At 47.7% G+C, this 57,671-nt stretch carries 52 protein-coding genes and 1 tRNA gene (1 of these 53 running past the window's edge); 46 read left to right on the forward strand and 7 right to left on the reverse strand.

Annotation, left to right across the window (positions count from 1 at the left end; genetic code table 11):
* The first annotated feature begins 20 nt into the window (after nt 1-20).
* The 9 genes from HNR77_RS14835 (at nt 21) to yajC (ending at nt 8,242) form a co-directional block, all read left to right on the forward strand.
* Nucleotides 21-94: transfer RNA gene (locus HNR77_RS14835), tRNA-Pro, on the forward strand.
* Between the two features lie 156 nt (nt 95-250).
* Entirely contained in the window at nt 251-943 is a 693-nt protein-coding gene (locus HNR77_RS30645; RefSeq protein ID WP_184185663.1) for a BofC C-terminal domain-containing protein, read from the forward strand.
* Between the two features lie 248 nt (nt 944-1,191).
* Nucleotides 1,192-1,695 carry a crossover junction endodeoxyribonuclease RuvC gene (ruvC, locus tag HNR77_RS14845; RefSeq protein WP_184185666.1) on the forward strand — a complete coding sequence of 168 codons (504 nt, stop codon included), beginning with the start codon at nt 1,192-1,194 and terminating at the stop codon, nt 1,693-1,695.
* The gene (ruvA, locus tag HNR77_RS14850; RefSeq protein ID WP_184185670.1) at nt 1,692-2,306 is read left to right on the forward strand and encodes a Holliday junction branch migration protein RuvA; all 615 of its coding nucleotides are present in this window, start codon (nt 1,692-1,694) and stop codon (nt 2,304-2,306) included. Before ruvC ends, ruvA begins: the two co-directional genes overlap by 4 nt.
* 55 nt (nt 2,307-2,361) lie before the next feature.
* Nucleotides 2,362-3,372, forward strand: a complete 1,011-nt coding sequence (ruvB, locus tag HNR77_RS14855) for a Holliday junction branch migration DNA helicase RuvB (protein ID WP_184185673.1) — start codon at nt 2,362-2,364, stop codon at nt 3,370-3,372.
* 116 nt (nt 3,373-3,488) lie between these two features.
* Entirely contained in the window at nt 3,489-5,570 is a 2,082-nt protein-coding gene (locus HNR77_RS14860) for a SpoIID/LytB domain-containing protein (protein WP_184185676.1), read from the forward strand.
* Nucleotides 5,571-5,663: 93 nt separating this feature from the next.
* Nucleotides 5,664-6,692, forward strand: a complete 1,029-nt coding sequence (gene queA / locus HNR77_RS14865; protein WP_184185679.1) for a tRNA preQ1(34) S-adenosylmethionine ribosyltransferase-isomerase QueA — start codon at nt 5,664-5,666, stop codon at nt 6,690-6,692.
* 34 nt (nt 6,693-6,726) lie between these two features.
* On the forward strand, nt 6,727-7,863 hold the full coding sequence (gene tgt, locus HNR77_RS14870; protein WP_111268450.1) for a tRNA guanosine(34) transglycosylase Tgt: 1,137 nt from the start codon (nt 6,727-6,729) through the stop codon (nt 7,861-7,863).
* A gap of 67 nt (nt 7,864-7,930) precedes the next feature.
* A complete protein-coding gene (yajC, locus tag HNR77_RS14875; protein ID WP_184185682.1) occupies nt 7,931-8,242 on the forward strand; it encodes a preprotein translocase subunit YajC in 312 nt (103 codons plus the stop codon).
* A gap of 82 nt (nt 8,243-8,324) precedes the next feature.
* Here the strand turns inward: yajC and HNR77_RS14880 are convergent, their stop codons facing one another.
* A complete protein-coding gene (locus HNR77_RS14880) occupies nt 8,325-8,720 on the reverse strand; it encodes a TIGR04086 family membrane protein (RefSeq protein ID WP_145406682.1) in 396 nt (131 codons plus the stop codon).
* A gap of 181 nt (nt 8,721-8,901) precedes the next feature.
* On the opposite strand from HNR77_RS14880, the gene HNR77_RS14885 reads away from it, so the two are divergent.
* Nucleotides 8,902-9,654: a YetF domain-containing protein gene (locus HNR77_RS14885; protein WP_184185685.1), complete on the forward strand. Its 753-nt coding sequence runs from the start codon at nt 8,902-8,904 to the stop codon at nt 9,652-9,654.
* 2 nt (nt 9,655-9,656) lie between these two features.
* Here HNR77_RS14885 and spoVB read toward each other — a convergent pair whose 3' ends face one another.
* The gene (gene spoVB, locus HNR77_RS14890) at nt 9,657-11,240 is read right to left on the reverse strand and encodes a stage V sporulation protein B (protein ID WP_184185688.1); all 1,584 of its coding nucleotides are present in this window, start codon (nt 11,238-11,240) and stop codon (nt 9,657-9,659) included.
* Nucleotides 11,241-11,512: 272 nt separating this feature from the next.
* On the opposite strand from spoVB, the gene HNR77_RS14895 reads away from it, so the two are divergent.
* The 6 genes from HNR77_RS14895 (at nt 11,513) to HNR77_RS14920 (ending at nt 18,026) form a co-directional block, all read left to right on the forward strand.
* Nucleotides 11,513-11,752: a post-transcriptional regulator gene (locus tag HNR77_RS14895; protein WP_253299432.1), complete on the forward strand. Its 240-nt coding sequence runs from the start codon at nt 11,513-11,515 to the stop codon at nt 11,750-11,752.
* Between the two features lie 91 nt (nt 11,753-11,843).
* On the forward strand, nt 11,844-13,094 hold the full coding sequence (gene secD, locus HNR77_RS14900; protein ID WP_184185691.1) for a protein translocase subunit SecD: 1,251 nt from the start codon (nt 11,844-11,846) through the stop codon (nt 13,092-13,094).
* On the forward strand, nt 13,084-13,992 hold the full coding sequence (gene secF / locus HNR77_RS14905; RefSeq protein ID WP_184185695.1) for a protein translocase subunit SecF: 909 nt from the start codon (nt 13,084-13,086) through the stop codon (nt 13,990-13,992). Before secD ends, secF begins: the two co-directional genes overlap by 11 nt.
* Before the next feature lie 74 nt (nt 13,993-14,066).
* Nucleotides 14,067-15,026 carry a cation diffusion facilitator family transporter gene (locus tag HNR77_RS14910; protein WP_184185697.1) on the forward strand — a complete coding sequence of 320 codons (960 nt, stop codon included), beginning with the start codon at nt 14,067-14,069 and terminating at the stop codon, nt 15,024-15,026.
* Nucleotides 15,027-15,064: 38 nt separating this feature from the next.
* On the forward strand, nt 15,065-17,473 hold the full coding sequence (recJ, locus tag HNR77_RS14915; RefSeq protein WP_184185700.1) for a single-stranded-DNA-specific exonuclease RecJ: 2,409 nt from the start codon (nt 15,065-15,067) through the stop codon (nt 17,471-17,473).
* Between the two features lie 37 nt (nt 17,474-17,510).
* Nucleotides 17,511-18,026, forward strand: a complete 516-nt coding sequence (locus tag HNR77_RS14920; protein WP_111270161.1) for an adenine phosphoribosyltransferase — start codon at nt 17,511-17,513, stop codon at nt 18,024-18,026.
* A gap of 230 nt (nt 18,027-18,256) precedes the next feature.
* Here the strand turns inward: HNR77_RS14920 and uraA are convergent, their stop codons facing one another.
* A complete protein-coding gene (uraA, locus tag HNR77_RS14925) occupies nt 18,257-19,573 on the reverse strand; it encodes a uracil permease (RefSeq protein WP_184185703.1) in 1,317 nt (438 codons plus the stop codon).
* Nucleotides 19,574-19,887: 314 nt separating this feature from the next.
* Between uraA and HNR77_RS14930 the strand changes: the two genes are divergently transcribed.
* The 11 genes from HNR77_RS14930 to HNR77_RS14980 all read left to right on the forward strand — a co-directional run bounded on the left by HNR77_RS14930 (nt 19,888) and on the right by HNR77_RS14980 (nt 34,796).
* Entirely contained in the window at nt 19,888-22,065 is a 2,178-nt protein-coding gene (locus HNR77_RS14930) for a RelA/SpoT family protein (RefSeq protein WP_184186042.1), read from the forward strand.
* 12 nt (nt 22,066-22,077) lie between these two features.
* A complete protein-coding gene (gene dtd / locus HNR77_RS14935; RefSeq protein ID WP_184185707.1) occupies nt 22,078-22,527 on the forward strand; it encodes a D-aminoacyl-tRNA deacylase in 450 nt (149 codons plus the stop codon).
* Between the two features lie 101 nt (nt 22,528-22,628).
* A complete protein-coding gene (locus HNR77_RS14940; RefSeq protein ID WP_184185710.1) occupies nt 22,629-22,796 on the forward strand; it encodes a hypothetical protein in 168 nt (55 codons plus the stop codon).
* A 253-nt stretch (nt 22,797-23,049) separates the two neighbouring features.
* Nucleotides 23,050-23,556, forward strand: a complete 507-nt coding sequence (locus HNR77_RS14945; RefSeq protein WP_145406691.1) for a type 1 glutamine amidotransferase domain-containing protein — start codon at nt 23,050-23,052, stop codon at nt 23,554-23,556.
* Between the two features lie 101 nt (nt 23,557-23,657).
* Nucleotides 23,658-24,104, forward strand: a complete 447-nt coding sequence (locus HNR77_RS14950) for a hypothetical protein (RefSeq protein ID WP_184185713.1) — start codon at nt 23,658-23,660, stop codon at nt 24,102-24,104.
* 958 nt (nt 24,105-25,062) lie between these two features.
* Complete coding sequence (gene hisS / locus HNR77_RS14955) at nt 25,063-26,316, forward strand: histidine--tRNA ligase (RefSeq protein WP_145406692.1); 1,254 nt, start codon at nt 25,063-25,065, stop codon at nt 26,314-26,316.
* Between the two features lie 81 nt (nt 26,317-26,397).
* On the forward strand, nt 26,398-28,176 hold the full coding sequence (gene aspS, locus HNR77_RS14960; protein ID WP_184185716.1) for an aspartate--tRNA ligase: 1,779 nt from the start codon (nt 26,398-26,400) through the stop codon (nt 28,174-28,176).
* 18 nt (nt 28,177-28,194) lie between these two features.
* On the forward strand, nt 28,195-28,953 hold the full coding sequence (locus HNR77_RS14965; protein ID WP_184185718.1) for a tRNA threonylcarbamoyladenosine dehydratase: 759 nt from the start codon (nt 28,195-28,197) through the stop codon (nt 28,951-28,953).
* Nucleotides 28,954-29,220: 267 nt separating this feature from the next.
* The gene (locus tag HNR77_RS14970; protein WP_184185721.1) at nt 29,221-30,519 is read left to right on the forward strand and encodes an NCS2 family permease; all 1,299 of its coding nucleotides are present in this window, start codon (nt 29,221-29,223) and stop codon (nt 30,517-30,519) included.
* Between the two features lie 62 nt (nt 30,520-30,581).
* A complete protein-coding gene (locus HNR77_RS14975) occupies nt 30,582-32,366 on the forward strand; it encodes an ABC transporter ATP-binding protein (RefSeq protein WP_397366904.1) in 1,785 nt (594 codons plus the stop codon).
* 243 nt (nt 32,367-32,609) lie between these two features.
* Nucleotides 32,610-34,796 carry a HelD family protein gene (locus HNR77_RS14980; RefSeq protein ID WP_184185727.1) on the forward strand — a complete coding sequence of 729 codons (2,187 nt, stop codon included), beginning with the start codon at nt 32,610-32,612 and terminating at the stop codon, nt 34,794-34,796.
* A 105-nt stretch (nt 34,797-34,901) separates the two neighbouring features.
* On the opposite strand, the gene HNR77_RS14985 is transcribed toward HNR77_RS14980, so the two are convergent.
* Together HNR77_RS14985 and HNR77_RS14990 are read right to left on the reverse strand one after the other, a co-directional pair.
* Nucleotides 34,902-35,810, reverse strand: coding sequence for a DMT family transporter (locus HNR77_RS14985; protein ID WP_184185730.1), 909 nt, complete (start codon nt 35,808-35,810; stop codon nt 34,902-34,904).
* Nucleotides 35,807-36,550, reverse strand: a complete 744-nt coding sequence (locus tag HNR77_RS14990) for an SDR family NAD(P)-dependent oxidoreductase (RefSeq protein WP_184185732.1) — start codon at nt 36,548-36,550, stop codon at nt 35,807-35,809. Before HNR77_RS14990 ends, HNR77_RS14985 begins: the two co-directional genes overlap by 4 nt.
* Nucleotides 36,551-36,659: 109 nt before the next feature.
* Here HNR77_RS14990 and HNR77_RS14995 point away from each other — a divergent pair, with 109 nt between their 5' ends.
* The 4 genes from HNR77_RS14995 (at nt 36,660) to crcB (HNR77_RS15010) (ending at nt 39,888) form a co-directional block, all read left to right on the forward strand.
* Nucleotides 36,660-37,589 (forward strand): LysR family transcriptional regulator, encoded by a 930-nt coding sequence (locus HNR77_RS14995; RefSeq protein ID WP_184185734.1) that lies wholly within the window; start codon nt 36,660-36,662, stop codon nt 37,587-37,589.
* Between the two features lie 44 nt (nt 37,590-37,633).
* The gene (locus HNR77_RS15000) at nt 37,634-38,941 is read left to right on the forward strand and encodes a replication-associated recombination protein A (protein WP_184185736.1); all 1,308 of its coding nucleotides are present in this window, start codon (nt 37,634-37,636) and stop codon (nt 38,939-38,941) included.
* Nucleotides 38,942-39,130: 189 nt separating this feature from the next.
* On the forward strand, nt 39,131-39,532 hold the full coding sequence (gene crcB / locus HNR77_RS15005) for a fluoride efflux transporter CrcB (RefSeq protein WP_184185738.1): 402 nt from the start codon (nt 39,131-39,133) through the stop codon (nt 39,530-39,532).
* On the forward strand, nt 39,529-39,888 hold the full coding sequence (gene crcB / locus HNR77_RS15010) for a fluoride efflux transporter CrcB (RefSeq protein WP_184185740.1): 360 nt from the start codon (nt 39,529-39,531) through the stop codon (nt 39,886-39,888). The genes crcB (HNR77_RS15005) and crcB (HNR77_RS15010) overlap by 4 nt, the downstream gene beginning before the upstream one ends.
* A gap of 156 nt (nt 39,889-40,044) precedes the next feature.
* On the opposite strand, the gene mnmA is transcribed toward crcB (HNR77_RS15010), so the two are convergent.
* Nucleotides 40,045-41,169, reverse strand: coding sequence for a tRNA 2-thiouridine(34) synthase MnmA (mnmA, locus tag HNR77_RS15015; protein ID WP_184185742.1), 1,125 nt, complete (start codon nt 41,167-41,169; stop codon nt 40,045-40,047).
* A 340-nt stretch (nt 41,170-41,509) separates the two neighbouring features.
* Here mnmA and cymR point away from each other — a divergent pair, with 340 nt between their 5' ends.
* Nucleotides 41,510-41,929 carry a cysteine metabolism transcriptional regulator CymR gene (gene cymR / locus HNR77_RS15020; RefSeq protein WP_111270142.1) on the forward strand — a complete coding sequence of 140 codons (420 nt, stop codon included), beginning with the start codon at nt 41,510-41,512 and terminating at the stop codon, nt 41,927-41,929.
* 241 nt (nt 41,930-42,170) lie between these two features.
* Here the strand turns inward: cymR and HNR77_RS15025 are convergent, their stop codons facing one another.
* Nucleotides 42,171-42,587 (reverse strand): hypothetical protein, encoded by a 417-nt coding sequence (locus HNR77_RS15025; RefSeq protein WP_184185745.1) that lies wholly within the window; start codon nt 42,585-42,587, stop codon nt 42,171-42,173.
* A 147-nt stretch (nt 42,588-42,734) separates the two neighbouring features.
* Between HNR77_RS15025 and HNR77_RS15030 the strand changes: the two genes are divergently transcribed.
* The 14 genes from HNR77_RS15030 to HNR77_RS15095 all read left to right on the forward strand — a co-directional run.
* On the forward strand, nt 42,735-43,886 hold the full coding sequence (locus tag HNR77_RS15030; RefSeq protein WP_184185748.1) for a cysteine desulfurase family protein: 1,152 nt from the start codon (nt 42,735-42,737) through the stop codon (nt 43,884-43,886).
* Between the two features lie 164 nt (nt 43,887-44,050).
* Nucleotides 44,051-44,572, forward strand: coding sequence for a PRC-barrel domain-containing protein (locus tag HNR77_RS15035; RefSeq protein ID WP_184185751.1), 522 nt, complete (start codon nt 44,051-44,053; stop codon nt 44,570-44,572).
* 10 nt (nt 44,573-44,582) lie between these two features.
* Nucleotides 44,583-44,792 carry a hypothetical protein gene (locus tag HNR77_RS15040; RefSeq protein WP_090915543.1) on the forward strand — a complete coding sequence of 70 codons (210 nt, stop codon included), beginning with the start codon at nt 44,583-44,585 and terminating at the stop codon, nt 44,790-44,792.
* A gap of 320 nt (nt 44,793-45,112) precedes the next feature.
* Complete coding sequence (locus tag HNR77_RS15045; RefSeq protein WP_184185754.1) at nt 45,113-46,180, forward strand: AI-2E family transporter; 1,068 nt, start codon at nt 45,113-45,115, stop codon at nt 46,178-46,180.
* A 472-nt stretch (nt 46,181-46,652) separates the two neighbouring features.
* Nucleotides 46,653-49,274: an alanine--tRNA ligase gene (alaS, locus tag HNR77_RS15050; protein WP_184185757.1), complete on the forward strand. Its 2,622-nt coding sequence runs from the start codon at nt 46,653-46,655 to the stop codon at nt 49,272-49,274.
* 129 nt (nt 49,275-49,403) lie between these two features.
* Nucleotides 49,404-49,664: an IreB family regulatory phosphoprotein gene (locus tag HNR77_RS15055; RefSeq protein WP_090915537.1), complete on the forward strand. Its 261-nt coding sequence runs from the start codon at nt 49,404-49,406 to the stop codon at nt 49,662-49,664.
* Between the two features lie 125 nt (nt 49,665-49,789).
* Nucleotides 49,790-50,206 (forward strand): Holliday junction resolvase RuvX, encoded by a 417-nt coding sequence (gene ruvX / locus HNR77_RS15060; RefSeq protein ID WP_184186045.1) that lies wholly within the window; start codon nt 49,790-49,792, stop codon nt 50,204-50,206.
* 12 nt (nt 50,207-50,218) lie between these two features.
* Nucleotides 50,219-50,518: a DUF1292 domain-containing protein gene (locus HNR77_RS15065; RefSeq protein WP_017686820.1), complete on the forward strand. Its 300-nt coding sequence runs from the start codon at nt 50,219-50,221 to the stop codon at nt 50,516-50,518.
* Nucleotides 50,519-50,833, forward strand: a complete 315-nt coding sequence (locus HNR77_RS15070; RefSeq protein ID WP_090915530.1) for a DUF1292 domain-containing protein — start codon at nt 50,519-50,521, stop codon at nt 50,831-50,833.
* Between the two features lie 75 nt (nt 50,834-50,908).
* On the forward strand, nt 50,909-51,949 hold the full coding sequence (gene mltG, locus HNR77_RS15075; RefSeq protein ID WP_221443859.1) for an endolytic transglycosylase MltG: 1,041 nt from the start codon (nt 50,909-50,911) through the stop codon (nt 51,947-51,949).
* 14 nt (nt 51,950-51,963) lie between these two features.
* A complete protein-coding gene (locus HNR77_RS15080; protein ID WP_184185761.1) occupies nt 51,964-52,893 on the forward strand; it encodes a peptidase U32 family protein in 930 nt (309 codons plus the stop codon).
* 17 nt (nt 52,894-52,910) lie between these two features.
* Complete coding sequence (locus HNR77_RS15085) at nt 52,911-54,239, forward strand: peptidase U32 family protein (protein WP_111270135.1); 1,329 nt, start codon at nt 52,911-52,913, stop codon at nt 54,237-54,239.
* A 231-nt stretch (nt 54,240-54,470) separates the two neighbouring features.
* Nucleotides 54,471-55,238, forward strand: a complete 768-nt coding sequence (locus HNR77_RS15090) for a pentapeptide repeat-containing protein (protein ID WP_184186051.1) — start codon at nt 54,471-54,473, stop codon at nt 55,236-55,238.
* A gap of 320 nt (nt 55,239-55,558) precedes the next feature.
* Nucleotides 55,559-57,671, forward strand: partial view of a methyl-accepting chemotaxis protein gene (locus HNR77_RS15095; RefSeq protein WP_260410582.1) — the 5' portion only. The gene runs 176 nt beyond the window's last position; the window shows 2,113 of its 2,289 coding nt (coding positions 1-2,113); it begins with the start codon at nt 55,559-55,561; its stop codon lies off the right edge, out of view.

Genomic DNA, 57,671 nt, shown 5'->3' on the forward strand with positions numbered 1-57,671 from the left:
CCTCTCGCCGGTATATATAACGGGATGTAGCTCAGCTTGGTAGAGCACCTGGTTTGGGACCAGGGGGTCGCATGTTCAAATCGTGTCATCCCGATCTTTGGAAAGCACTATCTTAACGGATAGTGCTTTTTGCTGTTCTATAATACATTTTATACTGAAAGAAACCATTGTCGAATCCCAGCTAACTGTTTTGCATAAAGCTTGATACATTAGGTCACAATAGGTTTAAAAAGGGATTGAAGGGGTTTATGTGAGCAGGCTCAACTTCAGAAAACAGTTCAAGAAGCGCTGGCGGCGATGGAGAAGAACGTTGTGGATGGCCGGTGCGATCATAGCGATTACGATATTAGCATACCGTGGTTTAACTATATCTGCTGCGGTAGAGCGCCTATTAACAACGAATTTCGGGGAAGCTGTGAGTGTTATGGGCCCAGTCCAGCAGGGCACCCGAACCGAGCAGGAGATTGAGACGCTTGTAAACCAGCTCAAGACGGAGAGAACAAAGTTAATCCGTGTTGTTTTGCAAACTGAATATATCTGCGGTGTGGAGACAGAACAATTAGGGAGAATGGATATACCTCAGTTAAAAGTATTACTTGTTCAACATCCAGAGTGGGAGGCTGAAGTCACCTCAACGGATATGCTGCAGCTGAAGCAGCGTGTAGATGACCTCTCACCGATTTGCAAACAGCAGGCATACATCAGCATTGATGCTGCCGGAAATCTTAATTTGTACGAGGGGAAGCCAGCGGAAGAGAACGTTATTCGTACGTTTTTTCAGCTGGATGTAGGTACGCTGGAGAGTTCACTGCCTGATGGCGTTTTAGAGCAATTGCAAGAAGGGATTCGTGTTCAGGATAAGGATGAGTATGACAGTGTTATTTCTACATTCAGTGATTTTGCTGTGGATGAAAAGCATCGACTGCTGCGAAATGGCGGTTAACGTTGAGTTGATAAGTCAAGCGCGGAAGCTGAATATGTGATAACTCAAATAACTTTGACGAAAGGACATCATCAGATGTCCTTTTTGTCGTGCTCTAGGCAGACCTGCAAAATGTAAAACATTTTGCAGAATACAAACGAAAAACAGCAAGTATTAGCATAGTTAAAGTTTTTCCTGCCGTGTGGCTTATCTTTTGTTATAATGAAATGAACGATACATATGTTCGCTTTTGTAAGGGAGAGATGGTTTTGCGTTTTTTGGGGATTGACCCGGGGATTGCGATTGTGGGTTTCGGGTTTGTGGATAAAATCGGGAACAAGGTTGTGCCCGTGCAATATGGATGTATCCAGACAGAGGCTCATACTCCTGATGAGGAGCGGCTTCTCCACGTATATGAGGGCATGGTGCAGCTGATCGATAAATATAAACCGGACGCGGTAGCACTGGAGAAGCTTTTTTTTAACCGGAACGTCACTACAGCAATGTCTGTCAGCCAGGCCAGAGGGGTCATGGTGCTTGCTGCTGCCCAGAAGGGGCTGCCGATTGCAGAATATACTCCGATGCAGATCAAACAGGCCATTGTGGGTTATGGCAAGGCGGAGAAGAAACAGGTGCAGGAGATGGTGAAAATGTTCCTTCGCCTTCAGGTTGTGCCCAAACCGGATGACGTGGCAGATGCGCTGGCTGTTGCCGTGTGTCATGCACATTCTTATACATTAAATTCCAAGTTGAATGAGGTATTGCGAAAATGATTGATTTTCTAAGAGGACAGTTCATACATGTTGAGAGTGATTATATTGTTCTGGATGTTCATGGCGTAGGTTATCGTGTATTCTGTCCAAATCCCTATGCGTTTGCGAAACAAGAAGGCGAAATAACGGTCTATACCCATCATCATGTTCGTGAGGACGCAATGCTGCTATTTGGTTTCGTAACGCGAGAGGAGCAGCGCTTGTTTCGCAAGCTGATTGAAGTATCAGGCATTGGACCGAAAGTGGCCTTGGGCATTCTTGCGGGGGGCACGCCAGATCATGTAGTCACCGCGATCTATCAGGAGAACTTGACGTTCTTGACAAAGCTGCCAGGCATCGGCAAGAAAACAGCGCAGCGCATGATTCTGGATCTGAAAGACAAGCTGGATGATTTCGGTACGGCAGCGTACGAGACAGGATTGTTCGCACCGCCATCTGAAGAGGTTGGAAGCGAATCTGCATGGGATGAGGCTCGCGAAGGCCTGAAGGCACTTGGATACACGGATAGTGAATTGGATAAGGTATGGCTGAAACTGAAAAAAGATGTGACTACGGCGGATTCTGTGGATGTGCTGATGAAGCGTGCGCTGCAGATGTTATTTACCGGATAAAATATTTTTCGTAGTATAATAGAGTTGCAGCCTGCAAGAAAAGGGTGAGAAACGTATGGATGAACGGATTATATCCGCGAACCTGATGATGGAGGACCAGAACGTTGAATTAAGTCTTCGTCCCCGTTATTTGAATGAATACATCGGGCAGAACCAGGTGAAGGAAAATCTTAAAATATATATTGAAGCGGCTAAATTACGAAATGAAGCATTGGATCATGTGCTGTTATACGGTCCTCCGGGACTTGGTAAAACAACACTTGCTAATATCATTGCCAACGAACTTGGCGTAAACCTCAGAACAACTTCAGGTCCGGCGATCGAACGTCCAGGTGATCTGGCTGCGCTGCTGACTAATCTGCAAGAGGGAGATGTCTTGTTTATTGACGAGATTCATCGCCTGCATCGTACGGTTGAAGAGGTTATGTATCCCGCGATGGAGGATTCGGCGTTAGATATTATGATTGGCAAGGGTCCTAGTGCACGTTCTGTTCGTCTGGATTTGCCGCCATTTACGTTGATTGGTGCGACTACGCGCGCGGGGTTATTATCTGCTCCTCTTCGTGATCGGTTTGGCGTTATTAGCCGTCTGGAATTCTATACAGTTGATGAGCTGGCATACATCGTATCACGCTCTACTGAAATTTTAGGTGTAGAGATTGTCGGCGATGCCGCAGAAGAGATCGCTCTGCGGTCACGCGGGACACCACGTATTGCTAACCGTTTATTGAAACGTGTACGTGATTTTGCACAGGTGCGTGGTGACGGTATTATTACACAGTCACTGGCAGAAGAGGCATTGCAGCGTTTACAGATTGATCCACGTGGTCTGGATGAAATTGATCATAAGATGCTTAAATCAATGATCCACAGTTTTCGCGGAGGGCCAGTCGGGCTGGACACCATTGCGGCTACGATTGGGGAGGAGTCTCAGACCATTGAGGATGTATACGAACCTTATCTGCTGCAGATCGGTATGATTCAAAGGACACCGAGAGGCAGAGTTGTAACGGACCTTGCCTATCATCATCTGGGCTTGCCTGTTCCTCCTAGAGATGGCAAGTAAGGATAAGCATTATCTGTGGGGAGATGTGGATCAGAGGATAGCGCCAATTCCTAGTTACACAATGGGATGAGACGAACCGATATAAACGAAAGACATGTATAGAGAGGAGCCTGAAGGTGGGAAAAGCAATACGTACGAGAAAGTGGAGTCGTCGATTGAAAGTACTGGCGGCTGCTCTAATGACAGCAGGATTTTTGCAACTGCCTGCATATGCTGATGGCAATGATGTGCAGTTGATCAGGGTAGCTCTGTTTGCCAATTTAGGGAGCACATATAAATCAACAACCCCACTTATCACGCTTGAAGCGAGCGGACAGTGGGGCCTTCAGTCGGAAAGAGGCACCAACATGACGATCCCATCCGGGCAAGCACGATTCAGTGCAGATGGATTTCGCGTAAAAGTGCTGGAAACGACTGATTTCAAAACAGCCGCTACGGCTGCAAAGCTGCTTCAGGCGACCGCAGATAAACCGTTATTATTCACGGCATCCTTCAATGGCAAAACACTTTATCAGCTGTATACGGGAAATTATGGAACGGCAGCACTGGCAGGACAAGCCGTTGCAAGAGTACAAAAAACAGCTGCAGCTCAATTGGCAGGCCAGAAACCTGTTGTAACAGGCAGCGAACGTTTGCAAGCAGGCAGCTACAACTCTCTTCAGGAAGCTGAGGCGGCGCAGGCGAGTTTGATGTCAGCAGGTTTTACAGCTTACCCTGTGCTTCAACTGGACGGAAGCCAGGCATATACAGTTTGGGTTGGCGAAGCTGCATCTGCAGCAGAGTTATCCTCATTAAAGCAGCGTATCGAAACGAGTACAGCCGGTGTTAACCTTTCCCCTGCAGGTGACAGTGGCGGGCTCATTATTCGTCAGGATGCGGGATTGAGTACAGACAAGCTGATAACTGCTCCGCATTATACGATCGCAGGCAAAGACGCTAAAGTGCTTGTGCAAGGAACAGGCAACGGCATAAAAGTTGTGGAGCGCTCACAACGAACCTATCGCGGGGATATGGAGATCAGCATCGTTAACGGAGATTTGGCTTTGGTTAACGTTGTAGCACTAGAGCAGTACTTGTATTCGGTTGTGGGTGCCGAGGTCTACTCTTCCTGGCCAGCCGAAGCACTGAAAGTGCAAGCGGTCGCTGCTCGTTCCTATGCGCTGCAGCAAGGGGAGCGTTTCAAAATTGCCAATGTTGTGGATACCACACTGAGTCAGGCATATAACGGAATGACTTCAGAGAACGATAAAGTAACGAGCGCTGTAGATGCCACTGCCGGAGAAGTTGTTAAAAGCGGAGGCAAAATTGTAGAAGCCGTATTTTCCTCCAATGCGGGTGGTCAAACGGCCCATCCTTCCGAGGTATGGAATGGTGGCGCAGGGGTCTTCACTAATGTGGAGAGTCGAGGTGATCAATCTGCCCAAGCTGGACTTCAATCCTGGTATCATGTTCTTTTGAGTTCAGGCGTGAGCGGATATATTCGTGAGGACAACGTAAAACAACTAACAACAAAGACAGAAGCGGGTCTTTCCAAAGTAACCGTAACGGCTCAAAATACGAATGTAAGACCTATCCCACTGATCCAATCCAATGTTGAACCAGTAGCCAAAATTAATCCTGGAACAGAGGTCGTTGTATTGGCTAAAGTGGCTCAATCCAATGATTATGCATGGGTAAGGGGACCATTTACCTCGGCACAGCTGCTCAAGACACTGCAAGGTAAAACGACAACGGCCCTGCCTTCCTCCATCTCAACACTGGAAGTAAGCAAGCGTGGTCCATCCGGGCGAGCCCTTGAAGTTACAGCCAACGGGCAACCGTTGACGGTCAAATATGCGGATACATATCGCTCTGCATTAGGTGGATTACCGAGCACTTTATTTGATATTGCTGGAACCGGAAGTTATACTGTACTAGGCGCTGACGGTAATAAAGTTAGCAAAACGGGATCACAGGGGGCTGCTGTGTTATCTGCCTCAGGCACTGGAACCTCTTCGAGCAATGCCTTGGTTGTGATGAGTGCAGATGGTCAAGCGAGAGCTGTAACACAGGGGCAGACTTTTATGTTTATCGGTCAAGGTAACGGCCATGGGCTCGGATTATCCCAATGGGGAGCCAAGGGGATGGCTGATGAAGGGTATGATTACCAGACAATATTGAAACACTATTATCAAAATGCGACGATTGTCAAAGAATGAAACTATATGATGTTAGCGAAATGAAATAAACAATAGGGTCTTAGGTCAATAATGAATTGAAAGAATATGAATGTGTTAAGGAATGAGTAGAACATGAATGTGGACTTATATGATTTTGAATTACCAGAGGAACTAATTGCACAGACACCATTGCTGGATCGCACCGCTTCTCGTTTGCTTACTTTGAACAAAGAGACGGGTGAAGTTGCACACCACCATTTTCCTCACATTCTCAACGTGCTGGAGCCGGGAGATACACTGATTCTGAATGATACCCGTGTATTGCCTGCCCGCCTGTTTGGTACCAAAGAAGATACAGGTGCCAAAGCCGAGGTGCTGCTCCTCAAAAATGTGGAAGGTGACAAGTGGGAGGCACTGGTCAAGCCAGGTAAAAAGCTGAGAGATGGCGCGGTCATCGTGTTTAGTGATGAGCTCAAGGCCGTGATTAATGAAGTCGGTGAAATGGGGGCGCGTACGCTAACATTTGAGTATAACGGCATCTTCCAGGAGATTTTGGATCGTCTGGGCGAAATGCCGCTGCCGCCATATATCAAAGAAACGCTTGATGATCGTGAGCGTTATCAAACGGTATACGCGAAACACGAAGGTTCCGCTGCTGCACCGACTGCAGGGCTTCATTTTACCGATGAGCTGCTCGATCAGATTCGCGCCAAAGGTGTGAATATCGGCTTTATAACGCTGCATGTCGGGTTAGGTACCTTCAGACCGATGTCTGTTGATGTGGTTGAGGATCATGTGATGCATGAGGAGTATTACTCTTTATCTCAGGAGACGGCGGATCTGATTAACCAAACCAAAGAACGTGGTAATAAAGTATTTGCAGTGGGTACAACCAGTTGCAGAACATTGGAGACCGTGGGAAGTAAATTTGAAGATGGTGTGCTGCAGGAGAGCAGCGGCTGGACGAGCATCTTTATCTATCCAGGGTATTCCTTCAAGGTTATTGACGGGATGCTTACTAACTTCCATCTGCCAAAGTCAACACTGGTCATGCTTGTTAGTGCGCTGGCGGGTCGTGAAAACATAATGCATGCTTATGCTGAAGCGATCAAGGAGCGATACCGTTTCTTCAGCTTTGGCGATGCAATGCTGATTTATTAATAAACGATTAACTTTTAGAGGATGATTATAACCAATGGCAGCAATTACGTACGAACATATCAAAACGTGTAAACAATCCGGTGCACGTCTGGGGCGTGTGCATACCCCTCATGGCGTTATTGAGACACCAACCTTCATGCCGGTAGGCACGCAGGCAACGGTAAAAACGATGAGCCCTGAAGAGCTGAAAGAGATGGATGCTCAGATTATATTGAGTAATACGTATCACTTGTTCCTCAGACCAGGGCATGAAATTATCCGTCAGGCTGGCGGTTTGCATAAGTTTATGAACTGGGACCGTCCTATTTTGACGGACAGCGGCGGGTTCCAAGTTTTTTCTCTTAGTGAAATGCGTAAAATTACGGAAGAAGGCGTACACTTCCGCTCCCATCTGAACGGAGACAAAAAGTTCCTTTCCCCGGAAGTCGCTATGGAAATTCAAAATGCACTGGGATCGGATATTATGATGGCGTTTGATGAATGCCCTCCATATCCGGCTGAGTATGAATACGTGAAAAAGTCACTTGAAAGAACAAGCCGCTGGGCAGAGCGTTGTCTTGAAAGTCATGCTCGTCCGCACGATCAAGGCCTGTTTGCAATCGTACAGGGAGGCATGCATGAAGATCTGCGCCGTCAAAGCGCGGCTGATTTGACTTCCATGGATTTCCCGGGGTATGCTATTGGTGGACTGAGTGTTGGAGAACCGAAACATTTGATGTATGGTGTATTGGATTATACAGTGCCTTTGCTGCCTGCCAATAAACCACGTTATTTGATGGGGGTAGGTTCACCCGATGCATTGATTGAGGGATCAATTCGTGGAGTGGACATGTTTGACTGCGTGCTGCCAACCCGAATTGCCCGTAACGGAACAACGATGACAAGTCAGGGACGTCTGGTCGTGCGCAATGCCAAGTTTGCAACGGATTTCGGGCCGCTTGATCCGGAATGTGATTGCTACACTTGTCGCAACTATTCCAGAGCTTACTTGCGTCATCTGATTAAAGCAGATGAAACATTTGGTTTGCGTCTTACAACGATTCATAATCTTCATTTCCTACAGAATTTGATGCGGAATGTGCGCAAAGCCATAATGGAAGATCGTTTGCTTGATTTCCGGGATGAATTTTTCGATCAATATGGTCTGCATGACAATGACAAAGGTTTCTGATTGAGGTTTTTGCGGAGCCGATGCAACAAGCAATATCTGTACGTATAGTTGATAAGGGGGAGTTTGCATGTTTCAGACAATGACTGCTCAAGCTACAAATGCAGGTGGTGGAATTTTTTCGTTGATCGTACCTTTGGTGCTGATGGTCGCGATTTTCTACTTCCTGATGATCCGTCCACAGAACAAAAAGCAAAAACAACGTAATGCAATGTTGAGCCAGTTGAAAAAGGGCGACAAAATCGTAACGATTGGCGGCCTTCATGGTACAATTGCGGAAATTACAGACGATGTGGTTGTATTGCGTGTTAACGATGTAACCAAGCTTACATTTGACCGCAACGCTATCAGCAGTGCTGTAAGCCGTGAAACGGCTCAATAATTTTATACATGATGAGAATATGCCTGGCATATTCCCGAACAGAGAATCGGATCTGAGCAGATCCGGTTCTCTTTTTGTATTCTCAGGAAGAACGATGAGTGTTTACACCGAAAATACCTCCGAACGCGGCGAGCACAAAAGCGCTGAGCAGCTGCAGGCTGTCCTTCCAGTTGAAGGAAGCATCAAGTGCAAGGAAGCCGATGAGCAGCACGAGAAGTCCGTATACGATGCCTGTAAGCCCCCCGTAGTACCATCCTTTCTCGCCCGACCGTTTGCCCGCAATGAAACCGCCAATGATCAGAGACAAGCCATGAACAACGTAGGTATAAGTAGAGAGGTCCTGTTCTCGCATGCCGCTCATCCACAGGAAGAAGGAAAGAATTAAAGCACCGATAAACATCCAGACAAAAGCATGACAGAGGCCAGACAGAATTGGATTGGACATCCGAAATGAGAACAAGCGGCGAATCAATTGCATGAAGCAACCCCCTTGTACAAGTTTGAAATTAATACAGTGTATGGTCAAGCCTACGTACTTATGAGCCGATTTCCATTAAATAAACGGATTATTTCTGCATGAGCCTGTCAGGTTCAGGTCAAAATAGGGATTGCACTTCCGCTGTCTGTCCAAATGCTGAGATTCGAAGGAGGTTCCTGTTATGAATTTCACTGAAGTTGGCCCGCATATCTTCCGAACGATCCTCATGTATTTTCTGGTTTATTGCGCGATTCGTATTATGGGTAAACGGGAGATCGGCAAGCTGTCGATGTTTGATCTGGTTGTATCGATCATGCTCGCGGAGATGGCTGCTTTTGTCATAGAAGATATCAAAAAACCGCTCTCCCATGGCATAGCTCCGATGCTGACTGTTATTGTTATGCAGGTTGGCATGGCTTACCTTGGATTGAAGAGCCGCAGGCTGCGTCTGATGATTGATGGAAAACCTACCGTTATTATCTCCAAAGGCAAGCTTCATCGGGATGAAATGAAAAAGCAGCGTTACAATCTGGATGACCTGCTGCAGCAGCTACGGGAACAAAACATAGACAGCATAGAAGATGTGGATTTTGCTTTGCTGGAGACAACGGGCAAGCTGACGGTATTTCCTAAGGATCATAGTGCAGGTAATAGGAGTGCTTCCTCCGGTTCCGGTTCAGGTAATTCATCTATCGACAAAAAAGGCAGCGTCAAATTAAAAGGTTTCCCCAACATCAAATATGAAGGGCTGCCGGTTCCACTCATTATGGATGGCAAGGTTCAGGATGACAATCTGGAGATGATCGAGAAAACACGCTTCTGGTTGAAAAATCAAATCCAACAAAAGGGCATTATGGATTTCAAGGATGTATTTATATGCTCCATCGACCATAACGGTAAAATATATATCAGCCCTCGTGAAGATAAGAAGTGAATCTATTTTCCAGAGCGGCGTTTGAACCATGAACCAATGAGCGGGGTACGTGATAAATCATGGAAATCAATCATTTTGGTCATACCCATGATGAGTAAATACACAATTAAACCCGCAGCCGGGGCTAGAATCATGCGTAACCAAAAAGGTAACATGGCTGCTGTGTGCTCGTAAACGAGCAAGGTCGCTGCACCCATAATGAACATGCCGGCTCCTGTTTTAACCCAATCCAGCAGCTTGAAGCGAAAATTCAAAAGAATGCGAACACTGCGTGCATGTAATAAGGTTACCACCATAGAATTGATGCAGATTGAAATGACCGCACCGAAAATACCGTATTCGGGCTGTGAAGCCAGCATCAGAATTAACGAAATTTTGATAACAGCACCGATAAACGTATTTAACAATGCTTTGCCTGGGCGATCGAGCGCCTGTAATGCAGCCTGGAGCGGAGCTTGAATGTAGATAAATAATGCAAACGGAGCCATCAGCTTCAGCATGCTTCCAATCGATGCATCATTATAAAGCACCAGACACATCGGTTCGGCAAGCACATACATAAAGACGGAAAACGGTGCACCGGTGACGAGCGCAAGCCGCAGAGCCTGATGCATTCTTTTATGGATGAGCGCGCGATCCCCCCGGGCAGAAGCTTCTGACAGAGAAGGGACCAGAGAGGTTGCGAGAGAAGAGGTCAATGCCCCAGGCAGCAAGAGCAGCGGTATGACCATACCTTGTAATGCACCGTATTGAGCAGTAGCGAGTCCTTTGGCAATTCCGGCAATGGCAAGACTCTGGGCTGTTACAATGGTCTCCGCGAGATAGGATAATGAGCCGACCAGACGCCCGGCAGTAACGGGAACGGATATAGCAAGCAGTCGCCGGATCAGGCCCCCCTGAGAGGTTTCTTTTTCTGCGGGCTGCTCCGTGCGATTTTTCGATAAAGGCAGTTCCTTTCTAGCCCTTGCATAGTTCCATAACAGGACAAGCATACCACCCAGTTCACCGACCATAGCGCCCAGCATGGCCCCCGCGGCTGCATGTTCAATCCCGTGAGGCAGCAGCAGCCATGCAAACCAGATGACACAAATAATACGGATGATGGTTTCCACAATGGATGACACGGCTGTAGGCATCATATTTTGTTTGCCCTGGAAGTACCCCCGGTACACTGCTGAAACGGCAATAATCGCAATCATAGGGCTCATGCTTACAAACGTATGATATACCCGTTCGTCCGTGAGTACATATTGAGTGATCCACGGGGCAAACACGATGCATAGAAACATAAAAACGACACCAAGCGTGAGTGTAAAGCTCAGGCTGATCTGCAAAATACGCTGGGGCGAATAACGGTTAGCACCCGTTTCGGCTTCTGCGACAAGCTTGGCTACAGCTAAAGGAATACCGCCGGTAATCAGCGTGACCAGCACGATAAAGAAGGGATAGCTCAGTTGATAGATGCCAACACCCTCTGCACCGATGACCCGTGGCAGTGCAATGCGCGGAATGAAGCCGAGAATGCGGTTGATTATACCTGCCGCGAGCAGGATCATGGCTCCCTGAATAAATGTCTGTTTCTTCAAAACTACCCCTCTCTCCCGGTTGAAGGTACAGGTTATCCTCATTGAAGGTACAGGTTATCCTCATTGAAGGTACAGGTTATCCTCATTAATGGGACAAAGCCGTTGTATTTCATCCTATGCAGGGGTTTTATCATCTCATGACAACTTGCACACGATTAACAAAAAGAACCATTACCAGCAAGAAGGAATATGATCGGGTGAAGTCGAATGATGTAGTATCGATGCCGCAGAGAGGCTTGGATGTAAGAAGGGAGGCTCCCCACTTGGAAGAAATGAATGATGTGGAGTTGGAAGAGTCCATAGAGATACTTTGCCAAAGCAAGGCAGAGGAATTAAGGCTTGTCGGTTACCAATATGTCACCAGCAAAGATGTCTGGAATTGCGTCAGTCATAAATACGAAAAACAGGGCATTCCACCGCTTCACCAACTGGTGAACGACATATTGTCACTGAAAGCAACAAGCTTTATGAACTTTATGACCGTGTCTGCATACCGGGGGTCCTCTTTCTAAACGAAAGGGATCTTTTTTGTTGAAAATTGACTGCTTTTTACGGCATCGCTATAATAGGAATATTGAGAACGAAAGGGGATCTAGGAACGGCATGAAAAGAATTATCAGTTTCATTCTGGTCGTGCTTGTCACCACAGGGGTTATGGTGGGTACAAGTCCGGAGCTGCTCAAAAATATACGCTTGGGCCTTGATTTAAAAGGAGGCTACGAGATCTTATATGAAGCAGAGCCGCTCGAAGCAGGGCAGCAAGTCAGCAAAGCCTCCTTGGTGCAAACAGCCAAAAGCCTCGAAAGCCGTGCCAATGCGCTCGGAACCAGTGAGCCGGAAGTAACTACGGAGGGAACCAACCGTATTCGGTTGAAACTGGCAGGAGTTACGGATGAGGCCGAGGTTAGAGCCAAAATGAAAGAACCCGCTGTTCTGACCTTCCGGAGTAAAGCAGAGAATGACAAGGAAGGCGAATACTCCAAAATTGAGCTTCGCGGTAATGAATTTGTCGAAAATGCAGCTAAGGTTGTGTTCACTCAACTGAATCAGCCCATGATTGACATTAAAGTGAAGGACAAGGCCAAGTTTTCTGAAATTACAAAACGTCTGATTGGCAAGCCACTTGCGATTTATCTTGATGATCAGCTGCTCTCTGCGCCAACTGTTCAACAGCAGCTGACGGACGGATCTGCCCAAATCTCGGGTAGTTATACCCGTGAAGAAGCGAACCAGCTGCGTGATACCATTAACCTGGGTGCACTGCCTTTGAAACTTACCGAGAAGTACTCCCAAAGCGTTGGAGCGACCCTTGGTAAATTGTCTCTGGATCAAACGATCAAAGCCGGTTTGATTGGCTCTGTTATCATTCTTGTCTTTATGATTGGGCTGTACCGCGTACCAGGTATCATTGCGAGCTTTGCTTTGATTACTCACACATGGTTAGTGCTTGCGATCTTCTATCTCGGTGAATTTGTGCTTACCCTTCCGGGTATTGCAGCCTTCATCCTTGGTATAGGTATGGCGGTCGATGCAAATATCATTACGTACGAACGGATCAAGGAAGAGATGCGAAGCGGCAAATCCATCCTTTCGTCTGTTAAAGCCGGAGGTAAACATTCCTTCCGTACAATTATCGACTCCAATATCACAACGATTATTGCAGCGGCTGTAATGTTCTTCCTGGGTACTGGCGCGGTTAAAGGTTTTGCACTCGTACTGATTTTTGACATTGTGACCAGTATTATCACGAATATTTTCTTCTCCCGCTTCCTGTTAGTCCTGCTTGTACGGGGTAACGTGCTCAAGAAGCCTAAGTATTTCGGAGTGAAGGAGAGTGAAATTCGTGCGCTTTAATTGGAATTATGACTACGTTAAAGGCAGTAAGATAGCCTATACATTCTCAATTATTTTGACAATAGCAGGGATTGTAAGTTTATTGGCACTAGGTTTGAACTACGCGGTTGATTTCAAATCAGGCTCCAATGTGGATATCACAGTATCCAAAGCAATTACATCGGAGCAGATTGATCCGATTATCAAGGATATGGGTGTCAAGGAGGGGGATGTGCACATCACACCTGGCGCTGATCGGGTCAACGTTCGTTTCTCGAATGTTCTGGATGAAAAACAGGAAAGCAAGTTCAAGCAGGAGTTCAGCAAGCTGGATTCATCGGCATCTTACGAGGTGAATACAGTTGATCCTGAAATGGCCAAGGAATTGGAACGCAATGCAATCTATGCGGTGCTTATAGCAAGTATCGGGATTATGATTTATGTTGCGATCCGCTTTGAATGGCGCTTTGCGCTGGCTGCTGTCGTTTCTATATTCCATGATGCTTTTGTGGTCATTAGTGTATTCTCTATCTTCCGTCTTGAAGTGAATCTGACATTCATTACGGCTGTGCTTACCATCGTGGGATTCTCGATCAATGATACCATCGTTATATTTGACCGGATTCGTGAAAATCTTCGTTTTGCTAAAAAATCAACAAAAGCTGATCTTCGCGAAGTCGTAAATCATAGCTTGGCTCAAACGATGACTCGTTCCTTGAACACAACGTTCACCGTCTTTATCGCCTCACTTTGCTTGTTTATTTTCGGTGGTGAGTCCATTCGTATGTTCTCGCTTGCAATGGTGATCGGAACATTCTTTGGAGCTTATTCTTCGATCTTCATTGCAGCTCCGTTATGGTTTACACTGAAAAGCAAACAGGTCAATAAGCCAAAAACAGCGGCGAAAGCTTCTAACTAAACATCGAAATGTAAAGCCGCGTCTGCCAGGCGCGGTTTTGCAGCGTTAAGTACAGAATTAAAGGGGGAATACACATGACAAGAGAACCTGGCCCGTCTGCACATGCGGCGACATGGAGCGGGATCGTCGGAAATATGGCACTTGCCGTCATTAAAACAGGAGCAGGTTACATGGCCAACAGCAAATCTTTGCTGGCAGACGGCCTGTATTCTGCTTCAGAAGCTGCCTCTTCCCTGGTCAGTCTGTTCCCCTCGAAATCTGTAAAGTCCAAGGACAAGGTGCAAAGGGAGCGTCTCAAAGAGCATGCACGTGCCGCACGGCCTGGCATGACTGTTCTGTTAGCGGTGTTAATCCTGATGGGAGGCCTGCAATTGGCAATATCCGCATTGGGAACTCTATCCAGCGATGAAATTGAGGCACCCGGCAGGTCTGTGCTTCTGATTGCTGTTGCAGCGTTGGCGGTAAAAGAAGCCATTTTTCAATTTCAATATCGGGTGTTTCGCAAACGAAATCAGTCTCAAGCGATGTCATATGCGCTTCAGCATCGTCGAGCACTATATTGTTCACTAATCGTTCTCATTGGAATTATCGGCTCTATGGCGGGGGAAGAGACCGGATTAAATCTGCTGCTATATCTTGATCCGATTACCGCTATACTTGCTTTTGGCTTCATTTTCTATAAAGGATACCGAATGATTGTAGATACGGTGTATGGCTCACTTGTTCAGGAACTGGAGCAGGAGGATGCAACGGACTTCAAGGAAACGGTTCAACGGGTATACGGCATTATTACAATTGAACATTTGATTGCACGGGAGCAGGAGCATGACGTTACCATAGAACTGGTGATTAGTGTGAATCCCAGAATCTCTATTCTGGAGGCGCAAGAGATCGCGAATAGAGCAAAGACGTTATTGTTAACAAGATTCAGCCATGTCAAAGAAGTCCAGGTGCAGGCTGTGCCTTATGACCCTGGATATCCTTATAAATCCAATCATGAACTGCCGGATCATGAAGCGACATTAATTCAGTAGTGGCGCGGGTTACGCAGATCAGGAAAGGAGCGTTATCATTGCTTTATTCGCAATATCGGTGGAACACACCACATATTAATCTGGAGGCGGCTGCGGGACTTTCGCAGGCGCTTTCCGTGTCACCTCTGGTGGGACGTTTGCTTGTCAGCCGAGGTGTGCACACTGAACAAGAGGCAGAACGATTTCTGCATCCTGATCTGAATCAGATGCATGATCCATATCTGCTGCTGGGTATGCAAGAGGCTATTCCTCGGATCAAGCTTGCCTTGGAGCGAGAAGAACATATTTTAATATATGGGGATTATGACGCTGACGGGGTATCCAGTACCTCGCTGATGATTCATCTCATGCGTCATTTGGGAGCCTCATACGATATCTATATCCCACATCGTTCCAACGAAGGTTATGGACTCCATAACCATGCCTTGGACTGGGCTCATCAGCAAGGGGTCACTTTGATTATTACCGTCGATACCGGCATCAGTGCTGTAGAACAGATTGCCTATGCTTCTACACTTGGCATCGAGGTGATTGTAACGGATCACCATGAACCCCCTGAAGTGTTGCCGGAGGCCTACGCTTTAATTAATCCCAAGCTGCCGGATTGTCCTTATCCTTTCAAAGGCCTGGCGGGGGCGGGGGTGGCTCTGAAGGTTGCTCAGGCGCTCATCGGTGAAGTACCTGGTGAATGGATGGAGATCGCTGCAATTGGCACAGTAGCCGATTTGATGCCGCTGGAAGGCGAGAATCGGGTGATTGTCAGTTACGGTGTGGAATCCATGCGAGGTTCGAAATTGCCGGGGGTTAGTGCTTTGCTGGAGATCAGCGGTGTGGACCAAAGCCAGGTGACTTCTGTTAATATTGCTTTTGCCATGGCTCCGCGCATTAATGCCAGCGGTCGTCTGGATCATGCCGGAAGAGCCGTATCCCTGCTTACGACTGAGAATCTGGATGAGGCACATACACTTGCGGGACAGCTTGATCTGTTGAATCGCGAGCGACAGCAGGTCGTAGAGGGCATACTACAGGAAGCGACAGCACAGCTGGAGCAGAAAATCGAGTCGCGTTCAGGATCGGTGCCGGATGTGATCGTACTGGCTGGTGAGGGCTGGAATGTTGGTGTGGTAGGCATCGTTGCTTCCAAATTACTGGAGAGATATTACCGACCGACGTTGATTCTTGGCATTGATCCCGAGAGTGGGGTTTGCAAAGGCTCCGCTCGTTCGATCGATGGCCTGGATATCTATGAGGCACTTACAGCGAACAAACAGTATATGGACCACTATGGCGGGCACCCTGCGGCAGCGGGAATGACACTTCATCGAGATCAATTGCAGCAGCTGGAGACAGGCTTGAATGAATATGCAGCAGCTGTATTGACGGAGGAGGACTTTGTACCTCAGCGGTTGGCTGATGATGAATGCACAATTCGTGACGTTCCAATCAAGGTGATCCAGGAGATCGACCGTTTGCAGCCGTTTGGTATGAGCAATCCATCGCCGCGTTTTGTATTTCGAAATGTAACTGTCAAAGAAACACGGACGATGGGGCGGGATAAACGCCATCTGAAACTGGTGCTGGAGCAAGAAGGACAGCAGCTGGAAACTGTTGCTTTTGGCAAGGGAGCCTTGGCTGAATTCCTCACCCCGGGTTCTGTCATTGATGTGATGGGCGAATTGTCCATTAATGAGTGGAATGGCATGAGGAAGCCACAGCTGATGCTGCAGGACATCCATGTTCCTCATGCTCAGGTATTTGATATGCGCGGGCATGCTGATCCGTTACATGCAATGAAACACTTCCTGAGCGCCCTGGACGTACATCTGCGTTATAAGGCAGGTTCAATTGGGGCAATTGTTCGTAAGGAAACGAATGTTTCTGAGGGAAATTCATTGTATGAACCGTGCCTTTGGGTATATGATAGAAAGGTCGGGCTATTTCCGTGTAATGCTGCTGCAGAGCAGTATGGACAGGAACAAGTGCGAACGTTATTTGTGTTTGATACGCCGGAAACTCCGGAACAACTTGATGCAATGCTGGCTCTGTTCAGCGGAGCTGAGAATATCATCCTTCTGCACGGATCAGGCAACCGCCTGGATCGCCTTCAGATGCCTTCCAGAGAGCTGTTCAAGCGTATTTATATGCTGGTGTTCAAATGGAAAGCGGAACCCGTGGTGGAACAAGAAATTATTCCTGTGCTCAGCCGTCAGTGCGGCTGTTCTCCGCGTATGATTACGATGATGCTGAATGTTTTCGAAGAGCTGTCCTTTATTACACGAAAGGATGGAATGATTACGGTCGCGGACAATCCGCCGAAACGTGATCTGACTTCAGCACGTCACTATCAGGCGCTGGAGCATATGGCCGAGACGGAACAGGTGATGCTGGATGCATCGACACCTCAGCTGACACAATGGATGATATCCCGGATGAAGGGCGTATCTTAGATGGAAGTTTGTGTATTTATTTTAGGAGGAGATTATTTTGGATTTTAAAGAGTATATTCGTGTCATTCCTGACTTTCCACAACCGGGAATCAGCTTCAAGGACATCACCACGTTGTTGAAAGATGGAGAAATGTACCGCAATGCAATCAATGAATTGAAACAGATGGTGGCTGACCTCAAAATTGATGTTATTGCTGGACCTGAAGCACGTGGTTTTGTTGTGGGCGCCCCACTCGCATACGCTCTTGGTGTTGGATTTGCTCCAATTCGCAAAAGTGGAAAATTGCCTGGAGCGACCATTGAAGCAGGGTATGATCTCGAATATGGCAAGGATACACTTGCAATGCATACAGATGCAATTGAAAAAGGACAAAATGTTCTGATTGCAGATGATCTGCTCGCAACGGGTGGAACGATTGCAACTTCCATCAATTTGATTGAGCAGCTCGGTGGCAATGTGGTCGGTGCTGCATTCCTGATTGAGCTGAACGATCTGAATGGCAGAGCAAAGCTGCCTGAAAACATGAACGTGTTCACGTTAATGAACTACTAAAAGCGCAAATCCCGTGTGATTGTGGATGGCTGTGAGCCAATGAAGTTTAACTTCCACGTTTCCCGGGAAATAATATACAGCATTAATGATTGGCAAAAAGCCTGTTTCTTCCAAGCAATAGATGGGAGAGACAGGCTTTTTAGTTCTTTTTTGAAAATCATACGTTCTGAGGTTGAGATGAGCTTGCATGAATCTGTATTCGAATAGTTCTTTGTTTAAGCGTTCTGTACTCAGTCAGGCGTTTTTTCGATGACAGGCTGCTTCTGGGTCTCTTCGTTTAACAGACCGAGCACTTCGAACAGCTTGAACAGGAGGCTGAGAAGCATTCCGGCAATTGTAGCCAGCGCCATACCCTTCAAATGTACACCATAGAAGGAAATTTCCGTACCGCTGAGTCCAATGACCAGTACAAGTGTAGTCAGGATCAGGTTTGTTGGTTTGGCAAAATCGACTTTTTGTTCAACCAGAATACGCAGACCAGACGCCGCAATAACTCCGAACAGGAGCAAGGAGACACCACCCATAACAGGTACAGGAATGTTCGCAACCAGTGCCGAGAATGTACCCGAGAAAGAGAGCAGGATGGCAATGACAGCAGCGCCGCCAATGACATAGATCGAGTAAACACGAGTCAGCGCCATAACACCGATGTTCTCACCATACGTTGTATTCGGTGTTGATCCGACGAAGCCTGAAAGAATCGTAGATACACCGTTACCCAGCAACGAGCGATGCAGCCCAGGGTCTTTGGACAAATCTTTACCCACGATGCTGCTTGTTACAAGTAAATGTCCAATATGCTCTACAATAACAACGAGGGCTACGGGTAGAATTGTGAGAATTACGGACCAGTCAAATGTAGGTGTGGTTATCGTTGGAAGAGAGAGGAAGTCGGCGTCAGCAATTTTGCTTGTTTTAACAAAGCCCATAGAATATCCAAGAATATAACCGACCACGATACCGATCAGGATGTGAATAATTTTGGGGAATCCGCGGAACGTTACAGCTCCGATCACAGTGACTCCCAAGGTGACCATGGATAAAATAATCGGTTTGGCTTGAGGCAACCAGCCAGGGTTGTTCACAGGGTCGGAATTAATCAAACCTGCCATGCCGGCAGCAACGGGCACAAGCTCGAGACCGATCAAGGCAACGATTGCACCCATTACGGCAGGAGGGAATACTACGTTGATCCAGCCGGTGCCTGCATATTTAATAATGAGGGCTATGATACAAAATACGATGCCTGTTACGATGAATGCTCCGAGTGCCATGGAATATCCGTTCTCAGGATGTGCTTTTAATACGACCATTACAGGAGCAATAAAAGCGAAGCTTGATCCGAGGTATGCCGGGATTTTTCCTTTACACATCAGGATGTAGAGCAGCGTACCAATTCCGTTCATTAACAGGATCATGCTGGGGTCTACCCCAAAAAGGTTAGGTACGAGTACCGTACTGCCAAACATGGCAAACAAATGCTGCAGGCTCAATAATGAGCCAGGGCCAAACGCCATCTTCTGATCAACTTGAATTTCGCGTTGCAAAGAATCTCATCTCCTTTTCCGATACACAAACTTTCAATAGATTACAGATTTTCGTGCAAATAATCAATAACATTTTTCAGGATTGGCTTGTAAAACATTCGTTTTTTCAGAATTCCCTTCTATTTCAGCAAATAACGGCAATAATGTTTACCAACTGGACAGTTAAAAAAATTGGATAAACGCTCTTATTCGTCACTAGTTGACGGGAAACGGGCGAAGCGTCATAATTATAGGAAATTACTTTTACGGGGAACCTGTGTTGATGTATTGTCACGGGTTCCATTTTGTATAGAAAGGACACGGAACAGATCAGAATGGGCATAGAGCAATTACTCGAGAAGGCCGGGGCATATATCAAAGAACCCGATTTGGTGCGCATACGAGAGGCTTACGAATTTGCTGATCAGGCCCACCACGGACAGACACGAAAATCGGGAGAACCGTATATTCTGCATCCGCTTGCGGTTGCCGATATTGTTGTGAACATGCAGATGGACACCATCTCCATTATTGCAGCGCTTCTTCATGATGTAGTCGAGGACACTACGGTGTCGCTTGAAGAGATCCGCAGTCATTTCGGCAATACGTGCGCCATGCTTGTTGACGGCTTGACGAAGCTGGAACGAATCCAGTTCCGCTCCAAGGAAGAACAGCAGAACGAGAACTACCGCAAAATGTTCATCGCCATGGCGCAGGACATCCGTGTCATTGTGATCAAATTGGCTGACCGTCTGCATAATATGAGGACCCTCAAGTTTCAGTCGGAAGAGAGTCAGCGCCGAATCTCGTATGAGACGCTGGAGATTTTCTGTCCGATTGCCAACCGTTTGGGGATCTCTGCAATCAAATGGGAAATGGAGGACATCGCCCTCCGTTATTTGAATCCGCAGCAATACTACCGTATCGCGAATCTGATGCACAAGAAACGTGCAGAACGTGAGCAATATATAGACACGGTGATGGACGGCATTACGAGCAAACTTGAAGAAATGGGCATTCAGGCAGATCTGTCAGGGCGTCCGAAGCATATCTACAGTGTGTTCAAAAAAATGACGACAAAAAACAAGCAGTTTAACGAGATTTATGATCTGCTTGCCATTCGTATTATTGTGGATAATATCAAGGATTGTTATGCTACGCTGGGTATTATCCACACGTTATGGAAGCCTATGCCTGGGCGATTCAAGGACTATATTGCCATGCCCAAGGCGAATATGTATCAGTCTTTGCATACAACTGTTGTGGGACCGAATGGTGAGCCGACCGAGGTACAGATTCGCACTTGGGATATGCACCGTACCGCCGAGTTTGGTATTGCGGCGCACTGGGCCTACAAAGAAGGAACGGCAACAGGTCCTCAGTTTGAAGACAAGATTACCTTTTTCCGGGAAATTCTCGAATTGCAAAATGAAGCGCAGGATGCTTCCGAATTTGTGGAATCACTCAAAATGGATTTCTTCTCTGATCTGGTATTTGTATTTACGCCAAAAGGTGAAGTCATTGAATTGCCAAGCGGTTCTGTACCGCTCGACTTTGCTTACCGCATTCATACCGAGGTTGGTAATCGGACGATTGGGGCCAAGGTCAATGGCCGTATTGTGCCACTGGATTACCACCTCAAAACGGGTGACATTATCGAAATTCTCACCTCCAAGCATTCCTATGGTCCTAGCCAGGACTGGTTGAAAATCGCGAAGTCTTCTCATGCTCGGGCCAAGATCAAGCAGTGGTTCAAGAAGGAGCGCCGTGAGGAAAACGTGGAAAAGGGCCGGGAAAGCTGTGAGCGTGAGCTGAAGCGTATGGGACTTGATCCGTCTGCGTGGATGACGGATGACAAGCTGATGGAAGCGGCCAAAAAATTTGCGTTTAACGATATTGATGATATGCTCGCAGCAGTAGGTTTCGGTGGAATTACTGCAGCGCAGATTGTTACCAAAGCAACGGAAAAACTCCGCAAGGAACAGGAAGAATCCAGCTTGCTGGAATTGAATTCCGAGATGCGTGAGTTGAAGCCTGCCCCAGAACGTAGAAACAGACCTACGAACGGTATCCGTGTCAAAGGCATTGATAACCTGCTGGTTCGTTTCGCACGGTGCTGTAACCCGGTTCCCGGGGATGACATTATTGGTTATGTTACACGTGGGCGCGGCGTATCGGTTCACCGCAGTGACTGTCCGAATATTCCTTCAAGCGCGGATGGGGAAGAGGCAGCACGGGTGATCGAAGTCGAGTGGGAGGAAAATATCGAATCCAGCTACAGTGTCGATATTGAGATTACCGGCCATGATCGCAATGGACTGCTCAATGAGGTGCTTCAGGCTGTTTCGGAAAGTAAAACAAGCATATCAGCCGTCACCGGACGGACCGATAAAAATAAATTGGCATTGGTGCACGTCACCATTCTGATTCGCAATACAGACCATCTGCATTCCGTAGTTGAACGAATCAAACGGGTGAAGGACGTTTATTCTGTGCACCGGATTATGCAGTAAGGAGTCTGTACGATGAGAGTGCTGGTACAACGCTGTAAAGAGGCTCAGGTTACGGTAGGGGATGAATTGACAGGCAGAATTGAATCCGGTTTGATGCTGCTTGTGGGCATTACTCATGAGGATACCGAGAAAGATGCAATATATCTTGCAGACAAAATAAGCGGGCTTCGCATCTTTGAGGATGAGCAGGAGAAAATGAATCTCAGTTTGCTCGATGTAGGCGGGGCAGTTTTGTCTGTTTCACAGTTCACGCTGTATGGGGATTGCCGCAAGGGCAAACGTCCAAGCTTTGCTGCAGCAGCCCGTCCTGAAGCGGCTGAGCGGTTATATGAGACATTTAATCAACTGCTGCGGGATAAAGGGATTCAGGTGGAGACCGGACGTTTTGGAGCGATGATGGACGTTACATTTACGAACTGGGGCCCGGTTACCCTGATGGTGGAAAGTCCTTTGCGAGACTGAACTTGCGCATAATTGCGCAGTGAAGAGGCCATAATGAGAGAGAAGTAAACATTGGTATCCCATTGTAGGTATCTTTGTTGACCAAAGGAGTTTCTCTTATTATGCGCCAATCTGCAAAAGTAACCAAGACACGGATCGAGCCACTGCTAATCCCTGGCAATCTGGCTGAGTCACTTCACCTTGCCCGCTCTGCGGCAGCTCATGTGACCACGATGTGGATGCTGCAAACCTCAGATAAAGACCACCAGGAGTATCATCCACGACCATAAGGTATGCATTTAACAAAACAGGTATGATCAAAGCCCCGATTGCTTGGCAATCCGGGGCTTTTTGCTGTGATCATTCTGGTCTTCACCTTACCGGATGCGAGCTGCAAACTATAAACTCAATTCCAAATGTATGGATTGTTATAAAAGCTGCTGCTTGGGGTAATAACAAAACGAGGCACCCAAACGTGCCAAAGGATAAAATCATTTTCTCCAAGTTTGATCACATTCGAATACGGAAAGGAGACCATAGATCATGAGTAAAGTTGCTTTTTTGCTTGCGAATGAGTTTGAGGATTCAGAAATGAAGGTTCCGTACGATGAGGTGAAGAAGGCGGGACATGAGGTGCATATTATCGGATTAAAAGCCGGTGAAACACTTCAAGGCAAGGGAGGCAAAGCTTCCTACACAACGGACAAAGCGATCTCGGAGGTTCATGCGTCAGATTATGATGCCGTCGTTATTCCAGGTGGCTCATCGCCGGAAAATCTGCGAACAGACGCAAACATCCTGAAGTTTGTTACAGAAATCAATGCAGCCAAGAAACCCATCGCAGCAATCTGCCACGGTCCGCAAATCTTGGCCAGCGCAGATTTGCTCAAGGGACGAACCATTACATCCTATCCGCCATTGAAGGATGACATGGTAAACGCAGGTGCCGAGTTCAAGGACCATGAAGCTGTTGTGGATGGAAATTACATTACATCCCGTACACCTGAGGATGAGCCGGCATTTGTTCGTGAATTGATGAAAGTAATATAAGCGACCTCAAAAGGTTAAATTTTAAAAATTTATGGCATTCTAATTGATATATTTCATTCCACAAAGGAAAAAAATATTAATTTATAGTGGGAGGGTTTGACATGGCAAAACATATTCAGGCGTATTTTCGAACCGAAGATGAGGCAGAGGGTGCAAGAACTTCACTATTAACGTTCCATACCGAGCAGCTTGAGGTAGGTCAACTGGATGCTGCCATTGGCAGGGATACACGAGTTATGGTTCCGCTGGTTCCTTATAATACGGCTGGTGGTGTAGGCACGAATGGTGCAATGGGCGTAGGAGCAGCTCCCGGGGTTCCAGCTAGTGAAAATGTAATTCCAGTTGTCACTGATATCAATCGTGACGCTGAACGTGATCCTCGCAACAGAGTGAACGAGGACGGAGATATGCTGGATGCTGCAGATGTAACTTCGGCCGATCATGATGACCTGCATTATGTTCTGTCTGCCAAAGTCAGGGATGAAGACTATGATGCAATCGTTCATAAGCTTCGCTCCAACCATGCCTATGTGGAAAAATTGGATTAACCTGTGAATACAAGCTGGCCCTTACGCTGCCCTGTCACTTATTGACGGGAAGGCGTAAGGGCCTTTTTGTTATACGCGACGACAATCCAGTACTCTGCAAATTTGATGACAGATTAGCAAATTTATTGTGGAATAATCCATAATTAAAGCGCTATCATTTTTGTAATACTCCTGTAACATTAGTAACACAAGCCTTTAACAATGTGCGTTTATAATAACACACATGACCCCCTTTTTTTATATATCCTTTGGACCTGCACACCGTGTGCAGGTTATTTTTTTTCTATCTTGATATGTTAACCCTTGACTTTAGTACTGCGGTTCATTACAATCAGAAAATAATACGTTGACTATAGTCAACTAAAGTCGTTTTTTGAAACCTATGACTGATTTGATGACGGGACCAAGTACTCCGTGCCCACATGACCAGAGAGGAATCCCAAGGCTGTAAGGATTCTCTTGATGAGCGGACGAATGACTTCCCCGAGAACAGACGGCGAACAAGGCAGAGATATCTGCGGATCTTAGTAGCCGGCCTGCGCATGACGTGCGTTATACGTAGAGCGGAAGAGCTGTTTGAACCGGGAGGGATTTAAAACCATCCTGACTCGACAGACGACAACCTGAACGGCTTTGGATCAGGCTTCCGGAATGTGGGTGGTACCACGGGTGAATGTATATTACAATCTCTCGTCCCTTTGTTTGCTGATAGGAGCAAACAGGGCGAGGGATTTTTTTGTTATTCAAGTTGATTCTCCCTGTACACTGGAACGTAGAGTGTAGAACCAATCTGAAGAAACGAAGTGTTCGCCTTTATCAACGGATTTTAAACATTTGTAAAGTTAGATCAGGAAAATCCGGGGATAACTGCGATCGGAAGATGGTACTACAATCGGAGTGGCTAAGTGTACATTTAGAATTAACGTTTACAGAGAAAATCAATGCTGGAGGGATACAGATGGCTTTTCAGAAACCAACAGGAACACAGGACCTGCTGCCCGGTGTAGTCGAGAAATGGCAGTACGTCGAAGAAAAAGCACGTGACCTGTGCCGTCGTTTTAATTACCGCGAGATTCGCACACCCATCTTCGAGCAGACTTCCTTGTTTGTGCGTGGAGTAGGGGAAACGACAGATATCGTAGAGAAAGAAATGTACACCTTTGATGATAAAGGTAATCGCAGTATGACACTTCGGCCGGAAGGCACGGCAGGTGTAGTCCGCGCTTATGTGGAGAACAAGCTGTACGGCGAGCCGGATGTGAGCAAACTGTATTACATTGGACCGATGTTCCGATATGAACGTCCGCAAGCAGGTCGCCAGCGTCAATTCCACCAGTTCGGCGTTGAGGCTCTGGGTGCGGTAGATCCGGCAATTGATGCCGAGGTCATTGCACTGGGGTACCAGCTTTGTGTCGAGCTTGGCCTGAAGGATGTCAAGGTGGAGATCAATTCGGTGGGTAATGCCAAGAGCCGTGCGGAATACCGTGAGACTTTGCTTGGTTTCCTGAGACCGATGAAGGACAGCCTGTGCAAGGATTGCCAATCCCGTATGGAGCGTAATCCGCTGCGTGTACTGGATTGCAAGGTAGACCAAGATAAATTCGTTGGAGCGCCGTCCATTCTGGACAGTCTTGATGAAGAATCACTCAGTCATTTTGCCAAGTTGCAGGCGTATCTGGATGATTTCGGAGTAGACTACGCGGTGAACAACCGTCTGGTGCGTGGGCTGGATTATTACACCCTGACCGCTTTTGAGCTTAAAGCACAAGGCATCGGGGCGATTGATACCGTCGGCGGCGGCGGAAGATACAACGGTCTTGTCGGTGATATCGGCGGGCCAGACCAGCCAGGCATCGGCTTTGGTATCGGACTGGAGCGTATCCAGCTGATTCTGGAGCACCAGAACATTGAAGTTACAACACTGGCTCCGCTGGATGTGTACTTTGTTGCTCTGGGCGAGGCGGCGGATCGGGAAGTGAACCGACTGCTCTTCAAGCTTCGTCAATCCGGGCTGTCCGGTGAACGCGATTATCTGGGTCGTAAGATGAAAGCTCAGATGAAGTCGGCGGATCGTTTCAAAGCACGCTACACAGCGATTCTTGGAGATGACGAGCTGGAGCGCGGCGAGATCGCATTGAAAGCGATGGATACAGGGGAACAGCAGACGGTAAAGCTGGATGATCTGGTCGCTGCGGTACGCGGGAACCAATAAATGTTGAATTAACCGGGATGTGCAAGTAAGGTCTGAGCCTGCCTGAACAGAACGGAAATATATATAATGAGGAGTTTGATTATGAAAAGAAGTCATCATTGCGGCGCATTAACTAACGCACACATCGGTGAAACCGTAACATTGAACGGCTGGGTACAGACCCGCCGTGACCTGGGGGGCGTACTTTTTATCGATCTGCGTGACCGCAGCGGCATTGTACAAGTCGTTTTCAACCCTGCTTATTCTGGTGAAGCTCTGCAGATTGCAGATCGCGTACGCAGCGAGTATGTCATCGCTGTAACGGGTAAAGTGGTTAAACGTGATCCAGAGACGGTGAACAAAAACCTGCCAACAGGTGAAATTGAAGTTCAAATTACAGAAATCGAAGTGCTGAATGCAGCCAAAACTCCTCCCTTCTTCATTGAAGATGGGGTTGAGGTCGATGAGTCCCTGCGTTTGAAATATCGTTACCTGGACCTGCGTCGTCCGGAAATGTTTGAAACATTGAAGCTGCGCTCCAAAGCGTCCAAAGTATTCCGTGACTTCCTGGATGGAGAAGAGTTTGTTGAGGTAGAAACACCCATCCTGACAAAGAGCTCCCCGGAAGGTGCACGTGACTATCTCGTACCAAGCCGTGTGCATGAAGGTGAATTTTTCGCTCTGCCACAGTCTCCGCAAATCTACAAACAATTGTTGATGGTCGGCGGACTTGAGCGTTACTACCAGATTGCTCGCTGCTTCCGTGACGAGGACCTGCGTGCAGACCGTCAGCCTGAGTTCACTCAGGTCGACATCGAGACGTCCTTCTTGCAACAGGATGACCTGCTGCCAATGATGGAACAGTTGATGGCGAAATTGCTGCGTGAAACAAAAGGCATTGAGCTGGAATTGCCATTCCAACGGATTACGTATGCTGATGCCATGGGCAAATACGGTTCCGACAAGCCGGATCTGCGTTTTGGCATGGAGCTGGTGGAAATGAACGATATCGTAGCAAGCAGCGGCGTGAAAGTATTTGCTTCCGTCATCGAAAAAGGTGGAGAAGTGAAAGTGCTGAACGCCAAAGGTTGCGGCACATGGAGCCGTAAAGAGATCGATGATCTCGGACCATTCGCTGCCCGTTACGGTGCCAAAGGTCTCGCTTGGATTCAAGTGAAAGACGGCGAATTCAAAGGGCCAATCGTGAAGTTCTTTACACCGGAAGAGATTGAAGCTGTAAAAGAACGTACTGGCGCTGAAGAAGGCGACTTGCTGCTCTTCTCTGCGGACAACAAAAAAGTGGTTGCTGATGTTCTCGGAGCTTTGCGTCTGAAAATCGGACGTCAACTCGGCCTGATTGATGACAGCAAATTCAAGTTTGCCTGGGTTGTGGACTTCCCGCTGCTCGGCTATGATGAAGAAGCGAAACGTTATGTGGCAGAACATCATCCGTTCACACGTCCAAAAGACGAAGATGTACATTTGTTCGACACTGATCCGGGTGCAATCCGTGCTCAAGCCTATGACCTTGTGCTGAATGGCTATGAAGTCGGCGGCGGTTCGATGCGTATCTACAAACGTGATGTACAGGAAAAAATGTTTGCTGCGCTTGGACTTACACCAGAAGTAGCCAACGACAAATTCGGTTATCTGCTCGAAGCATTCGAATATGGTACACCACCACATGGCGGTATTGCCTTTGGTCTGGACCGTCTCGTGATGCTGCTGGCAGGACGCACAAATCTGCGTGAAACGATTGCCTTCCCGAAAACGGCAAGTGCAACGGATCTGCTGATGAATGCACCTTCCGAAGTGGATGGATCACAGCTGGAACAACTTCACATCCGTGTGGCACGTAAACCGGTCGCGGAAAAGAAATAAAGGAGGCATCGATTCTTAATGCTCCATCAATTTTCAAGAACAGAGCTTGCGATCGGACCTGAAGGTCTGGATAAGCTCAAAAATAGTACGGTAGCTGTCCTCGGCATCGGCGGTGTGGGCGGTATTGCTGTAGAAGCACTTGCCCGCAGCGGTGTTGGCCGAATCATCCTGATTGACAAAGACGTGGTGGATATCACCAACATCAATCGTCAGATTCATGCACTTACCACCACTGTAGGTCAGAAAAAAGCCGACCTGATGGTAGAACGCGTAAAACTGATCAATCCGGAATGTGACGCGATTGCGCTGAACATGTTTTATACCGAGGAAACGTATGAGGAACTGTTCAAGTACGAACTGGACTATGTGCTTGATGCTTCTGACACAATTATCTATAAAGTGCATCTCATCAAAGAGTGCCTGAAACGCAAAATTCCGGTCATCTCCAGCATGGGCGCTGCCAATAAAATGGACCCGACGAAGTTCCAGGTTGCGGATATTTCAAAAACGTCGATGGACCCTATTGCCCGTGTGGTACGCACCAAGCTGCGTAAAGACGGTATTAAAAAAGGCGTTAAGGTGGTCTTTTCCACCGAGGAGCCGCTCAAGCCGCGTGCAGACGTGACACAGAAAATTGTGCCTGAGAATGCACCGGAGATTCGTAAAGCGAAGCAGCCACCTGCGAGCAATGCCTTTGTTCCACCGGTAGCCGGGTTGATTATGGTCAGTGTAGCTGTCAAAGACCTGCTTGCAAAAGCGGAGAAATCAGAGGCTTAAGGTGAATCCTGCTCGTTAGCAGATTAGCTTCGTTCAATGTTTGCCCATCCAGCGCGGGTGCCATGTGCACCTGCGCTTTTTGGTGTTTTTCTACGGCATGTACTTCCCCGCGAAAACGGTGTATGATAGGCTGTGGTGCGCTGCGCGATGATACATACATAATGATTTGTGGCATATAGGTTCAACTTAACTTTTTACACGAGAACGGAGTGGCAAGTGTAAACATTTTTTAGTTGAATTTATAAATAGAGAGAGGGGAACAGAAGAATGAAACACGGATGGATGTCCAGGCAGCTGGGCATGACGCCAGAAGATCAGTGGAAAAAGGAGATTGTGGCGGGGGCCATTTCCTATTTTGCTGTCGTTTATATTGTGATGGTCAATGCAACCATTCTTTCTGATGCCGGAATGCCGCTGCAGGCAGCGATGGTGGGCACACTGCTCACGTCCATTGCCGGATGTCTGCTGATGGCGTTTGGCGGTAAATCACCTATTGTGGTGGTACCCGGCATGGGGATCAATGCGTTCTTCACATATACACTTGTGCACTCGATGAAGCTGACATGGCAGGAAGCGCTTGCTGTGGTGGCTGTTACGGGTGTACTGTTTGCTATTGTTGCCTTTACATCGTTGTATAGAATAATCAGCGAGGCAATTCCTAAAAATCTGCAGCACGGCATTACCGTAGGGATTGGACTATTTCTAACCTTTATCGGACTGCAAAAGAGTGGCATTGTCATCGCCCACCAGACCACCTTTGTTGCGATTGGGCATTTCAACGATCCGAATGTGATCACAGCCTGTGTAACCCTTGTACTGGCAGTTATTTTATTCATACGCAATGTGCAGGGCGGGCTGCTCATCAGTATTTTGATCGGGACAGGGCTTGCCTACCTGCTCGGAGCAGTACATCCCGGTGAACCGGTATCCGCGCTGGATGCATTGCGTCAATACGGTGGCTTGTTCGGTCAACTGTCTCTGATGAAGCTGGCAGATATTGCGTTCTGGATTGCTGTATTTCTGCTGTTATTGATTGTTGTGTTTGAAAATATCGGACTGATTACGGCCCAGACCAACATGATTGATCGTCCGGCACGTTTCAAGGGCAGCCTGCGTGCGTTATCGATCAGCACGGTGCTGGCAGGCATTTTCGGCAGCAGTCCGCCAGTGGCGGCAGCCGAGACAACAGCAGGCATTGCTGCAGGCGGCCGTACAGGTTTAACCCCGCTTGTGACAGCTGTGCTGTTCGGAGCGACTTTTTTCTTCATTCCGCTGCTTGGTTATATTCCCGACAGTGCGATTGCACCTATTTTGATCATCATCGGCGGTTTGATGGTACAGGGCGTGAAGGATATGGATTTCAGTGATTTTACCGAAGCGTTTCCAGCATTTCTGATTATGGTGATGATTCCTTTTACATACAGCATTGTGGATGGCATGGCGTTTGGATTTATTGCCTATCCGCTGGCAAAGCTGGCTGCGGGGAAAGGGAAAGAAGTGCCTGTCGTGATGTACGGCATCTCGATCCTGTTTCTGGCGAACTTTGTGCTGCATGGTGTTCTGTAAAACGAAGGTGAACTGATCAAGAGCAGGAGGAACGGATAATGGAAGAGCAGGAGGCACGGGGAATGGAAGAACAGCAGCAGTTGGAGTCTGATTCAAACGAGCCCAAAGTAGGGAAGAAAGGATTCAAGGATTTCGTCAAGCTCATTGCTTCCACGAATCCACCGAAACTGGTTCTGATTGTGGCTCTCATCCTGACATTGATTCAAACGACAGCAGGATTAATCGTTCCCTTGATGACCAAAGGTCTCATTGATGGGCTGACCACATCAGCGCTGAACAAAACGGTTATTTTTCTGTTACTCGGAGCTTTTGTCATTCAAGCCATCGCTTCGGGTATCAGTATCTACATGTTGAATTATGCGGGTCAGCGCGTTGTAGCTACGCTCCGCACCAAGCTGTGGAACAAAGTATTATCGCTGCGTATGCCTTATTTTGACCGCAACCGTACCGGGGACACGATGAGCCGGATTACGAATGATACAAGCCAGATTATGACCCTGATTGCGGATTATCTGGTTTCATTTGTTTCCAACATCGTTGCTGTGATCGGAGGTGTGGCGCTTCTATTTTATCTGGATTGGGTGATGTCACTCATCATTCTGAGTCTGGTGCCGTTGACCATGCTGATTCTCATGCCCGTGGGTCGGAAAATGTACAAAATCTCCAAAAAACAACAGGATGAGATGGCCGGGCTTACCTCCGTGTTGAGTCAGGTCATTGGTGAAATTCGACTGGTCAAAGCATATGGAACCGAGAAGCAGGAAGCAGAAGCGGGAGATTCCCGCATTCGCAAAATGTTTGCGTTTGGCTTACAGGAAGCGCGTATTCTGGCGCTGATTGGTCCCTTGTTTACTTTTGTCATGACGGCTGTGTTGGTTGTTATCCTTGGTGTTGGTGGGATGCGTGTAGCTTCCGGCCTGCTGTCGCCAGGGGAGTTAGTTGCATTCATTCTGCTGCTTTTCCAGGTCATTATGCCGATGGGACAGTTCACGACCTTATATTCACGTTTGCAAAAAGTAGTCGGTGCCACCGAGCGTATTCAAGCTATACTTGCGGATGACGTAGAACCGGATCACAGTACCAAGCAGGCTCCTCGCGGGAATGATACGATCACATTTCACAATGTACATTTTTCCTACGTTACAGGGGAAGAGGTGCTGCACGGTATTAACTTGACCGTTCCGACCCGGAAGGTGACAGCGATTGTTGGTCCGAGCGGCAGTGGCAAATCCACGCTTTTCTCGCTGGTGGAGCAGTTCTATCTGCCAGATTCGGGCTACATCTCCTATGGGGGAGAAGCGATCAGCGAGTATTCCCTCGCTTCCTGGCGTAATAAGATCGGGTATGTATCACAGGAAAGTCCGTTGATGGCGGGTACGATCAAAGACAACATTACCTACGGTTTAGACCGTGAGGTGACGATGGAGGAGATCAGAAGAGCGGCAGAAATGGCATATTCGGCGGACTTTATTGACAAGCTGCCGCAAGGCTATGATACGGAAGTGGGCGAACGCGGCATCAAGTTATCCGGCGGGCAGCGTCAGCGAATTGCTATTGCTCGTGCGCTGCTGCGCAGCCCGGACATTCTGATGCTGGATGAAGCGACCTCCAGCCTGGATAGCACCTCGGAGTACGAAGTGCAGCAGGCATTGTCCAATCTGATGGAGGGCAGAACGACCATCGTTATTGCACATCGATTATCTACGGTGGTGGACTCCGATCAGATTGTCGTGCTGGAGCACGGGCATGTTACCGGCACAGGAACTCACACAGAGTTGATCAGCACTCATCCGGTGTATCGTGAACTGGCGCAAAAGCAGTTTGTGGCACAGGATGGAGAAAACTAGCATATGGATTGGATTAAGCCTGATTATTATAGATCTCAATAATATCAAGCAGCTGCTTCTCATCGAGAAACCGTTGATCTTTCGCTCGTGCAGCATTTTGCATAGGCGGGGGCACGGTTTTTCTTGTTAAGTGATGTTACTGTAGCTTTTTCCCTTTTTATGTGATATAGTAGGTATCCTTTTGCGTTGTCAGAGATTGACGATGCAGAACAAAACATATATTTCTTAGGAGGTAACTGAAACATGAAAGACAGCTTTCAAAGTGCCTATCAAGAAGAAGAGTACAGGTTAGAGCGAACGATGGAAGAAGTGGATCGCCAGCTGGAACGGCTGCGGAATTTCCCGGTGTACACCGGCCACGACTTTACGGAACAAGTGCTGGAAGCCGGACGCGAAGAACGCCGTCAAGCCTTGTCCAAGAGCGCGCAGCAACCCTATTTCGGACGCTTGGATTTCGAAGAGCAGGGCAGCGGGGAACGGAAACCGCTGTACATTGGCAAAATCGGTGTGGATCGCGAAGAGGTGGGAGAGCATCCGCTCGTCATTGATTGGCGGGCTCCGGTTGCAAGTTTGTTTTACTCCTTCACAGGAGGCGAGGCCTCCGCAACGTATGAGGCCCCGGAAGGTCTGATCGAAGGTCTGGTGTATTTGAAACGAAATGTGGTGATTCGTCAGCGCATACTGGAACGGGTGGCAGATACATATAACCGGGACAGTGACCAGCCCGCGGTATCTGACGAATTCCTTGTATACCGCCTTGGCGAAAACAAGGATAACAAGCTGCGGGATATCGTGTCCACGATTCAGGCCGAGCAGGATCAGATCATTCGGGCGGCGAGAAACACCGCGTTGATCATCCAGGGGGTTGCCGGATCTGGGAAAACCACGGTTGCCCTGCATCGTCTTGCTTTTTTGCTGTACCAGTATAAAGAGCAGGTATCAGCCGAGAAAATGGTTATTTTTGCACCCAACCATATGTTCCTCGATTACATCTCGGATGTACTGCCAGAGCTCGGTGTAGGTGATATTCAGCAGCGCACCTTCCCGGATTGGGCGATGAATCTGCTCGGACTGAATATGCCGCTTGCGGATACGTCAGAGACGCTGCATACGTGGTTTGAAACGCCTGCGGCACGACCTGAACTGAATGATGAGGTTCCGGGACGTTTCAAAGGTTCGATTCGTTTCATGGAGCTGATTCGGGAATGGTTATCCGGGATGGAAGCGGAATCCGTGCCGGATGTTGATTTCAGTCCGTGGGACGGTGCAGTGCTCGGCAAACAGGAGATCGAGAACTGGTTTGGCACGGAATACAAACATTATCCACTGGCGAAGCGCAAAGAGCGTGTTATGGCACGTATTCATCGCTGGATTGAGATGGAATTGAAAAAGCCGATGTCTGAAACGGTGCGTAAAGAACGCAAGAAAAAAGCAGCGACTCGCGAGAAGGCATACGCTAAAAAATGGCCTGAATACAATCCGCTGACGCTGTACAAACAGCTGTTCAAGACCGTGAAAGGCGGGGCTGTGCCTGCATCGCTGAGTGCATTGATTCCGAAAGCCGTGATGAAACAGACGGGAGCCGACCTGAAGCAGGACGTCATTCGGGAAGAGGATTTGCCTGCACTTGTATATATTCATACACTTGTGAATGATATTGAAGGGTCACAGCGATTTGACCATGTTGTCATCGATGAAGCACAGGATTTCTCACCATTTCATGTGGCACTGCTGGATCAGTTCGTGAAAGGGCATTCCTTCACCATTCTGGGTGATTTGTCTCAAGGCATTCATGAATATCGCGGTGTGCACGCATGGGAAGAGATGAGCTCACTGTTTCCAGAGGAGCAGAATGCGTATTTTGCCTTAACCCGAAGCTATCGTTCCACGATGGAAATCATTGACTATGCCAATACGATTCTGGAGCAGGGTGTGAAGAGTGGCATTACGGCAATCCCGGTGTTTCGTAGTGGTGATCCGGTTCGCACGCTTGCTTATGGAAGCGAAGGACGAACACGCAGTCTGGAGCGTGCCCTGAAGATGCTGACGACCAAAGACTATCGGACGGTTTCTATTCTGACGAGAACACTGCATGAAGCCGAAGAGCTTCATCGGGAGCTGCAGTCGGCGGGCTGGGAGTTGAATCTGATTGACGGTGGCAAAAAGCAGTACAGCGGCGGACATTCCATTTTACCAGTTTATCTGTCCAAAGGTCTGGAATTCGATGCAGCAATTGTCGCTGATGTGGATCAGCAGCATTATATGCCGGGTGCCGGTGATGCCAAACTGCTTTACGTCGGCTGTACACGGGCTTTGCATGAATTGTGGTTATTCCATGATGGCAATATGCCCGAGTATGCTGCGGCAACGCATAATCCCGAAGGCGAGCAGGTTACGATCCAGGGTTGGCCGGACGAAAACGTATCCTAGCATTAGCGGCTGCCAAAGTTCGTATAACGTATAGATTAAAAGGCATGACGTACAGGGAATTGTCCCGAACGCATGCCTTTTTTACTTTTTTTAATATAAAAAGGATTACAACGATGACGGAGAGTGACGGTTCACCAGATAGATGCCGACTCCAATCAGTATACCTCCAGCCCCGACAAACCATTGAATTTGTTCCCCTAACATTACCCAGCTCGATAATACGCCGAAAAACGGGGCGAGAAACAGATAGGAACTGGTTTGGGCAGGGTCACTGTTCTGTAATAAATAAAACCAGAGCGAAAACTGCACGATGGAGCAGATCAGCGTCAGATAGAACAGAGACAGGATAGAAATGGCCGTAACTGTAAAATGAGGCTGCTCCACCCACAGACTTAGCAGAAGTAAAACGAACCCTCCCGCGAGCATCTGATATGCCGTAAGCACAAAGGTATCAAAATACATGCCCCAACGTTTAATCAGCAGTGTGGAAACAGCAAAGGAAATTGCACCGCCCAAACCGATCCACGTTCCAGGGGTGAAGCTCATATGCAAGCCAAAAGTAAGTAAAATGCCAGCAAACCCCACAACCACGCCGATCCATTGGCTTAAACGATAGGTGATGCCATACAGCAATGCACTGAAAACAATGACGATGAGCGGATTCGTAAACGTAATGATCGCTGATTCACTGGAAGAAATCCAGTTCATGCTGTAATAGGCACAGCCCATCACTCCGGCCGATTGAAACAGTCCGATTAGCATGATTTTAACCCATGCCTGCCACCTCCGTGGTAAAGGACGCTTGCGCAGCACCAGGGCCATCAAACCACCCGCCAGAATGTAGCGTAGTCCCATGAGAAGAAATGGCGGTGCATACGCCATACCTATTTTCCCCACAGGAAAAGAAGTTCCCATGATAAGTGTGGTTATGATAATCAATAGAGTATATTTTACCGGATTGAGAAAAGAGGGTTCCCGGGCCGCTACGGTTGAATTGCGGTTTATGGTGCTCATAACGTTTGTCCGCCATCTACCGTAATGAGCTGTCCTGTCATCAATGGCTGCTCAAGGGCAGCACAGATCATATGGGCGATATCCACGGGTGAAGCGATTCGCTTCAGCAGTAATTGTCCGCCGAGCTGATGCATTCGTTCCTCATTGCCAGCCCACCAGCGAGTTGCAACCGCTCCGGGAATGATCGCATTTACCCGAATATGAGGAGAGAGGGCGTGGGCCAGAGATAAAGTCAAGCCATGGACTGCTGCTTTGGATACAGCATATGGAAGTGATGAGCCCTTGCCAGTGCTGCCTGCAATACTGCCCAGATTAACGATGGCCCCTCCACCAGCATGAATCATGCCTTCGGTTACAGCACGAGCGCAGTGAAACATGCCTTTCACATTAACATCAAGGAGTTCGTTCCAAACCTCATCCGTCACCATTTCGAGGTCTTCTAAAGGGATATGATAGGTTATTCCGGCGCTGTTCACCAGATCCGTAACGGGGCCAACCGTTTCAGCGATCTCTCTAACCATTCGGCGTACTTCCGCATCACTAGCAACATTGGCTTGAATGGAAAAGGCTTGACCACCTTGATTCAGGATGTGCTGCACAGTTTCTTCGGCAGCCAGCTTGGAGCGAGAGTAATTCAGGGCAACCGTTGCCCCCCGTTCCGCAAGCATGATAGCGACAGCCCGGCCAATGCCTGTTCCTCCCCCTGTAATTAAAACGATTCGATCTGCCCAGTATGTCATGTCGAACACTCCTTTCTGAATTCATTGTAGTGTGCTTTGTGTATGGAGTATAATGATTACTAATGAACTGGACATCATTTTGAATGATGTCAGAGTGGAGGGATGATGGATGGAGAGCGGAGACCTGCGAATATTTCAATGTGTGGCACAAGAAGGTAATCTGACCCGAGCGGCTGCCAAGCTGGGGTATGTGCAATCCAACGTTACGGCGCGCATCCGGCATCTGGAGTCTGAGGTAGGCACGCCATTGTTCATCCGCCACAATCGGGGAATGACCCTGTCACCAGCAGGCGAGATGCTGCTCACCTATGCGGATAAAATTATTGGGCTTCTAAATGATGCTTCCAGAGCCCTTCAGGCTACCAACACACCTTCTGGTCCTTTGCAGATTGGTTCAATCCAGACAGCTGCTGCGGTAAGACTGCCGCGTCTGCTGGCACAATATTATAGCCAGTACCCTGACGTTTCACTGGCACTGGCGACGGGTCATTCCCAGATGCTGATTGATCAGGTGATCAGCTATGAATTGGAAGGAGCTTTTATCGGCTGCTCCTGTGACCATCCTGATATTAAATCCGTGGATGTATTTGACGAGGAGCTGTTTGTTGTTTCTTCCCGGCCTTTGCCCCAGGAGGAGCTGATACGGAAGCCGATATTGGTGTACAGCATGGGCTGCTCTTATCGTAAAATTCTGGAGGAATGGATGCTTCTGAGCGGTGTCCACCGCCCTGTCATTATGGAATTTGGGACACTGGAGGCCATTATAAGCGGCGTGACTTCAGGCATGGGCATCTCCTTGCTGCCCGAAATTGTTATTCACCAGCATCTTCAAAGTGGCACGCTGCGCAAGCATGCTCTTCCTGAAGGAATGAACCGCATGATGACACGTTTTATTACACGCAAGGATGCGTTTGTCAGCAGCGCGCTTGGAGCATTTATAGCCATGCTGCCTCAGGGATGTGATATGATAGAGAGTGGAGATTCATTGGTTGAGAATAGCTCAGAACGTGCACTGCTGCATGGCAAAGTGATGTTTTAGATGCAGCATTAAAATTGGCAATCCGCTAAGGAAGTGAACTATACATGGATTTATTTTCGTTTCAACAGGATACACAGCCGCAGGCGAGACTGTTAGCCGATCGTATGCGGCCTGAGCATCTGGATGAATATATCGGGCAGGAGCATATTATTGGCCCCGGAAAGCTGCTGCGCCGAGCCATTGAGGCCGATCAGATTTCATCCATTCTGCTGTACGGTCCGCCAGGCTGCGGCAAAACGACCCTTGCCCACATTATTTCTCAGCATACGCAGGGACAATTCGTTCGGCTGAACGCCGTGGATGCCTCGGTCAAGGATGTGCGCGAAGTGATTGAGCAGGCACAGACGAATAAACAGCTGTACGGAAGCAAGACGATTCTGTTTCTTGACGAGGTGCATCGCTTCAACAGTTCGCGTCAAGACGCGCTCTTGCCAGCGGTGGAGAAGGGCACGATTATTTTTATCGGCGCAACGACGGAGAACCCTTTTCATTATGTAAACGGAGCCTTGATGAGTCGTTCCACCCTGTTTCAGCTGGAATCGCTGACCAAGGAGCACTCTATGGTGGCGATGCGCCGAGCATTAAGTGATGCGGATAAAGGCCTTGGATTTATGGAGCTGCGAGCAGACGATGAAGCTTTGGAGCACATTGCAACGATGGCCAACGGCGATATTCGCCGTGCCTTGAACGCACTGGAGCTGGCTGCGCTCACTACACCGCCTGAGCCGGATGGAACGGTTCACATTACCCTTGCGGTTGCGGAAGAGTCGATTCGCCGTCCTATTGTCAAGGCAGATGAGTCTACACAGTATGACGTGCTGTCTGCTTTTCACAAAAGCATTCGCGGCTCGAGCGATGCAGCACTATTCTGGTTTCTGTATGCGGTGGAGAAGCTGGGCATGGACCCGATGACGTTTATTCGCCGCCTGATTGCCGCGAGCAGTGAGGACATTGGGCTGGCCAATCCGCAGGCGATGACACAGGCGATTGGTGCGCTGGATGCTTACCGTAATAACGGCTGGCCTGAGGCCAAGCTGAATATTGCACAAGCGATTCTGTTTGCAGTTGAAAGTCCGAAATCCAATGCGGTGTACACAGCGATATCCAAAGCGATGAGTGCGATTGATGAGGTGAAATCAGCTGAAGTTCCGCTTCATCTGAGAGATACACATTATTCGGGAGCCGCCAAGCTGGGGCATGAGGGATATCAGTATCCGCATAACTATCCGGGCCATTATGTGAAGCAGGAGTATTTGCCAAAGCAGCTGTCTCGCCGAGTATTCTATGAAGCGACAGAGCAGGGGAATGAGTCGAAGATCAGACTGAATCAACAGCGGCGCAGAGAGCTGTAAGTTAAGTCCGATCTATATAAGTTGACTATTCATTTACACGTTAACGGAGGGGACAGAAAAAAACTGGGGGTAACAGCGATTGGAAGGTTATTCTGTCATCGGAGTGGTGTGTAAAATCCTTAGTCAACTTATAGTCATTCAGGTCAACCAACGATAGATTCTAAAGCTTGATCCGGGAGATGTACACAGATGAGAGAGTTAGTATATATCGGGGCAGGCGGCTTTATGGGCACATTGACGAGATATGCCATTCAACTTGCTATGCCTGCTGCCAACACAGGTTTTCCATGGGCAGTGCTGCTCATTAATGCGGTAGGCTGTCTGTTCCTGGGATGGTTTTTCACCATCGCTATACCTGAAAAAATCACACCACAGCTTCGCCTGGCCATCGGCACAGGATTTACTGGAGCGTTCACTACGTTCTCCACATTTACACTGGATATCGTTCGGTTATCTGAGGGCGGAGAGTGGATTAAAGCTGCGGCTTATCTTTTTCTTAGCATTGCGGCGGGACTTCTGCTCTGCGCCCTTGGCATCAAGCTGGGAAATCATATGCTCGCATCTTCCAAACAAGAGGGGAATATTCGATGATCGTGTGGATTGGGCTGGCCGGTGTGCTGGGAGCGCTGCTTCGTTATAGCTTGGGCAAGGTGATTTCAGGTAAACTCGGAACCGTATTCCCTTGGGGAACCTGGCTGATCAACGTTAGTGGTTCTCTGCTTCTGGGTCTGTTGTATGGCAGCCATCAAGCAGGGAGGTTACCTGATGAAATGTGGGTTGTATGGGGCACGGGCTTCTGCGGAGCATATACCACCTTCTCTACCTTTGGTTATGAAACCTTAACGCTGATGGGACGGGAACGATGCGTCAAAGCGTTGCTGTATGTGGCAAGCTCTGTTGTGCTGGGTGTATTAGGTTGTTTGGCAGGTGTCTCGCTCACTGCATAAGGAGTACATTTTAATTTTTTTGCAAAAAAAGCAGGAAAAAAGCCATCCTTCATGGTATTACATGAAAGACGGCTTTTTTTGTAGGAATACATGGGATTGACTCGCTCATGCTGTGCATAATGATGACAGTCAATCCGTCATGGTATGTCCGGCATGTTATTGCATGGCCGGTACGGGTACTTTCTGCACCTGATCAATGGTACCGCCGCCGAGACACACTTCGCCGTCATAGAAAACAACAGCTTGTCCTGGAGTGATCGCTTTTTGCTGCTGATCAAACTGTACATCCACACTGCCGTCTTCCTGCCAAGTCAATGTCACGCCCTGGTCTGGCTGACGATAACGGAATTTGGCTGTGCAGCGGAATGGAACGTTTGGTGTGTGCTCTGCACCTGCGATCCAGTTAACGCCTGTTGCTGTCAAGCCGGTGGAGTATAAGCTGGCATGAGCATCACCTTGCACCACGAGCAGTTGATTTTTCTCCAGGTCCTTGTCTGCGACAAACCAAGGCTCGCCGTTGCCGGAACCGCCAATGCCAAGTCCTTGACGTTGACCAAGGGTGTAGTACATCAGACCGTCGTGACGCCCTTTAACTTCACCAGTTACGATATCAACCATGTCTCCGCCTTTGGCTGGCAGATAGTTACTCAGAAACTCCTTGAAATTGCGTTCGCCGATGAAGCATACACCCGTGCTGTCTTTTTTCTTGGCGGTGTACAGACCGGCAGCTTCAGCAATTTTGCGTACTTCCGGTTTAGGCAGGTGACCAATCGGGAACATGGCTTTGGATAGCTGCTTTTGATTAAGAGCGTTCAGGAAGTAGGTCTGATCCTTGTTGTTGTCAACACCACGCAGCAGCTTGAAAGCGCCATCCTCTTCAATGAGGCGTGCATAGTGACCTGTAGCTACATAATCTGCACCGAGATCCAGCGCTTTGTTCAGAAATTCACCGAACTTGATCTCACGATTACACATGACATCCGGATTCGGCGTACGACCTGACTTATATTCATCAAGGAAATAGGTAAATACTTTATCAAAGTATTCTTTCTCGAAGTTGACAGTGTAATATGGAATGCCGATCTGCTCGCATACCCGGCGCACGTCCTCTGAATCCTCTTCAGCGGTACAGTGACCGAACTCGTCCGTATCATCCCAGTTTTTCATGAAAATGCCGATGACATCGTAACCCTGCTCTTTGAGAAGCAATGCGGTTACAGATGAATCTACACCTCCGGACATGCCAACGACGACCCGTGTATTTTCATTTGCTTTGGACATCGTTATCACCATTTCTATATATAAATGTGTTTCGTTTCTATTCTAGCATAACCAGGCTCAACTTACGATACACCCGGCCAATTTTGGATGGTGTCCACTCCAGGCGCACATTTTGTAAAATCGTCAATCTTTCTTTTCCATAACGCATGCAATTATGTTAACATTACTTGAGGGTTATGATCGGAATACGGTGAATTAGAACAGAAAGACCTGTTTCCTGTGTTCCTGCCAGGCGGACTTATGGATTAGATGATCATGAACCACAGCGAGAACATTACACGGGAACATATTTAATTTACATTCCAGTTTGTTTTTCTGAAAATTGAAAGAGGTGACTCCTTTGAAAATATCGACAAAAGGCCGTTACGGCCTCACAATTATGATGGAGCTGGCTGCCAGAACTGGCGAAGGCCCTACATCACTTAAAAGCATTGCCGAGCGCAACCAGCTCTCGGAGCATTATCTGGAGCAATTGATCGCACCTTTGCGTAATGCCGGATTGGTCAAGAGTATCCGCGGCGCATATGGCGGTTATATTTTGGCAGGTGATGCTGCAACGGTAACTGCGGGAGATGTTATTCGTGTACTGGAAGGACCAATCTCTCCGGTAGACTTTACGGAAGAAGATGACCCGGCGAAGCGTGACCTTTGGCTCCGCATTCGTGACAGCATTGCAGATGTGCTGGATTCAACAACGTTGAAAGATTTAATCAGCTTCGAGGATCAGGATAAAAAAGATAGCTACATGTTCTACATCTAGACCGCGATATGAGTTGATCATCCAGACGACACACTAAAGCCCCCAACATGGGGGCTTTAGCCGTGCCAACAGAGATTAAAGCATTTCGTGATTGTTATGATGTGTTATCAGCCTTGTTAATTGAACCTTTATGGGGATCTTGGATGAAATATTCATATGTAAATTAGGATAAATGAAACAAGGAAAAGCCGCCAGATCATACGGAACTTGATCAATGTTAGAGCGCCAAGCTGAGATTCGTCTAACGGCTTTTCAATGCCTCAATATCTGCTTCCATACGCAACTGACGGCGGTTTAGTATATCTATACTGTGCTGGTGGGTGTTTAACTCGGAGGTCACTTTACGTTCAAACGTAATTTGAGAAGCCTCCAGGCGTTTGGTGATATCGAGCGTTTCCAGAACAGCTTGCTGGAGTAATGGGATGCTTTTGGTTTGTTCCTCGATGACACTGAGTCTGCTGTCGAAAGATTCGAGCTTTTCATCGAAGGATTCAAGTCGTCCATTGAACGAATCGAGCTTTTCATTGAACGAACCAAGTCGTTCATCTACTGTTTCGATTCTTTCATCCATTGTTTCTAGTCTTTTATCAATGTTATCAAAACGTTTGTCCATCTGCTGCAGCTGATTCAGAATTTGATTAAGGATCGCATCACTCATGCTTATCTCTCCTTTCAAAGTTATATTTTACATTATACATGAAGATGCGACATGTTCACATTTGATTAATTTGTCAATCGGACTTGTTATACCAGATAAAGAAATGCAATGACATAATGAACTTTAACAACCAGTGAGGTGACAGCAATGCAACGTATTTATTTGGATCACGCCGCATCGACCCCTATGCATCCACGAGTCGCTGAAGCGATGATGAAGGTTATGACCGGGCAGTATGGTAATGCATCCAGTATCCATGCTTTTGGACGGGAAGCCAAACGGACTGTCAGTGCAGCGAGAGATGTGATCGCGGCATCCTTGGGCTGCTTACCGGACGAGCTTGTTTTCACAGGTGGTGGCACTGAGAGTGACAATCTGGCGATTTTCGGTGCGGTAGCTTCGCGAGTAGATCAAGGAAAACATGTAATTACTACCGTGATTGAACATCATGCTGTGCTGCATTCCTGCCAGGAGCTGGAGCGCCAGGGGTTCGATGTGACTTATCTGGGTGTAGATGAATACGGCCGCATAAGACTGGAGGAACTGCGGGAAGCGATTCGTCCGGACACGGTGCTGATTACAATGATGTACGCTAACAATGAAGTTGGAACCATTCAGCCCATCCGTGAGGTTGGGGAAATCGCACGCGAGCATGGAATTTTGTTTCATACCGATGCGGTTCAGGCACTGGGCAGCCAGCCGATCTCCTGCAGAGATTTGCCTGTAGATCTGATGAGCTTCTCGGCACACAAAATTAACGGGCCGCAAGGTGTCGGTGCTTTGTATGTAAGACGCGGGGTTACCTTGGAGGCAAGATCGCACGGAGGATTGCAGGAACGCAAACGTCGTGCAGGTACAGAGAATATTGCAGGTATCGCAGGATTTGCAGAAGCGCTCAAGATTATAACCGAGCAAGCGGATGCGCACCTTCAGCATGATCTGGAACTGAGAACGCTGCTGCTCGATCAGCTTGCGCTGCATGTTGGAAGTGAACATTTTCATGTAAACGGACATGCAGAGCACGTTCTTCCCAACATTCTCAATATCAGCTTCCCTGAGGTAACTACCGAGACGATGCTGATGAATCTGGATATGGAGGGTATTGCCGTGGCAAGCGGCTCTGCTTGTACTTCCGGCTCGCTGGAAGTATCTCATGTGCTGCAAGCGATGAATTTGCCGGAGGCATTTTTACAGTCTGCGATTCGATTTAGCTGGGGTTTGGGTAATACTACAAAAGAAATCATCATAACCGCCGAAAAAATTGGAACCATTCTCGAACGCCTGCGTAATAGACCTTGAGGGGCTCTATATACTTGGAACAGAAGGAGGGAAGAAGTTCCATTTTCATCGGTTGCATAGAAGCGGTTTGATGATCGGCGTCTGATTGCCACTCATCAACTTTGGGCATACCTAGCAGTAACGCCGCGCCTATACAATGTGAAGAAGATGAGGGGGACCCAGCGATGAAGCTTCAGGAAATGATCGGACTTGCCGTTTTTGATGTCGAGGACGGGAAGCAGGTCGGTAAAATCCAGGATTTCATTGTGAATGGTGATTGGGAGATTGAAGGCATTGAACTTGAGAACAAAGGCCTGTTTACCAATCATGTCAAAATGGTGCGATGGGAAGATATCGTTGCCTATGGCGAAGATGCCGTCATGATCCGTAATCAACAGGCCGTCCGCAAGACGGGGGCCGACGACATAAAGTACACATACCTCCTTGGTCGCTCGAAGTTGAAGGAGATGTCCGTGCTCACCGAAGAAGGTTTGCTGCTCGGACGAGTCTCTGATGTTTATTTTGACCAGGAGTTGGGAAATACAATAATAGGGATTGAAATTACGGACGGTTTTGTGTCCGATCTGATCGAGGGCCGTAAATGGCTGCCATGTACAAGTGATATGTCTATCGGAGAAAGTGCCATTATGGTGCCGCCGCTGAGTGAGCAGCGCTTGGAAAATGCCATTCATTCTGTTAATGGATAGGTGAATGAATATGAAATGTCCAAATTGTAGTTCAAAAGATATCGGAAAAATTGGCTCCCATCAGTTTTATTGCTGGGGATGCTTTATTGAATTAACGGTAAACGGTGAGAAAATGTCAGTTTATCAGGTGGAAGAGGACGGCACGTTAAGCTCTCTGGATGATCTTTTCTTTGGAGAAGAGCTGCCTCAAGACTTCCCTCACATTCATGCTTCTTCTTAAATCGCGGCATAACTTCCTCTATATGCGGTTTTATGACAACACATGTCAATAAAAGCTGTCGCAATTTGGCGGCAGATGGATATAGATGATGTTACATATGCTCATACGGGACATGTATAAAGATATGCTGTACATTTTTGCAAAATGCGCTTTCTTCTTTAATGAAGGGGCGTTTTTTTGTTTCCGTAAATAAACTTCTATGCGCCTGGCTCACAAGCTCCCCGGATTTAGGTTAATAAAGAATCTCTTTCCTACATATACTGACTTCTAGAGCCAGTCCAACAACCGGATAAAAGAGTCAGTCAAGGGGAGAGATTAAGGTGGAGCAACTAACCAAAAACAAAATGTTTCGTTATGCGATCTGGCTCTTGCTCGGATTGATTATCTTGTATTTTATCTGGCTGCTGCGTCCTTTGTTTTTACATATCTACGGGTTCATCAAAACGGTGCTTGCCCCGTTCATCGTAGCCCTGATTATATCTTATGTGCTGAATCCCATTGTCAGCATGCTGGGTGGACGCAAGGTTCCGCGCTCGATCGCGGTGCTGTTAATCTATGCTTTTTTCCTCACCTGCATCGCGGTTATTTTGATGAATGTCATCCCTGTGCTGATCGAGCAGCTTGAGGAATTAAACGAGCATATGCCGGAATTATCGATGCGTGCGCAAAGCCTGATGAATAGCATGGATCACAAATTAATGCCGCCGAGCATACGCTCAGGCATGAACAGCTGGTTTTTTCAGATGGAGGATCGGCTCACTCAAGGCATTACCGTGCTGATGGATAATATCGGAGCGACCATTAATGTGCTGTTTAACGTCTTTATTGTGCCATTTCTCATTTTCTATATGTTAAAAGATTTTGATGTGTTTGAACGCACGATCGTGGCTTATCTGCCGCGTTCTCGCCGCAAGGCGATTGTTTCGGTGATGAAGGAGATCGATACTGCTCTGGGCAACTACATTCGGGGCCAATTTATCGTTTGTATTATCGTCGGCATCTTCGCATACATCGGATATATTGTGATTGATATGCCCTATGCTCTGCTTCTGGCAAGCATCGTGGCTGTGTTCAACATCGTGCCTTATCTGGGCCCTTTTCTGGGAGCAGCACCAGCGGTGGTGATGGCTTCAACGGTTTCTTTTAAAATGGTTCTGCTGGTTATTGGAGTAAACACCCTTTGCCAAGTGCTGGAAAGCAATGTCGTTTCGCCCCAGGTGGTAGGCCGTACCCTGCATCTGCACCCGCTGTCCATTATTTTTGCACTGCTCGTTGGGGGTGAGCTGGCGGGTATTGTGGGACTCATATTGGCAGTGCCTGTTTTTGCCGTACTCAAGGTCATTGTGCAGCACTTTTTCGCTTATTATATTAAACGGAAAACGGAATGAGCGCAGAGGATGGCAGAACGAGTGAAATGTCTGCGATTCGTCTATGCGGCGCGTTGACACTGGCTGACTCTGTCGATATAATGAGGGTGTATGTTTACAAAATAAAATCGATGATGAAATGAAGTATGCCGAGGGTTCCTTTCCTCAGAGAATAGACTTCTTCGAAATCAGACATGTTCTGAGTTCGCTGGCTGGAAAAGTCTTGAAAGTTGAAGCGGCAGAAAGCTGATTTCGGAGTGCAGGACAACCCTGCCGGGCGCGACCGTTATTCGCATTAACGAGGAGATTGTTCGTTTATTCGTCTTTTTTTGGAGATGAGAACAATAACCAGGGTGGTACCGCGATAACATCGTCCCTGATCAATTCAGGGGCGTTTTTTGTGTTTATTTTTACACATGTGTTATCAAGAATTCATGTTAACCAACCGAAGCGAAACCGCTGCGGAACTTATAATTTGATGGGGGCAACCAGTATGAAAGCTAGTGAAATTCGTTCCAAATGGATTGAGTTTTTTGCAAGTAAAGGTCACAAAATTGAACCAAGCGCATCGCTTGTGCCGCACAACGATCCTTCGTTGCTGTGGATCAATGCAGGTATGGCACCGCTCAAGCCGTACTTTGACGGACGGGAGAAGCCGGAGAATCCACGCCTGGCCAACTCTCAAAAATGTATTCGTACGAACGATATCGAAAATGTCGGCAAAACGCGTCGTCACCATACGTTCTTCGAAATGCTTGGTAACTTCTCCATCGGTGATTATTTCAAGGAAGAAACGATTACCTGGGCTTGGGAATTTCTAACGAGCAAAGAATGGATCGGCTTTGATCCGGATCGTCTCTCCGTTACCGTTTATCCGGAAGATGAGGAAGCGTTCAAGCTGTGGAATGAAAAAATCGGATTGCCGGCAGAACGGATCATCAAGCTGGATGAGAACTTCTGGGATATCGGCGAAGGCCCATGCGGACCTTGTACCGAAATCTTCTATGACCGCGGCGAAGCCTACGGCAGTGACATGAGTGATCCAGAGATGTATCCGGGTGGAGAAAACGAGCGTTATCTGGAAGTGTGGAACCTTGTATTCTCGCAATTTAATCATAACAAGGACGGCAGCTATACACCGCTTCCGAACAAAAACATTGATACAGGCGCGGGCTTGGAGCGTTTTGCTTCCATTCTGCAAAATGTAGATTCCAACTTTGATACAGATCTGTTCCAACCGATGATTCAAAAAACCGCTGCGCTTGCAGGTGTAAAATATAACGATAGTGTCGAGATTGACGTTGCTCTCAAAGTGATTGCCGATCATATTCGTACGGTGGCGTTTGCTGTAGGTGACGGTGTACTGCCAAGCAACGAAGGCCGCGGATATGTCATTCGCCGTTTGCTGCGCCGTGCCGTTCGTTACGGTAAAGTGCTGGGGCTGGATCGTCCATTCCTGTATGAACTGACAACAACCGTTGGTGAAGTCATGGGCATGTACTATCCGGAAGTGGTGGACAAGCAGGAGTTTATTGCCAAAGTCATCAAAACCGAGGAAGAGCGTTTCCATGAAACGTTGTCCGATGGACTTGCGATTCTGGCTGATATCAGCGAGACAGCAAAATCCGAAGGACGTACGGTGATTAGCGGACCAGAGGCGTTCAAGCTTTATGATACGTATGGATTCCCGTTTGACCTGACAGAAGATTATGCGGCTGAACATGGTCTGACGGTAGATCGCGAAGGCTTTGATGCATCGATGCAGGAGCAGCGCGATCGTGCGCGTGCAGGACGCCAGGAGAACGAAAGCATGAAGGTTCAAGGCGGACCTCTGGCCGACCTGGAGGTTAAAAGCGAGTTTGTTGGATATACTGACCTGTTGACGGAAGCAAAAGTGGTAGCCATTGTAGCGGGAGATGCTTTTGCAGACGCTGCAGGCGAGGGACAGACCGCTCAGGTTATTCTGGACAGAACACCTTTCTATGCGGAAAGCGGCGGTCAAGTCAGTGACCAGGGCTTGCTTCGCAGTGCAAGTGCTGTAGCAAAGGTTCAAGGCCTGTTTAAAGCTCCGCAAGGGCAGCATGTGCACATGGTAACGATTGAGTCTGGTGAGCTTCGTGTGGGAGATGTTATTCAAGCCGAAGTGGATGCAACCAAACGCGGCGACATTATCAAAAACCATACGGCAACCCATTTGCTGCACAAAGCGTTGAAAGATGTGCTTGGCACGCATGTTAATCAGGCTGGTTCCCTGGTGGAACCGCAGCGTCTGCGTTTTGACTTCTCTCACTTCGGCAGCATTACTCCGGAAGAGTTGACTGAAATTGAGCGTCAAGTAAACGAGCAGATCTGGAATCGCCTGAACGTGAACATTGAGCTGAAAGCCATTGATGAAGCGAAGGCTATGGGCGCTATGGCCCTGTTTGGAGAAAAATACGGTGATATCGTGCGCGTTGTTCAGATTGGAGATTACAGTTTGGAACTTTGTGGCGGCTGTCACGTAAATAATACTTCAGAGATCGGAATCTTCAAACTGGTGAGCGAGAGCGGAATAGGCTCTGGCGTACGCCGGATTGAAGCTGTAACAGGTCGAGGTGCTTATCTGCATGTGGAAAGTCAGCTTGAACTGCTCAAGCAGTCCGCAGCGCTGCTTAAAGCGAATGTAACTGATGTGCCTAAGCGGATAGAAGGTCTGAATCAGCAGCTGAAAGAAGCGGCAAGAGAGACTGAATCTCTGCAAAGCAAACTCAGTGCAATGGAAGCGGGTCAGCTTACGGATCAAGTCGTACAAGCAGGTAATACACAAGTGCTGGCAGCACGCGTGGATGCACCGAATATGGATGCACTGCGCACCGTTGCCGATGAGCTGAAAGTAAAATTGCCTGATGCGGTGCTTGTATTGGGTGCGCCAGCAGACGGTAAAGTGAATTTTGTTGTTGCAGTGCCTGCGGAGCAGGTGAAACAAGGTCTGCATGCGGGCAAAATTGTCAAGGAAGTTGCGGCTGTATGCGGCGGCGGTGGCGGTGGACGTCCCGATATGGCACAGGCCGGAGGCAAGGACGCAAGTAAGCTGGATGAAGCGCTGAAACTGGCCGTTTCGATCGTTAGCCAGTAAAGGACAAGCAAAAAACACAATTGCCTTATCCTTTGTGTACTTGTGGCAGTCAGAATATGTTATTATATAAACAGAAATCAATTCGGCAGGACATGGTCCCCATGTTCATGCAGGAGCGAGGTGTCATCAATGGACTCCATGGATAAGACGGTTAAATTTAATGTGAAAGGTGATGAACAGGAGGCATCTTCACAAGAGATTCTTCTCACGGTATATGACGCGCTGGTCGATAAAGAGTATAATCCCATTAACCAGATCGTTGGATATCTGATATCTGGCGACCCCGCGTACATTCCGCGTCACAACAACGCACGCAGTCTGGTCCGGAAAAAGGAGCGCGACGAGCTGATTGAAGAGCTGGTACGTTCCTATCTGGCCAATCACCGGTAATATACGCCGCTTTCGTTCATCTGCAGCCATGCAGACAAACGAACAATGAACCGACAGAAGACAGACTGAAGTCTGAGCAGGCGACGAGCTATTGCTTTGCACAGGCCTTAGGATGGGAGAGCATGATGAAAAAATTAGGTTTGGACTACGGGGACCGCAGAATCGGAGTTGCCGTGAGTGACGCCTTCGGTTGGACTGCCCAGGGATTGGAAGTACTTGAACGCCGCCGTGATGAAGGTGAGTTCACGCGAATTGCTGAATTGGTGCGAGAGCACGAAATCAGCGAGATTGTAGTTGGACTCCCCAAGAACATGAACGGTACCGTAGGACCGCGCGGTGAACTATGTATTGCGTTTGCCGAACGCCTGCGGGGCGAGCTGAATTTACCTGTTCACCTTTGGGATGAACGGCTGACAACGATGGCAGCCGAACGTACGCTGATTGAAGCGGATGTCAGCCGCAAAAAACGCAAACAGGTTGTGGACAAAATGGCCGCCAGCCTGATTTTGCAAAATTATTTGGATGCCAATAGTACAAGGTGAGGGGGATCAACAATGGCTGAAGATCAACTGGGTATGGAAGAAGAAGCCGAGATCATTTACATTGCAGATGATGAAGGTAATGAAGAGGAATTTGAAGTCATCATGAAATTCGAAGTAGACGGTTCGGAGGCCAAGTATATGATGGTTGCTCCGGTTGAACCTGAAGATGGCGAGACGGATGTATATGCATTCCGTTATGAAGAAGAAGGCGACGATATCAAACTTTTCGTGATCCAAGATGATGCCGAGTGGGATATTGTCGAGGAGACCTTTAATACATTTCTTGCTGAAGATGAAGAGGAAGCGAACTAAATGACGGAATATAATCGCAAGGACCTGAAATGGACAGATTCGCTGCGTCTGGCATTCGGTGCTCATGTGGAGCTCGAGGAAGAGAACGGTAAATCACATCCGTACGAACTGCTCGCTGAATTTGAAGTGCATGGGCAGCAGTACGCGGTGCTCCGCAGTTCATTGCGTCCGTATGACGAAGTTGAGCTGCTGCGGGTTGTACCTGGCAGTGAAGACCAGATCATGCCGGAATTAGTTACGATTGATGATGACGATGAGTGGGAGAGCATCTCGGAGCTTTATGATGAGTGCACCCTCCCGATTGACGAGGATTAATCAGCTTCAAATTGAAAAAACCGGAAGGGCGGAGCAGTCCGCTCTTTTTGGTTGTGTAAAGGAGTTGTTTCTCTGTTGAAAGGCAAAGTCATAGGTATTCTGCTGCTCGTGCTGTTGATTCTTGCAGGAGGAGCCGGCGGTTATATCTGGAGCCTGATGCGTCCGGTGCAAGCCACTTCCCAGCCTGTTGTGTTTGAGATCAAAAGCGGATCGGGAACTTCCCGGATCGCGGATCAGCTTCAGCAAGAAGGACTGATACGCAGCAGTCTGGCATTTAAAGGGTATTTGAAGTGGAACAAACTTGGCGGTAAATTCATGGCCGGAAAGTACTCCATGAATCCAGGCGTAACGTATGATGAAATTATTCATAAATTGAACAGCGGCGATGTCGTTCCCGAGGAGATGGTGAAGTTCACCATACCGGAAGGATACACCGTTCTGCAGATGGCGGACAAGCTTTCGGCAGAGGGCATTGTGGATAAAAAGGAATTCCTCAAGCTGGCGAATGAGCCTTCGGCCTTTGATGTGGAGATCATTAAAAATATGCCGGTTGATGAGGAACTGAGATATGCACTCGAAGGTTACTTGTTCCCGGAGACGTACGAAATGAAAAAAGGCAGCACGACGCATGATGTAATGCAGCGAATGCTGGAAGAATTCCAGACGAAAGTGAACTCTATTCCTGATTTGCAAGCCAAGCTTGAGGAAAAGAAGCTTTCGCTGCATGAATTGTTAACTATTGCATCGCTTGTGGAGCGAGAAGTGGTTGTAGACAAAGAGCGTGCATTGGTAGCAGGAGTAATCTACAATCGGATCAAAGACGATATGAAGCTGGAGATAGATGCAACCGTGCAGTATCTGCTGGATAAACCAAAGGCAAGACTGCTGTTCAAAGACCTAAAGGTGCAGAGCCCATATAATACGTATTTGAACAAGGGGTTGCCGCCGGGTCCAATTGCGAGTCCGAGCCTTGCTTCCATCGAGGCTGCGTTGAACCCGGAAGCTTCGGAATATCTGTTTTACGTAACGAAGAAAGATGGAACTTCAGGGCATCTCTTTGCCAAGACATACAAGGAACATCAGCAAAATATAGCCAAAAGTAAGGCTGCGCAATAAGCGGAGGGGATTAGATGAGTAAGAAACATGAGTTGCTTGTGACGGCGGCTAATGTAAAAGAGGCAGAAGCGCTGCTTCAGGCCGGAGCAGACGCTTTGTTAATTGGAGATGACCGCTTTGGCATGCGTCTGCCGGGCAGCTTCAGTGTTGAGGAAACGGCAGAGGTGGCAGCTTTGGCTGCTAAGCATAATGCAAAGGTCATTGTGTCCATGAACAATCTGATGTCCAATGAGTTATTGAAAGAATTGCCTGAATATGTACAAGCGTTGGGCCGAATTGGCGTACATGCGGTTGAGTTCAATGACCCGTCCGTACTGGCTGCGATTAAGGAGCATGCTCCGCACATTCGTTTGCACTGGAACGCAGAGATGACGTCCACAAACTATGCCACGGCCAACTATTGGGGAACCAAAGGGGCTAGTCGGGTTGTGCTCGCCCGTGAGCTGAACATGGATGAGATTACGGAAATGGTTCCATTTTTAAAAGTGGAAGCACAGGTGCAGGTTCATGGCATGACCAATATTTATCACTCCAAGCGTAGTTTGGTGCAAAGTTACATGGCTCATCAGGGGCGTCCGGTAGAAGGGGATCTTGGTAAGGAACGCGGTTTGTTCTTGATTGAAGCAGAGCGACGGGATGAGAAATTCCCGATTTATGAGGATATGAACGGAACGCATATTATGAGCTCTGAGGATATTTGCATTCTGGAGGATCTTCATCTGATGATGGAAGCGGGTGTGCACAGTTTCAAGGTGGAGGGCATTCTTAAACCTTTGGCTTATAACGAAGCTGTTGTTAGAGCGTACCGCAAGGCTATCGACATGTATGAAGCTGACCCGGAATCGTATGAATATGACGAGCAGTGGCTGAAGGAAGTTCGTGAGCTGCAGGACCCTGAGCGGGAATTGTCGTTTGGATTTTTCTACAAAGAACAAGTGTATTAATCGAAGAGGTGAACAAGATGGAAACAGTGGCGGTCAAGCGGAAGTTCTCCGGTAAACGTAACCGTCTGGATAAACCGGAGCTCCTGGCTCCGGCGGGAAATCTGGAAAAATTAAAATTTGCGATTCATTATGGTGCAGATGCTGTATATATTGGCGGACAGGCGTACGGACTTCGTTCCAATGCGGACAACTTCAGCTTTGAAGAAATGCGTGAAGGTGTGGAGTTTGCGAAAAAATATGGTGCCAAAGTGTTCGTAGCAACAAATATTTATGCCCATAACGAAGATGTGGCAGGCATTGAAGCGTATTTGCAGAACCTGTATGATGCAGGTATCTCCGCAGTTATCGTTGCTGATCCGGCGATTATCGAGGTAGCGCTGCGTGCCGTGCCAGGTCTTGAAGTGCACCTTAGCACACAGCAGTCTACATTGAACTGGCAGGCTGTGAAGTTCTGGAAGGACGAAGGGCTGCCACGTGTGGTGCTGGGCCGTGAAACAAGCTTTGAAGAGATTGAAGAGATCAAAAATCATGTGGATATCGAGATCGAAGCTTTTATACATGGTGCGATGTGTTCCTCTTATTCAGGACGCTGTGTGTTGTCCAACCATTTTACAGACCGGGATTCCAACCGTGGAGGCTGCTGCCAGTCCTGCCGCTGGAAATATGATCTCTTCGAGGACGCAAGAGAGGGTACGGTCTGGGTAAGTGAAGAGGACATGCAGATGAAGGCTCCCGCACCGTTCAAGCTGGGTGAAAATCAGCTGCCTCTATTCCAGGAGCAGGATAACGCCTTCTCTATGGGTTCGAAGGATCTGTGCATGATCGGGCACATCCCTGAATTGATTGATGTCGGTGTTGACAGCTTCAAAATTGAAGGCCGCATGAAATCCATTCACTATGTTGCAACGGTGGTCAATGTATATCGTCAGGCGATTGATTCATACATGGCTGATCCTGAAAATTATGTGCTGAAACCCGAGTGGGTGGAAGAGATGAATAAAGCGGCGAACCGTCCGCTGAATACCGGATTCTTCTACGACACGCCTGATCACGAGGATCATATCTACGAGCCTGAAGAGAAGGCTGTGCCGTATGACTTCGCCGGTCTCGTTATGGATTATGATGCTGCTACAGGCATGGCAACGATTCAACAGCGGAACCACTTCAAACCGGGACAGGAGATTGAATTTTTCGGTCCAAACGGTACGTTTTTCAAACAGGTGGTTGGCGAAATTCAGGATGAAGAGGGCAATGTGCTTGATGCTGCTCGCCATCCGTTACAGCTGGTGAAAATGAAAGTGGATCAGCCAGTGTCTTACTTTGATATGATGAGAAAAAAGAAGTAAATGATATACCTGGTTCTTGTATAAGTTGAACGTTCATTTACACGTTAACGAAGAGGACGGAAATAACCTGAAAAAGCGGAGCTAAAAGCTTTCTGCAAGAAAGCTACATCGGAAGCATAAACTTCGCCTTTATCACCGGATTTTTCCCTTTGGAACAGGGAATCGAAAAAATCTGGGGATAACCGCTACTCTCCAGGTTGTTCTGTCATCGGAGTGGATTGGGTGATCGGAATGAGAAGACTTGAGTCTGGAATGTCCGTAGACAACGAGTTATTTTCGGATATGGTCAGATATGAACACGAAACGATTAGCGGGACGACGATTACAAACTCGAATGTTGGTTCACCGATATTTTGGGGCTGTAGCCTGGATCATCTTGTATTTGATACTTGTGATCTTACGAATGCGAGATTTTTTGCCGGATGTACAATGGATCATTGTACATTTATTCGTTCTGACTTGCGCTCTGTTGGCATGGCCAAAGACGAAGCTGTTTTCACCAACTGTGAATTCTCTTCCTGTGATATGAGAGGCATGACCTTAGAAAATGCTACCTTTATCGACTGTTCTTTTGTTAAATGCAGATTCAATGATCGGATTTTACAAGTGGCGAAAATCGTCAATTGTTCCTTTACTGGGAAGCTGGTGGATATTACGTTTGAGGGAAATGGCAGACAAAAACTAATCGCCAACTTTGAGAACTGCATCCTTGACGGGGTTCGTTTTGTCGGCTGTGACCTGTCGCAATGTATTCCGCCAAAAGCCAAAAATCATCTGTATGTTGGACAGATATCCGCACGTGTCAAAAAGGCTATGAAGGAGATCGAAGATGACCTTATACTGTCTGAAGACGATCGGAAAATACTGAGTCGAAGCTTGCGCAAGCTTGACTCTATGGAACAATACATGTTTAACACGGCGTATATGAAGAAAATATATGGTGAGTTTTTTGTTGAGCGATTTTTCAGTAGTCTGGGGGTATGGGAAGCTTCGTCTTAAGAAAGAATGAATGCTAACCGATTGCTCTGGATGGCTGTATGAAAGCTGGCTGCAAGTAGCTAAATGTACCCATTAATCCACCTACAGTACTAAAGGATAACAAAAAGCATCTCCAAATCACCGGAAACAAGGTGGAGGAGATGCTTTTTTTGAAAATAAACCTCCCTATATCGGTAAATCGGTCTCATTTTTTTATAGAAAAATAGGAAAAAAGTTGTAATATATTTCCGAGGAATTGGAGGGAAAGAGGGAATGTTGTCGAATACTACATATTTATAGGGGAGAGATAAAAATCTAACAAGAAAATGAGTGGCAGGTGAATGGGATTGGTTCAAAAGAAGGATAAAGACAGTGGGGAACAGTTTACACAGCCCGAACAGGCTAAGCCTGATAAGACACAGAAGGTAAAGAAAGCTAAACCGGTCAAAATCAAAAAAGAAGGAGGCAATAAAAAGCCTTTCAAGATTGATTTTAGTAAAATCCGGCTTAATCGGCTTAAGACGGATTGGGTGAAAAAACAGCTGAAAAATCGGGATTGGAAAGGGCTCGGAGGAACTTCGTTTAGACAGATCAGAAAGGTGAATCCAGCCAAATCTGTAGGGGTTAAGCTTTTCTTGATCTTTTTTGCAGCAATTATGATTGTGGTTGTGAGTTTAGGTCTATTGTCCTATTCGAAGGCTAAAAATACGATTGAGGCCAATGCATCCAGAGCAAATCAGGAGACTATTGATCAAACCAAACAGAAGCTTGATATCATTCTGGAGAGATTTGTAGATACGTCTACTCAGATTTTCTTTGATCCAGAAATGCAAAGCCTGCTTCAAAAAATGTCAGATCCAAATCTGACTGCCTATGATACATTTGTGAATACGAGCTCGATCAATAAGCAGTTATCGAATGTTGCATTTACAAATAAATCCATGGAAGCGATTTATCTTGTACCTACAGACGAATCCAAATCAGTGATGGGCACAGGCAACAGCAGTTCATCCATGGGAAGCATACGTCAGGAACCATGGTACAGTGATCTAATCTCGCAAGGCGGATACCGCTGGCTCCCTACAGAGCAGAAGGCAGACGGATCATCCGCAACCTTCCGAATTGCACGTTCCATGAAGAACCTGCAAGGCACGACACAGTCCTATGTGCTGATCATTGAGTTGAAGCTGGAGGTGCTTGAGGAGCAGTTGAAATCACTGGATCTGGGGACGGGTTCGGTGCTACAACTCATTGCGCCTGATAATCGAGTGGTCGCTTCTACCGTAGCGGGTCATACTGGTAAAGCAACAGACCTGGCCTTTGTCAAAGATTTAACGGAGGCAGCCGGAAGTACGAATGCCGAGTATGATGTGGATGGTAAAGCAACCAACATGCTGGCTGTATACAGTACGATGGATACATCTGCCTGGAAGCTCATTGGTTTGATTCCGACCTCCATGCTGGTGAAGGACGCAAAGGGTATTTTGACACTGACCCTGTGGATGGCACTTGTAGATGCTGCTATTGCCGTATTAATTGGTGTATGGATGGTTCGCATGATTGCACGCCCACTCAGCAAGTTGAAAGATTTGATGCAGGAGGGTGCGAAGGGTAATCTGAAAGTAAGGACCCCATTCGCTTCCAAAGACGAGATTGGGCAGTTATCCGATGCATTTAATACGATGATGGAGCAGATTACGAATCTGGTTGAGCAAACCAATCGTACTGCACAGGAAGTGCTGGATACAGCCGCGGAACTGAGCAACGCTTCCAAGAAAACAGCGGTATCTGCATCCGAGATCGCTGTAGCGACAGAAGAAATTGCTGGTGGTGCAGGCAGTCTGGCGACAGAAGCAGAGAGAGGCAATGAGTTGACGGACAACATCTCTCGCCAGATGGAAAGTGTCATTGCTGCCAATGAGGAGATGGGCGATTCAGCCCGCCATGTGGAGAAGTCCAGTCAGACGGGAACACAGCATCTGAATCAGCTGATGACCAAAACACAGAAAACCGAAGAAATGATCGGTTCATTGATGAGAAAAGTGGATTCCCTGAAAGAAAGCACATCCTCTGTCCTGAAAGTGCTGGATGTTATGCAAAATATTACGAAACAAACGAACATTTTGTCTCTGAATGCAACCATTGAAGCGGCACGTGCAGGAGCTGCAGGTCGTGGATTCATGGTTGTAGCGGATGAAGTTCGTCAGCTTGCAGCCCAATCCAGACAGTCCATTGATATGGTCGGCGAGATTACGGACAAAATTATGACGGAGATGAATGAAACGGTTTCGGCCCTGTCTGATGCCTACCCGTTATTCAAGGAACAGATGGATGCGGTGAAGGATACCAATGTGATCTTTGCTTCTGTACAGGAGCAGATGGGTGCATTTGTGGAACGTCTTGGTATGGTTACAGGCTCCATTGGAGAACTGAGCAAATCTCAGGCTACGCTGT

The sequence above is a fragment of the Paenibacillus sp. JGP012 genome, from assembly GCF_014203995.1.
GTDB classification, from domain to species: Bacteria; Bacillota; Bacilli; order Paenibacillales; family Paenibacillaceae; genus Paenibacillus; species Paenibacillus silvae.

What these genes read in the sequence shown, in the direction of transcription:
- HNR77_RS14995 (WP_184185734.1), top strand. Translation starts at nt 36,660, where the DNA reads ATGGAGAGCGGAGACCTGCGAATATTTCAATGTGTGGCACAAGAAGGT.
- HNR77_RS15040 (WP_090915543.1), top strand. Translation starts at nt 44,583, where the DNA reads ATGAAATGTCCAAATTGTAGTTCAAAAGATATCGGAAAAATTGGCTCC.
- HNR77_RS14930 (WP_184186042.1), top strand. Translation starts at nt 19,888, where the DNA reads ATGGGCATAGAGCAATTACTCGAGAAGGCCGGGGCATATATCAAAGAA.
- HNR77_RS14965 (WP_184185718.1), top strand. Translation starts at nt 28,195, where the DNA reads ATGCTCCATCAATTTTCAAGAACAGAGCTTGCGATCGGACCTGAAGGT.
- dtd (WP_184185707.1), top strand. Translation starts at nt 22,078, where the DNA reads ATGAGAGTGCTGGTACAACGCTGTAAAGAGGCTCAGGTTACGGTAGGG.
- yajC (WP_184185682.1), top strand. Translation starts at nt 7,931, where the DNA reads ATGTTTCAGACAATGACTGCTCAAGCTACAAATGCAGGTGGTGGAATT.
- ruvX (WP_184186045.1), top strand. Translation starts at nt 49,790, where the DNA reads ATGAAAAAATTAGGTTTGGACTACGGGGACCGCAGAATCGGAGTTGCC.
- HNR77_RS14940 (WP_184185710.1), top strand. Translation starts at nt 22,629, where the DNA reads ATGCGCCAATCTGCAAAAGTAACCAAGACACGGATCGAGCCACTGCTA.
- crcB (WP_184185740.1), top strand. Translation starts at nt 39,529, where the DNA reads ATGATCGTGTGGATTGGGCTGGCCGGTGTGCTGGGAGCGCTGCTTCGT.
- HNR77_RS15065 (WP_017686820.1), top strand. Translation starts at nt 50,219, where the DNA reads ATGGCTGAAGATCAACTGGGTATGGAAGAAGAAGCCGAGATCATTTAC.
- HNR77_RS15070 (WP_090915530.1), top strand. Translation starts at nt 50,519, where the DNA reads ATGACGGAATATAATCGCAAGGACCTGAAATGGACAGATTCGCTGCGT.
- HNR77_RS14945 (WP_145406691.1), top strand. Translation starts at nt 23,050, where the DNA reads ATGAGTAAAGTTGCTTTTTTGCTTGCGAATGAGTTTGAGGATTCAGAA.
- HNR77_RS15085 (WP_111270135.1), top strand. Translation starts at nt 52,911, where the DNA reads ATGGAAACAGTGGCGGTCAAGCGGAAGTTCTCCGGTAAACGTAACCGT.
- mnmA (WP_184185742.1), bottom strand. Translation starts at nt 41,169, where the DNA reads ATGTCCAAAGCAAATGAAAATACACGGGTCGTCGTTGGCATGTCCGGA.
- crcB (WP_184185738.1), top strand. Translation starts at nt 39,131, where the DNA reads ATGAGAGAGTTAGTATATATCGGGGCAGGCGGCTTTATGGGCACATTG.
- HNR77_RS15090 (WP_184186051.1), top strand. Translation starts at nt 54,471, where the DNA reads ATGAGAAGACTTGAGTCTGGAATGTCCGTAGACAACGAGTTATTTTCG.
- HNR77_RS14975 (WP_397366904.1), top strand. Translation starts at nt 30,582, where the DNA reads ATGGAAGAACAGCAGCAGTTGGAGTCTGATTCAAACGAGCCCAAAGTA.
- secD (WP_184185691.1), top strand. Translation starts at nt 11,844, where the DNA reads ATGAAAAGAATTATCAGTTTCATTCTGGTCGTGCTTGTCACCACAGGG.
- HNR77_RS14880 (WP_145406682.1), bottom strand. Translation starts at nt 8,720, where the DNA reads ATGCAATTGATTCGCCGCTTGTTCTCATTTCGGATGTCCAATCCAATT.
- tgt (WP_111268450.1), top strand. Translation starts at nt 6,727, where the DNA reads ATGGCAGCAATTACGTACGAACATATCAAAACGTGTAAACAATCCGGT.
- HNR77_RS15000 (WP_184185736.1), top strand. Translation starts at nt 37,634, where the DNA reads ATGGATTTATTTTCGTTTCAACAGGATACACAGCCGCAGGCGAGACTG.
- HNR77_RS14885 (WP_184185685.1), top strand. Translation starts at nt 8,902, where the DNA reads ATGAATTTCACTGAAGTTGGCCCGCATATCTTCCGAACGATCCTCATG.
- HNR77_RS15030 (WP_184185748.1), top strand. Translation starts at nt 42,735, where the DNA reads ATGCAACGTATTTATTTGGATCACGCCGCATCGACCCCTATGCATCCA.
- HNR77_RS14970 (WP_184185721.1), top strand. Translation starts at nt 29,221, where the DNA reads ATGAAACACGGATGGATGTCCAGGCAGCTGGGCATGACGCCAGAAGAT.
- HNR77_RS15080 (WP_184185761.1), top strand. Translation starts at nt 51,964, where the DNA reads ATGAGTAAGAAACATGAGTTGCTTGTGACGGCGGCTAATGTAAAAGAG.
- aspS (WP_184185716.1), top strand. Translation starts at nt 26,398, where the DNA reads ATGAAAAGAAGTCATCATTGCGGCGCATTAACTAACGCACACATCGGT.
- hisS (WP_145406692.1), top strand. Translation starts at nt 25,063, where the DNA reads ATGGCTTTTCAGAAACCAACAGGAACACAGGACCTGCTGCCCGGTGTA.
- ruvB (WP_184185673.1), top strand. Translation starts at nt 2,362, where the DNA reads ATGGATGAACGGATTATATCCGCGAACCTGATGATGGAGGACCAGAAC.
- HNR77_RS14985 (WP_184185730.1), bottom strand. Translation starts at nt 35,810, where the DNA reads ATGAGCACCATAAACCGCAATTCAACCGTAGCGGCCCGGGAACCCTCT.
- alaS (WP_184185757.1), top strand. Translation starts at nt 46,653, where the DNA reads ATGAAAGCTAGTGAAATTCGTTCCAAATGGATTGAGTTTTTTGCAAGT.
- ruvA (WP_184185670.1), top strand. Translation starts at nt 1,692, where the DNA reads ATGATTGATTTTCTAAGAGGACAGTTCATACATGTTGAGAGTGATTAT.
- HNR77_RS15035 (WP_184185751.1), top strand. Translation starts at nt 44,051, where the DNA reads ATGAAGCTTCAGGAAATGATCGGACTTGCCGTTTTTGATGTCGAGGAC.
- HNR77_RS15025 (WP_184185745.1), bottom strand. Translation starts at nt 42,587, where the DNA reads ATGAGTGATGCGATCCTTAATCAAATTCTGAATCAGCTGCAGCAGATG.
- HNR77_RS14950 (WP_184185713.1), top strand. Translation starts at nt 23,658, where the DNA reads ATGGCAAAACATATTCAGGCGTATTTTCGAACCGAAGATGAGGCAGAG.
- queA (WP_184185679.1), top strand. Translation starts at nt 5,664, where the DNA reads ATGAATGTGGACTTATATGATTTTGAATTACCAGAGGAACTAATTGCA.
- HNR77_RS14980 (WP_184185727.1), top strand. Translation starts at nt 32,610, where the DNA reads ATGAAAGACAGCTTTCAAAGTGCCTATCAAGAAGAAGAGTACAGGTTA.
- HNR77_RS14895 (WP_253299432.1), top strand. Translation starts at nt 11,513, where the DNA reads ATGAATGATGTGGAGTTGGAAGAGTCCATAGAGATACTTTGCCAAAGC.
- HNR77_RS15055 (WP_090915537.1), top strand. Translation starts at nt 49,404, where the DNA reads ATGGACTCCATGGATAAGACGGTTAAATTTAATGTGAAAGGTGATGAA.
- HNR77_RS14910 (WP_184185697.1), top strand. Translation starts at nt 14,067, where the DNA reads ATGACAAGAGAACCTGGCCCGTCTGCACATGCGGCGACATGGAGCGGG.
- HNR77_RS14990 (WP_184185732.1), bottom strand. Translation starts at nt 36,550, where the DNA reads ATGACATACTGGGCAGATCGAATCGTTTTAATTACAGGGGGAGGAACA.